Origin of the sequence: Streptomyces spinoverrucosus (assembly GCF_015712165.1) — a bacterium.
Classification (GTDB): domain Bacteria; phylum Actinomycetota; class Actinomycetes; order Streptomycetales; family Streptomycetaceae; genus Streptomyces; species Streptomyces spinoverrucosus_A.
In genome coordinates this window covers 6,930,149-6,986,454 of record NZ_JADPZX010000001.1, presented here as the reverse complement: position 1 = coordinate 6,986,454, position 56,306 = coordinate 6,930,149, and the positions used below count along the sequence as shown (strand labels likewise).

The 56,306-nt window shown below is 70.7% G+C and carries 52 protein-coding genes and 2 pseudogenes (1 of these 54 cut by a window edge); 18 read left to right on the top strand and 36 right to left on the bottom strand.

The window, feature by feature from the left end; genetic code table 11:
* Positions 1-24: 24 nt before the first annotated feature.
* Both I2W78_RS31750 and I2W78_RS31745 read right to left on the bottom strand, forming a co-directional pair.
* Positions 25-741 (bottom strand): DsbA family oxidoreductase, encoded by a 717-nt coding sequence (locus I2W78_RS31750; protein WP_196464798.1) that lies wholly within the window; start codon positions 739-741, stop codon positions 25-27.
* 214 nt (positions 742-955) lie between these two features.
* The gene (locus tag I2W78_RS31745) at positions 956-2,485 is read right to left on the bottom strand and encodes an aldehyde dehydrogenase (NADP(+)) (RefSeq protein ID WP_196463680.1); all 1,530 of its coding nucleotides are present in this window, start codon (positions 2,483-2,485) and stop codon (positions 956-958) included.
* 114 nt (positions 2,486-2,599) lie between these two features.
* Here I2W78_RS31745 and I2W78_RS31740 point away from each other — a divergent pair, with 114 nt between their 5' ends.
* The 3 genes and pseudogenes from I2W78_RS31740 (at position 2,600) to I2W78_RS31730 (ending at position 5,275) form a co-directional block, all read left to right on the top strand.
* On the top strand, positions 2,600-3,373 hold the full coding sequence (locus tag I2W78_RS31740; protein ID WP_196463679.1) for an IclR family transcriptional regulator: 774 nt from the start codon (positions 2,600-2,602) through the stop codon (positions 3,371-3,373).
* Positions 3,374-3,551: 178 nt separating this feature from the next.
* Positions 3,552-3,770, top strand: a pseudogene (locus I2W78_RS31735) (response regulator transcription factor); the annotation flags it as partial.
* Positions 3,771-3,823: 53 nt separating this feature from the next.
* On the top strand, positions 3,824-5,275 hold the full coding sequence (locus tag I2W78_RS31730) for a peptidoglycan D,D-transpeptidase FtsI family protein (RefSeq protein WP_196463678.1): 1,452 nt from the start codon (positions 3,824-3,826) through the stop codon (positions 5,273-5,275).
* A 71-nt stretch (positions 5,276-5,346) separates the two neighbouring features.
* Here I2W78_RS31730 and I2W78_RS31725 read toward each other — a convergent pair.
* A pseudogene (locus I2W78_RS31725) lies at positions 5,347-6,803 on the bottom strand (NCS2 family permease).
* Between the two features lie 226 nt (positions 6,804-7,029).
* Here I2W78_RS31725 and I2W78_RS31720 point away from each other — a divergent pair.
* The 4 genes from I2W78_RS31720 (at position 7,030) to I2W78_RS31705 (ending at position 11,737) form a co-directional block, all read left to right on the top strand.
* The gene (locus I2W78_RS31720) at positions 7,030-7,596 is read left to right on the top strand and encodes a SigE family RNA polymerase sigma factor (protein WP_196463677.1); all 567 of its coding nucleotides are present in this window, start codon (positions 7,030-7,032) and stop codon (positions 7,594-7,596) included.
* Complete coding sequence (locus I2W78_RS31715) at positions 7,593-8,432, top strand: hypothetical protein (RefSeq protein WP_196463676.1); 840 nt, start codon at positions 7,593-7,595, stop codon at positions 8,430-8,432. The genes I2W78_RS31720 and I2W78_RS31715 overlap by 4 nt, the downstream gene beginning before the upstream one ends.
* Positions 8,433-8,517: 85 nt before the next feature.
* Complete coding sequence (locus I2W78_RS31710; protein WP_196463675.1) at positions 8,518-9,351, top strand: pectate lyase; 834 nt, start codon at positions 8,518-8,520, stop codon at positions 9,349-9,351.
* A 187-nt stretch (positions 9,352-9,538) separates the two neighbouring features.
* Positions 9,539-11,737, top strand: a complete 2,199-nt coding sequence (locus I2W78_RS31705; RefSeq protein ID WP_196463674.1) for a family 43 glycosylhydrolase — start codon at positions 9,539-9,541, stop codon at positions 11,735-11,737.
* On the opposite strand, the gene I2W78_RS31700 is transcribed toward I2W78_RS31705, so the two are convergent.
* The 14 genes from I2W78_RS31700 to I2W78_RS31635 all read right to left on the bottom strand — a co-directional run bounded on the left by I2W78_RS31700 (position 11,718) and on the right by I2W78_RS31635 (position 27,403).
* The gene (locus I2W78_RS31700) at positions 11,718-12,875 is read right to left on the bottom strand and encodes a pectinesterase family protein (protein ID WP_196463673.1); all 1,158 of its coding nucleotides are present in this window, start codon (positions 12,873-12,875) and stop codon (positions 11,718-11,720) included. The genes I2W78_RS31705 and I2W78_RS31700 overlap by 20 nt on opposite strands.
* 69 nt (positions 12,876-12,944) lie before the next feature.
* Positions 12,945-14,249: a pectate lyase family protein gene (locus I2W78_RS31695; RefSeq protein ID WP_307783870.1), complete on the bottom strand. Its 1,305-nt coding sequence runs from the start codon at positions 14,247-14,249 to the stop codon at positions 12,945-12,947.
* Positions 14,250-14,268: 19 nt separating this feature from the next.
* Complete coding sequence (locus I2W78_RS31690) at positions 14,269-15,075, bottom strand: rhamnogalacturonan acetylesterase (RefSeq protein ID WP_196463671.1); 807 nt, start codon at positions 15,073-15,075, stop codon at positions 14,269-14,271.
* A 103-nt stretch (positions 15,076-15,178) separates the two neighbouring features.
* Complete coding sequence (locus I2W78_RS31685) at positions 15,179-16,528, bottom strand: ABC transporter substrate-binding protein (protein WP_196463670.1); 1,350 nt, start codon at positions 16,526-16,528, stop codon at positions 15,179-15,181.
* Positions 16,529-16,612: 84 nt separating this feature from the next.
* On the bottom strand, positions 16,613-18,136 hold the full coding sequence (locus tag I2W78_RS31680; protein WP_196463669.1) for a glycoside hydrolase family 43 protein: 1,524 nt from the start codon (positions 18,134-18,136) through the stop codon (positions 16,613-16,615).
* The gene (locus I2W78_RS31675) at positions 18,133-18,978 is read right to left on the bottom strand and encodes a DUF6807 domain-containing protein (RefSeq protein ID WP_196463668.1); all 846 of its coding nucleotides are present in this window, start codon (positions 18,976-18,978) and stop codon (positions 18,133-18,135) included. Before I2W78_RS31675 ends, I2W78_RS31680 begins: the two co-directional genes overlap by 4 nt.
* Positions 18,975-20,135, bottom strand: a complete 1,161-nt coding sequence (locus I2W78_RS31670) for a Gfo/Idh/MocA family protein (RefSeq protein ID WP_196463667.1) — start codon at positions 20,133-20,135, stop codon at positions 18,975-18,977. Before I2W78_RS31670 ends, I2W78_RS31675 begins: the two co-directional genes overlap by 4 nt.
* Positions 20,132-21,421: a pectate lyase family protein gene (locus I2W78_RS31665; protein ID WP_196463666.1), complete on the bottom strand. Its 1,290-nt coding sequence runs from the start codon at positions 21,419-21,421 to the stop codon at positions 20,132-20,134. The genes I2W78_RS31670 and I2W78_RS31665 overlap by 4 nt, the downstream gene beginning before the upstream one ends.
* Positions 21,421-22,323: a carbohydrate ABC transporter permease gene (locus tag I2W78_RS31660; protein ID WP_196463665.1), complete on the bottom strand. Its 903-nt coding sequence runs from the start codon at positions 22,321-22,323 to the stop codon at positions 21,421-21,423. The genes I2W78_RS31665 and I2W78_RS31660 overlap by 1 nt, the downstream gene beginning before the upstream one ends.
* Positions 22,320-23,255, bottom strand: coding sequence for a carbohydrate ABC transporter permease (locus I2W78_RS31655; RefSeq protein WP_196463664.1), 936 nt, complete (start codon positions 23,253-23,255; stop codon positions 22,320-22,322). The genes I2W78_RS31660 and I2W78_RS31655 overlap by 4 nt, the downstream gene beginning before the upstream one ends.
* 84 nt (positions 23,256-23,339) lie before the next feature.
* Positions 23,340-25,070: an L-arabinonate dehydratase gene (gene araD / locus I2W78_RS31650; protein ID WP_196463663.1), complete on the bottom strand. Its 1,731-nt coding sequence runs from the start codon at positions 25,068-25,070 to the stop codon at positions 23,340-23,342.
* Positions 25,067-25,975: a dihydrodipicolinate synthase family protein gene (locus I2W78_RS31645; protein WP_196463662.1), complete on the bottom strand. Its 909-nt coding sequence runs from the start codon at positions 25,973-25,975 to the stop codon at positions 25,067-25,069. The genes araD and I2W78_RS31645 overlap by 4 nt, the downstream gene beginning before the upstream one ends.
* Complete coding sequence (locus I2W78_RS31640; protein ID WP_196463661.1) at positions 25,972-26,640, bottom strand: GntR family transcriptional regulator; 669 nt, start codon at positions 26,638-26,640, stop codon at positions 25,972-25,974. Before I2W78_RS31640 ends, I2W78_RS31645 begins: the two co-directional genes overlap by 4 nt.
* A gap of 166 nt (positions 26,641-26,806) precedes the next feature.
* Positions 26,807-27,403, bottom strand: coding sequence for a TIGR03086 family metal-binding protein (locus I2W78_RS31635; protein ID WP_196463660.1), 597 nt, complete (start codon positions 27,401-27,403; stop codon positions 26,807-26,809).
* A gap of 132 nt (positions 27,404-27,535) precedes the next feature.
* Here I2W78_RS31635 and I2W78_RS31630 point away from each other — a divergent pair, with 132 nt between their 5' ends.
* Positions 27,536-28,783 (top strand): MFS transporter, encoded by a 1,248-nt coding sequence (locus tag I2W78_RS31630; protein WP_230885651.1) that lies wholly within the window; start codon positions 27,536-27,538, stop codon positions 28,781-28,783.
* Here I2W78_RS31630 and I2W78_RS31625 read toward each other — a convergent pair.
* Positions 28,720-29,883: a hypothetical protein gene (locus I2W78_RS31625; protein ID WP_196463659.1), complete on the bottom strand. Its 1,164-nt coding sequence runs from the start codon at positions 29,881-29,883 to the stop codon at positions 28,720-28,722. The two genes, I2W78_RS31630 and I2W78_RS31625, sit on opposite strands and share 64 nt — an antisense overlap.
* Positions 29,880-30,821 carry a 5-dehydro-4-deoxyglucarate dehydratase gene (locus I2W78_RS31620; RefSeq protein ID WP_196463658.1) on the bottom strand — a complete coding sequence of 314 codons (942 nt, stop codon included), beginning with the start codon at positions 30,819-30,821 and terminating at the stop codon, positions 29,880-29,882. Before I2W78_RS31620 ends, I2W78_RS31625 begins: the two co-directional genes overlap by 4 nt.
* A 231-nt stretch (positions 30,822-31,052) precedes the next feature.
* Here I2W78_RS31620 and I2W78_RS31615 point away from each other — a divergent pair, with 231 nt between their 5' ends.
* The 7 genes from I2W78_RS31615 (at position 31,053) to I2W78_RS31585 (ending at position 38,676) form a co-directional block, all read left to right on the top strand.
* Positions 31,053-31,862 (top strand): NAD-dependent epimerase/dehydratase family protein, encoded by an 810-nt coding sequence (locus I2W78_RS31615; RefSeq protein WP_196463657.1) that lies wholly within the window; start codon positions 31,053-31,055, stop codon positions 31,860-31,862.
* 302 nt (positions 31,863-32,164) lie between these two features.
* A complete protein-coding gene (locus tag I2W78_RS31610) occupies positions 32,165-32,932 on the top strand; it encodes a DeoR/GlpR family DNA-binding transcription regulator (protein ID WP_196463656.1) in 768 nt (255 codons plus the stop codon).
* A gap of 77 nt (positions 32,933-33,009) precedes the next feature.
* Positions 33,010-34,380 (top strand): ABC transporter substrate-binding protein, encoded by a 1,371-nt coding sequence (locus I2W78_RS31605; RefSeq protein ID WP_196463655.1) that lies wholly within the window; start codon positions 33,010-33,012, stop codon positions 34,378-34,380.
* Positions 34,377-35,318 (top strand): carbohydrate ABC transporter permease, encoded by a 942-nt coding sequence (locus I2W78_RS31600; RefSeq protein WP_196463654.1) that lies wholly within the window; start codon positions 34,377-34,379, stop codon positions 35,316-35,318. Before I2W78_RS31605 ends, I2W78_RS31600 begins: the two co-directional genes overlap by 4 nt.
* The gene (locus tag I2W78_RS31595; protein ID WP_196463653.1) at positions 35,315-36,166 is read left to right on the top strand and encodes a carbohydrate ABC transporter permease; all 852 of its coding nucleotides are present in this window, start codon (positions 35,315-35,317) and stop codon (positions 36,164-36,166) included. The genes I2W78_RS31600 and I2W78_RS31595 overlap by 4 nt, the downstream gene beginning before the upstream one ends.
* Positions 36,163-37,152 (top strand): zinc-dependent alcohol dehydrogenase family protein, encoded by a 990-nt coding sequence (locus I2W78_RS31590; RefSeq protein ID WP_196463652.1) that lies wholly within the window; start codon positions 36,163-36,165, stop codon positions 37,150-37,152. Before I2W78_RS31595 ends, I2W78_RS31590 begins: the two co-directional genes overlap by 4 nt.
* Before the next feature lie 297 nt (positions 37,153-37,449).
* Positions 37,450-38,676, top strand: coding sequence for a TerD family protein (locus tag I2W78_RS31585; RefSeq protein WP_196464796.1), 1,227 nt, complete (start codon positions 37,450-37,452; stop codon positions 38,674-38,676).
* Between the two features lie 303 nt (positions 38,677-38,979).
* Here the strand turns inward: I2W78_RS31585 and I2W78_RS31580 are convergent, their stop codons facing one another.
* The 3 genes from I2W78_RS31580 to I2W78_RS31570 are packed head-to-tail and all read right to left on the bottom strand — an operon-like array spanning position 38,980 to position 40,535.
* Entirely contained in the window at positions 38,980-39,402 is a 423-nt protein-coding gene (locus tag I2W78_RS31580) for an arsenate reductase ArsC (protein ID WP_196463651.1), read from the bottom strand.
* A 30-nt stretch (positions 39,403-39,432) separates the two neighbouring features.
* Entirely contained in the window at positions 39,433-40,167 is a 735-nt protein-coding gene (locus tag I2W78_RS31575; RefSeq protein ID WP_196463650.1) for an aquaporin, read from the bottom strand.
* Positions 40,164-40,535: an ArsR/SmtB family transcription factor gene (locus tag I2W78_RS31570; protein ID WP_196463649.1), complete on the bottom strand. Its 372-nt coding sequence runs from the start codon at positions 40,533-40,535 to the stop codon at positions 40,164-40,166. Before I2W78_RS31570 ends, I2W78_RS31575 begins: the two co-directional genes overlap by 4 nt.
* Before the next feature lie 103 nt (positions 40,536-40,638).
* Between I2W78_RS31570 and arsM the strand changes: the two genes are divergently transcribed.
* Positions 40,639-41,409, top strand: a complete 771-nt coding sequence (gene arsM / locus I2W78_RS31565) for an arsenite methyltransferase (protein ID WP_196463648.1) — start codon at positions 40,639-40,641, stop codon at positions 41,407-41,409.
* 66 nt (positions 41,410-41,475) lie between these two features.
* On the opposite strand, the gene I2W78_RS31560 is transcribed toward arsM, so the two are convergent.
* The 4 genes from I2W78_RS31560 to I2W78_RS31545 all read right to left on the bottom strand — a co-directional run bounded on the left by I2W78_RS31560 (position 41,476) and on the right by I2W78_RS31545 (position 47,136).
* Positions 41,476-42,048, bottom strand: a complete 573-nt coding sequence (locus I2W78_RS31560) for a TetR/AcrR family transcriptional regulator (RefSeq protein ID WP_196463647.1) — start codon at positions 42,046-42,048, stop codon at positions 41,476-41,478.
* Between the two features lie 106 nt (positions 42,049-42,154).
* Complete coding sequence (locus I2W78_RS31555; protein ID WP_196463646.1) at positions 42,155-43,744, bottom strand: TROVE domain-containing protein; 1,590 nt, start codon at positions 43,742-43,744, stop codon at positions 42,155-42,157.
* A 344-nt stretch (positions 43,745-44,088) separates the two neighbouring features.
* Positions 44,089-45,537, bottom strand: a complete 1,449-nt coding sequence (locus I2W78_RS31550; protein WP_196463645.1) for an alkaline phosphatase PhoX — start codon at positions 45,535-45,537, stop codon at positions 44,089-44,091.
* 165 nt (positions 45,538-45,702) lie between these two features.
* Entirely contained in the window at positions 45,703-47,136 is a 1,434-nt protein-coding gene (locus I2W78_RS31545; RefSeq protein ID WP_196463644.1) for a hypothetical protein, read from the bottom strand.
* Positions 47,137-47,441: 305 nt separating this feature from the next.
* Between I2W78_RS31545 and I2W78_RS31540 the strand changes: the two genes are divergently transcribed.
* A complete protein-coding gene (locus tag I2W78_RS31540; RefSeq protein ID WP_196463643.1) occupies positions 47,442-49,268 on the top strand; it encodes an endonuclease/exonuclease/phosphatase family protein in 1,827 nt (608 codons plus the stop codon).
* Positions 49,269-49,278: 10 nt separating this feature from the next.
* On the opposite strand, the gene I2W78_RS31535 is transcribed toward I2W78_RS31540, so the two are convergent.
* The 6 genes from I2W78_RS31535 to I2W78_RS31510 form a co-directional block, all read right to left on the bottom strand.
* A complete protein-coding gene (locus tag I2W78_RS31535) occupies positions 49,279-50,022 on the bottom strand; it encodes an SRPBCC family protein (protein WP_196463642.1) in 744 nt (247 codons plus the stop codon).
* Positions 50,023-50,038: 16 nt separating this feature from the next.
* Positions 50,039-50,668, bottom strand: coding sequence for an ArsR/SmtB family transcription factor (locus I2W78_RS31530; RefSeq protein ID WP_196463641.1), 630 nt, complete (start codon positions 50,666-50,668; stop codon positions 50,039-50,041).
* A gap of 243 nt (positions 50,669-50,911) precedes the next feature.
* The gene (locus I2W78_RS31525) at positions 50,912-51,442 is read right to left on the bottom strand and encodes a DUF3618 domain-containing protein (RefSeq protein ID WP_196463640.1); all 531 of its coding nucleotides are present in this window, start codon (positions 51,440-51,442) and stop codon (positions 50,912-50,914) included.
* Positions 51,439-51,858, bottom strand: coding sequence for a phage holin family protein (locus I2W78_RS31520; RefSeq protein WP_196463639.1), 420 nt, complete (start codon positions 51,856-51,858; stop codon positions 51,439-51,441). Before I2W78_RS31520 ends, I2W78_RS31525 begins: the two co-directional genes overlap by 4 nt.
* A gap of 53 nt (positions 51,859-51,911) precedes the next feature.
* Positions 51,912-52,625 carry a hypothetical protein gene (locus tag I2W78_RS31515; protein WP_196463638.1) on the bottom strand — a complete coding sequence of 238 codons (714 nt, stop codon included), beginning with the start codon at positions 52,623-52,625 and terminating at the stop codon, positions 51,912-51,914.
* Complete coding sequence (locus I2W78_RS31510) at positions 52,622-52,798, bottom strand: hypothetical protein (protein WP_196464849.1); 177 nt, start codon at positions 52,796-52,798, stop codon at positions 52,622-52,624. Before I2W78_RS31510 ends, I2W78_RS31515 begins: the two co-directional genes overlap by 4 nt.
* Positions 52,799-52,929: 131 nt before the next feature.
* Here I2W78_RS31510 and dapA point away from each other — a divergent pair, with 131 nt between their 5' ends.
* Entirely contained in the window at positions 52,930-53,907 is a 978-nt protein-coding gene (dapA, locus tag I2W78_RS31505) for a 4-hydroxy-tetrahydrodipicolinate synthase (protein ID WP_196463637.1), read from the top strand.
* Positions 53,908-54,034: 127 nt separating this feature from the next.
* On the opposite strand, the gene I2W78_RS31500 is transcribed toward dapA, so the two are convergent.
* From I2W78_RS31500 to repSA, 4 genes are all read right to left on the bottom strand, one after another.
* Positions 54,035-54,271, bottom strand: coding sequence for a hypothetical protein (locus I2W78_RS31500; protein WP_196463636.1), 237 nt, complete (start codon positions 54,269-54,271; stop codon positions 54,035-54,037).
* A 166-nt stretch (positions 54,272-54,437) separates the two neighbouring features.
* Positions 54,438-55,679, bottom strand: coding sequence for a tyrosine-type recombinase/integrase (locus tag I2W78_RS31495; RefSeq protein WP_196463635.1), 1,242 nt, complete (start codon positions 55,677-55,679; stop codon positions 54,438-54,440).
* On the bottom strand, positions 55,679-55,879 hold the full coding sequence (locus tag I2W78_RS31490; RefSeq protein WP_196463634.1) for a helix-turn-helix transcriptional regulator: 201 nt from the start codon (positions 55,877-55,879) through the stop codon (positions 55,679-55,681). Before I2W78_RS31490 ends, I2W78_RS31495 begins: the two co-directional genes overlap by 1 nt.
* Positions 55,880-55,881: 2 nt before the next feature.
* Positions 55,882-56,306: the end of a replication initiator protein RepSA gene (repSA, locus tag I2W78_RS31485; protein ID WP_196463633.1), read on the bottom strand. Its footprint extends 961 nt past the window's final position; only the last 425 of its 1,386 coding nucleotides appear in the window; the start codon falls outside the window, past its right edge; its stop codon occupies positions 55,882-55,884.

Sequence of the window (56,306 nt, the reverse complement as noted above, 5' to 3'; positions counted from 1 at the left end):
ATGAACCTCGCCTGACCTGGGGCTTCACTGGCGCGGCGGCACCGCGCACCCGTCGGGCCCGCACGCGTCCGCGCCACCCGCCTCGACCAGCGCCAGCGGCGACCGCTCACCCCAGGCCTGCGTCAGCGCCCGCTCGAACACCTCGGCGGGCTGGGCCCCCGACACGCCGTACTTGCGGTCGAGCACGAAGAACGGCACCCCGGTGGCCCCGAGCTGCGCGGCCTCGCGCTCGTCGGCGCGCACCTCGTCGGCGTAGACTTGCGGATCGGCGAGCACCTTGCGCACCTCGGCCTCGTCGAGCCCGGCGCCGACGGCGATCTCCACGAGCCGCTCGTCGTCGTTGAAGACGGACCGCTCCTCGGCGAAGTTCGCCCGGTACAGCCGCTGGATCAGCTCGTCCTGCCGACCGTGCTCCTTGGCGAGGTGGAGCAGCCGGTGCATGTCGAAGGTGCTGCCGTGGTCGCGGTCCCGCGTCCGGTAGTCAAGCCCCTCGGCGGCGGCCTGCGCGCCCAGGTTGTCCTCACCGGCCTGCGCCTGTGCCTCGCTCATGGCGTACTTCTTCGTGAGCATCGTCAGCACGGGCTGCACGTCGTCCTTGGCCCGACCGGGGTCCAGCTCGAAGGACCGGTGCACCACCTCGACCTGGTCACGCTGCGGGAAGGCCGCGAGTGCCTTCTCGAAGCGGGCCTTGCCCACGTAGCACCAGGGGCAGGCGATGTCGCTCCAGATCTCGACACGCAGGGTCACGGCTCACTCCAGGTCGTACGACGGCGGAGGCCCTCTCCACCAGGTACGTGAACATTCAAAGGATCCGGGTTCATTCCCGCCGCTGAAGGGGCGCGGGCTGTATCGATATGCGGCTCCGCCGCGTGGGCGCGACAAGCCACAGACAACCCGCAGCCCACAGCCCACAGCCCACAGATCACCGCACCCCTACGGCGCTGCCCGCAGAGCGCTACCGCTCCAGCCGCCCGTTGAACCTCCGAGGCAACCCCAGGGGATTCTCATCCCGAAGCTCCGCCGGCAACAACGCCTCCGGCGCCCCCTGGTACACCACCGGCCGCAACCACCGCTCAATGGCCGTACCGCCCACCGAAGTCGACGTGGACGTCGTAGCCGGGTAAGGCCCGCCATGATGCTGGGCCGGAGCCACGGCAACCCCCGTCGGCCACCCGTTCACCAGCACGCGCCCGGCCAACGGCGTCAACTCGGCCAGCAGCTCGGCCCCCCGCCCCTCCCCGGCGGCCTCCTCCGCCGACAGATGCACCGTCGCCGTCAGGTTCCCCGGCAGCCGCGAGAGAACGGCCGTGACCTCACCTTCGTCCTCATAGCGGGCCACGACAGTGACCGGCCCGAAGCACTCCTCCAGCAGCAGGTCGTACGCGCCGTCCCGCGCGAGCTTCCGCGCCGGCACCGTCAGGAAGCCCGCGCTCACCGTGTGCGCCCCACCGGCACCCGGCGTCACAGGCGACTCCACCCCGTCGAGCGCGGCCCGCTCGGCGACCCCGGTGATGAAGTTGTCCCGCATCCGGTGGTCGAGCAGGACGCCCGCCTCGGTGTCGCTGACCGCGTCCGTCAGCGACTTCACCAGCCGGTCGCCCGCCGCGCCGGACGGCGCCAGCACCAGCCCCGGCTTCACACAGAACTGCCCGACGCCCAGCGTCATCGACCCGGCGAGACCCGCCCCGATCTGCTCCGCCCGCTCGGCCGCGGCCGCCTCGGTGACCAGCACCGGGTTCAGGGAGCCCAGCTCGCCGTGGAAGGGGATCGGGACCGGACGGGCGGCCGCCGCGTCGAAGAGGGCACGCCCGCCTCGTACCGAACCGGTGAACCCGGCCGCCGTGACCAGCGGATGCCCGATCAGCTCCACGCCCGCGTCGAAGCCGTGCACGAGGCCCACCACGCCCTCGGGGATGCCGTGTTCCCCCGCGGCCCGGCGCAGCACCTTGGCGACCAGCTCGGACAGGCCCGGGTGGTCGGGGTGGGCCTTGACGACGACCGGGCAGCCGGCGGCCAGCGCGCTGGCGGTGTCGCCGCCGGCGACGGAGAAGGCGAAGGGGAAGTTGGAGGCCGAGTAGACGGCGACGACGCCCAGCGGCACCTTGTAGCGGCGCAGGTCCGGGATGGGCGGGGTGGCCGTTTCGTCGGGGTGGTTGATGACCACGTCGAGGAAGGCGCCCTCGTCGACGATGCCGGCGAAGGCCCGCAACTGGTAGCAGGTGCGCGCGAGTTCGCCGGTCAGCCGGACCGGGCCCAGCGCGGTCTCGGCGTCGGCGGTCTCGACGAGTCCGTCCCGGGCCGCCTCCAACTGGTCCGCGGCGGTGCGCAGGAAGGCGGCGCGGACCGTGCGGTCGGCAAGGGCGGCCCGGGCGTCGTGCGCGGCGCGGACGGCGGTGTCCACCTCCTGGGCTGTGGCCTCCACCGCAACCTGTTCACGCTGCTTCCCGGTACGGGGGTCGACACTCCAGACTGGTGCTGCTGCCACCGCGGGTCCCTCCCAGTATGTCGCCCACCTCACGGGCGTTCGATATACTGAACACTGTCTCTGATGATGAACGATCGAGAGACTATTTCCCGTCGAACGAAGGGGTCAAGGGCGATGTCGGCAGGCGAGACGGGCGGCGGGGCGCAGGTCAAGTCGGCGGTGCGGACGGTCGAACTCCTCGAGTACTTCGCCGGACGACCCGGCATGCACTCCCTCGCGGCGGTCCAGGAAGCGGTCGGATATCCCAAGTCCAGCCTCTACATGCTGCTGCGCACCCTCGTCGAGCTCGGCTGGGTGGAGACGGACGCGACCGGCACGCGGTACGGCATCGGCGTACGGGCGCTGCTCGTCGGCACGTCGTACATCGACGGCGACGAGGTGGTCGCGGTGGCCCGGCCGACGCTGGACCGGCTCTCGGACGACACCACGGAGACCATCCACCTGGCCCGCCTGGACGGCACCAACGTCGTCTACCTCGCCACCCGCCAGTCCCAGCACTACCTGCGCCCCTTCACCCGGGTCGGCCGCCGCCTGCCCGCGCACTCCACCTCGCTGGGCAAGGCGCTGCTCAGCACCTACTCAGACGAGCAGGTGCGCAAGATGCTGCCGGAGACCCTGCCCGCGCTGACCGAGAACACCATCACCGACCGGGAGAAGCTCATCGAGGAGCTGCACCAGGTACGGGAGCAGGGGTACGCCGTCGACCGCGAGGAGAACACCCTCGGCCTGCGCTGCTTCGGCGTGCCGATCCCCTACCGCACCCCGGCCCGTGACGCCATCAGCTGCTCGATCCCGGTGGCCCGGCTCACCCCGGCGCACGAGCAGATGGTGAAGGACGCCCTGTTCGACGCCCGCGACCGGCTGACGCTCGCCACACGGAGGCTGTGAGCCGAGGCTCCTCCCCTGCCCGCCCTCTCCGGGCCCCGCCGGGCGCTGCGCGCCGCCGCGATCGTCTCCTGCGTTCCGTACATCGCCCTCAAGGTCGCGTGGATCGCCGGGAGCCGGGCCGGGATCCCGGACGGCAGTGCGCTGTTGGAGCACCGGACCTCCATGGCCGTCGTCAACGGCGCCTCCGGCCTGGGTGGCCAGGCTCACCGGGCGGGAGAACGAGGTGCTGCGGCACATGGCGGACGGGCTGGCCAACGCGCAGATCGCCCGGCGGATCGAGGTCGGCCCGGCGACGGTGACGTCGCATGTGGCGGCGGTCCTGGCCAAGACCGGCGCCCGGGACCGTACCCAGGCGGTGATCGCGGCGTACGAGGCCGGGTTTCTGAGGAGCGGATGAGAAACCGGGCGGAAGGGAACGTTCCGCCCGGTGTCGCTCGTCTGTAGAGCGGGATGAACAAGACGATCAGGCGCGCGTCGGTCTTCGCGCTGCTCCTGGTGCTGGTCCTGCTGGTCAGGGCCACCTGGGTGCAGTTCTACGAGGGCCAGGCACTCGCGGACGACAAGGACAACCGGCGGAACGCGATCGAGCTGTACAGCGAGCCGCTCGGCAACATCATCGTGGCCGGAGAGTCGGTGACCGGCTCGGCCCGGACCACGAGCGGCGACCTCAAGTACAAGCGGACGTACAAGGACGGCGCGCTGTACGCGGCGGTGACCGGCTACAGCTCGCAGGTGTACGGCGCCACCCAGCTGGAGGGCATCTATCAGGACCTGCTGGACGGCACCGACACCCGGCTGAAGACCGTGATGGACACGGTCACCAACAAGCGCGCCGACCCCGGTGACGTGATCACGACGATCGACCCGGACGCCCAGCGGGCGGCGTACGAGGCGCTGGGCGACAAGAAGGGCGCCGCCGTCGCGATCGACCCGAAGACCGGGAAGATCCTGGCGGTCGTCTCCACCCCCTCGTACAACCCGTCGGAGATCACCGCGGGCAACTCGGAGGTCTGGACGCAGCTCACCAAGGACGAGGACAAGCCGATGACGAACCGGGCGCTGCGCCAGCCGCTGCCACCCGGCTCCACCTTCAAGCTGGTGGTCGCGGCGGCCGCGCTGGAGGACGGGCTGTACTCGTCGGTGGACGAGCGCACGGACAGCCCCGACCCGTACGACCTGCCGCTGTCCTCCGACGACCTCACCAACGAGAACCCGAACGCGCCCTGCGAGAACGCCTCGATCCGGGTCGCGCTCCAGTACTCGTGCAACAACGTCTTCGGCAAGATGGCCGTCGACCTCGGCCAGGACAAGGTCCGTGCGATGGCGGAGAAGTTCGGCTTCAACGACGACGAGCAGGACGTTCCGGTGCGCGCCTACGAGAGCGTGTACCCGCAGGACATGGACGAGGCGCAGACCGCCCTGTCCGGGATCGGCCAGTTCGACGTCACCGCGACCCCGCTCCAGATCGCCATGGTGTCCGCGGCCATAGCCAACGGCGGCAAGCTGGTCCAGCCGCACATGGTGTCGCAGATCACCGACCACAGCGGCGATGTGCTGGAGGACTACGACGACAACGCCTCCACCCAGGAGATCGTCAGTTCCTCCACCGCCGAGCAGTTGCAGTCGGCGATGCAGACGGTGGTCGAGGAGGGCACGGGGTCGAACGCGCAGATCTCCGGCGCCACCGTCGGCGGCAAGACGGGCACGGCCCAGCACGGCGAGAACAACAGCAAGACGCCGTACGCCTGGTTCACCTCGTACGCCAAGTCGGACTCCTCGGACAAGGAGGTCGCCGTGGCGGTGGTGGTGGAGCAGTCGGACGCGGCACGGTCGGAGGTCAGCGGCAACGGGCTGGCGGCGCCGGTGGCCAAGGCGGTCATGGAAGCGGCGTTGAACAACTGAAGGTCAGCTGCGCGACCAGCGTGCGGGCCGTCCGTGGCTGGTCGCGCAGTTCCCCGCGCCCCTGGGGCGCTTCACTTGACGCCGAGAACCTGCTCGATCGGGTCAATCGCGAAGTACACCAGAAACAGCGCCGAGGTCCCCACAGCAGCCAGTGAACCTCCTTGGCCTTCCCCAGCACCGTCTTGATGACGACGTAGGCGACAAACCCCGCGCCGATGCCGTTGGTGATGGAGTACGTGAACGGCATCACGGCGATGGTGAGGAACGCCGGGATGGCGATCTCGTACCGGTCCCAGTCGATCTGCTTGACCTGGGTCATCATCAGGAACCCGACGGCGACCAGGGCCGGGGCGGCGGCCTGGAGCGGGACGATGGTCAGCAGCGGGGTGAGGAACAGGGCGAGGGCGAACAGGCCGCCGGTGACCAGGTTGGAGAACCCGGTGCGCGAGCCCTCGCCGACGCCGGCCGCCGATTCGATGTAGGACGTGGCGGAGGACGAGGACGCGGCGCCGCCCGCGACGGCCGCCGCGCCGTCGATGAGCAGGACCCGGCCGAGGTTCGGGACCTTGCCGTCCTCGTCCAGCAATCCGGCCTCCGTGCTGATGCCGACGACCGTGCCCATGGTGTCGAAGAAGTCGGACAGGATCAGGGTGAAGATCAGCAGCACGACGGTGATGACCCCGACGCCGGGCTCGCCGAACGCTCCGAACAGGCTGAAGTCGCCGATCAGTCCGAAGTCGGGGGCGCCGACCACCTGGTCGGGCCAGGCGGGGGTGGTCAGTCCCCAGGTCTTGATGTCGGCGAGGGAGTTGATGACGATCGCGACGATCGTCATGGTCACGATGCTGATCAGGATGGCGCCCTTGACCTTGCGGGCGAGCAGTCCGACGGTCAGCAGCACGCCGAGGCAGAAGACGAGAATCGGCCAGCCCGTGAGTGTGCCTGACCCGCCCATCTGAACGGGCACGGTGGTGTTCGCGGCGTCCGGGATCCGGCTGACGAAACCGGCGTCGACGAAGCCGATGAAGGCGATGAACAGGCCGATGCCGACGCTGATCGCCTGCTTGAGGGGCTGCGGGATGGCGTGCATGACGGCCTCGCGCAGGCCGGTCACTACCAGGACGCAGATCAGCAGGCCTTCGAGGACGATCAGGCCCATCGCGTCGTCCCAGCTCATCAGCGGGGCGATCTGGAAGGCGACGACGGCGTTGAGGCCGAGTCCGGCGGCGAGCGCGAGCGGCAGATTGCCGCCGACGCCCATGATGACGGTCATGACCGCGGCCACCAGGGCGGTGGCGGTGGTGAGTTGGACGGGGTCGAGCTGCTCGCCGTACTTGTCCGTGGCGCTGCCCAGGATGATGGGATTCAGGACAAGGATGTAGGCCATGGTGAAGAAGGTGGCGAAGCCGCCGCGTATCTCCCGGCCGAAGGTGGACCCCCGCTCGGAGATCCTGAAGAACCGGTCGACGCTGTTCGCCGCCGGTGGCGGGGCACTTGACCGGTCGGCCACCTGCTGCAAGTCGGACATGGCGGGTACTCCCTGATGCCTGAATGATCTGTGTGCGGATGCTGGCTGGATTGTTCCCTCGTTGAACCGGTTTCAGGTTTTCTCCGTGTTACGGAATCGGGTTCGGCCTGCCACACGGTGTTCGAAGCCCCGTACAGGACTCATCGGTAACGCTGATACAGTTCCGGATCTCATCCCGGCGTACGGCTGTTCGATGCCGGGTCAACGCTTCGAGGAGAAACCGCCCGTGGGGACAGTCGTCGACGACGCCGCCTCCGTGGAGTTCCATGCCTTCTTCGAGCGCCACCACGTCGAACTCGCCCGCCTGGCCCATCTGTTGACGGGTGAGGCGGACGCCGCCGACGATCTGGCGGCGGACGCGCTGCTCGCGATGTGGCACCGCTGGGACCGGGTGCGCGCGGCCGAGCATCCGGTGGCGTACGCGCGCGGAGTGGTCGCCAACCTGGCCCGCACCCGGATCCGCAGCGCGGTGCGTGAGCGGCGGCGGATCGCCCTGTTCTGGTCGCAGCGCGAGGAGAAGGTGGAGAACCCGGACGTGGCGGGCGCGGTGGACGTCCAGGCGGCGCTGCGCCGGCTGCCGTTTCGCAAGCGGGCTTGTGTGGTGCTGCGGCACGCCTTCGATCTCTCGGAGAAGGACACCGCGCTCGCCCTGGGCATCTCGGTGGGTACGGTGAAGAGCCAGACGTCGAAGGGAATGGCCGAGCTGCAACGCCTGCTCGGTACACGGGCGGCTCCGCAGAGAGTGCACGCGGCCATGGCGCGCACCGGTGAGGCCGGAGGAAGGGACCGATGACGATGCAGCGGGACGTGCACGACGAGCTGCGCGCCCGGCTGCACGAGGCGGCCGAGGCGCACCAGCCCGACCGGGTGCGCATGCTGGCCCGGATCGAACGCGGGATGGCCGAGGAGGCCCGCGGCGCGGGCGGCCACCGGGCGACGCTGCCGCCGGTGTTCGGCTGGCTGCGGGTGGCCGGCGCGACGGCCGCGGTCGCGGGGGTGCTGGCGGTCGGCGGCTACGCGGTCGCCTCCGCCGTGAAGGACGAACCCGCGCCCCCGCAGGGCAAGGTCGCGGTCACCGCGACGCCCACTCCGTCGCCGGACGCGACGAGCCGGCCGCCCGCCTTCCCGGTGACCCCACCCTCCCCGGAGTCCCGGGAGGAGGAGACCGGTACGCCGTCGGCCCCGACACCGACGGCCCCCGTCTCGCCCACCACTGAGCCGCCGGCCGCCGGCGTCGAGGACGGCCCGCTGTGGTCGGACGGCTCGGTGGACCCGCACAGCAACGACTTCTGGGCGCAGAGCAACGTCACCGTCGAGGCCCGTGAGCAACTGACGGAGCTCACGGTGCGGTTGCGGATCGCCCAGACCGGCGGGGTCTCCTCGACGGGCGCCTGGCGCTCGCTGCCGGAGCAGGACTTCGACCTGACGGTCGGCGAGCAGGACGGTTTCCTCGTCTACACCTGGGTGCTCAAGGAGGGCCGTACGGTCCCGGCGGGCGAGTGGGTGTTCGCGGGCCAGTACGACCACGAGCGCGGCGGCCGCGACGCCAAGGACGACCGCTACACGGCGACGGCGACCGCGGGCGACCGACAGCTGTCCGTGGCGGGCGACTTCGCGGCCCGCTCGTAAAGAACTTTCGAAGACGCGGCAACCCTTTCTTCACCGGTGGCGACCACAAGGCGCAAGAGTCACCACCCAGTTGAGGAAGCGGTACATGACTGCACCAGCACAACAGCGCGTCCGGCACCGGCGCCGGGTCACCCGGCGGCGAGCCGTGATCGGCTCGGTCGCCGCGCTCGGCCTCACCGGCGCGGCGTTCGCGACCACGTCGCTGCTGTCCACCGCCGGCGCCGCGTCGGCCTGGCCGACCGCCAAGGGAACCAAGCCGGTGAGCAGCACGATCACCGTCTCGGGCACGTACGACGGCGGCTACCAGCGTTTCTACGGCAGTGGTGCGCTGGGCGGCTCCGGCCAGGACGAGGGTCAGGACCCGATCTTCCAGCTGAAGGACGGCGCGGTCCTGAAGAACGTGATCCTGGGCTCCCCGGCCGCCGACGGCGTCCACTGCCTGGGCAGTTGCACGCTGCAGAACGTGTGGTGGGAGGACGTCGGCGAGGACGCGGCGACCTTCAAGGGCAAGTCGACGTCGGCCGTCTACACGGTGCACGGCGGCGGCGCGAGGAGCGCCAGCGACAAGGTCTTCCAGTTCAACGGCGCGGGCAAGCTCGTCGTGACCAAGTTCCAGGTCTCGAACTTCGGCAAGCTGGTGCGCACCTGCGGCAACTGCTCCACGCAGTACAAGAACCGCTCGGTGATCATCAACGACGTCGATGTCACCGCGCCGGGCAAGTCGATCGTCGGGATCAACTCCAACTTCGGCGAGACGGCCGCCCTGCGCAAGGTGCGGATCCACGGCGACAGCAGCAAGAAGATCAAGCCGTGCACACGTTTCCAGGGCAACAACACCGGCGCCGAACCAAAGGAACTCGGCACGGGCCCGGACGGCACACACTGCCGCTACACGCCCTCCGACCTCACCTACAAGTGACCCACACATAACGAAAACGCCCCCGCCGGTCCCGACCGGCGGGGGCGTACGTGCCCCGAGCGAAAACCTCCGAAACTTTCTGCTCGCTCGACTCCCGCCCACCCCATTGACCCGCTGTCCCCCACCGGTGACACTCCCGAAGGCACCGCCATTCAACAGAATCCCCCATACTCACACAGGGAGTGCCATGAGCCGCCCCCGGATGCTCCTGCTCCCCTTCCTGGCCCTTCTCCTCGCCCTGCTCACCGCCCCGCAGGGCACCGCCCACCCAGGAGCACCCCCCGTGAAGGCCCCCGAGTACGCCGGTTACCTCTTCGCCTACTTCACCGGCGAGGGCACCGCCGACGGCGAGCAGATCCGGTACGCGCTCAGCCGCGGCAACGACCCGCTGCACTGGCGGGAGCTGAACGCCGGCAAGCCGGTGCTCACCTCCACCATCGGGGAGAAGGGTCTGCGCGACCCGTTCGTGATCCGCTCCCCCGAGGGCGACAAGTTCTACATGATCGCGACCGACCTGCGCATGTACCGCAACTCCAGCGGGAGCTGGGACCACGTCCAGCGGCACGGCAGCAAGTCGATCATGGTGTGGGAGTCCACCGACCTGGTCCACTGGACCGACCAGCGGCTGGTGAGGGTCTCCCCCGACAACGCGGGCAACACCTGGGCGCCGGAGGCCTACTGGGACGACTCGCTCGGTGCGTACGTCGTCTTCTGGGCGTCGAAGCTGTACGCCGCCGACGACCCGGACCACACGGGATCGACGTACAACAAGATGCTGTACGCGACGACGAAGGACTTCCGCACCTTCAGCGAGCCGAAGGTCTGGAACGACCCCGGCTACTCGGTGATCGACTCGACCGTGGTGGAGCACCAGGGCACGTACTACCGCTACACCAAGGACGAGCGGGACCCGAGTTCCTCCAGCCCCTGCTCGAAGTTCATCACGGGCGAGAAGTCGCGCACGCTCACCTCGACCGCCTACGACTTCGTCTCCGACTGCATCGGCAAGGGCGCGATGGACCGCGGTGAGGGGCCGACGGTCTTCAAGTCCAACACCGAGGAGAAGTGGTACCTCTTCATCGACGAGTACGGCGGCCGTGGCTACCTCCCCTTCGAGACGACCGACCTCGACTCGGGCCGCTGGACGCCCTCGACCAACTACCAGCTGCCCGCCAGTCCCCGGCACGGCACGGTCATCCCGGTGACGCAACAGCAGTACGACCGGCTGCTCGCCGCGTACCCGGTGAGCCCGGCGTCGATCGTGGACGCGACGGCGAGGGACCAGAAGGGGTACGCGATCGTCAGCGAGGCCACGTCGAAGGTCGTGCTGCCGATGGAGCCGGGCACCGAACTCTCCCGGCTCGCCCCGAAGCTGTGGGCCGGTGAGGGCGCCACGATCAGCCCCCGCTCGGGCACCCGGCGCGACTTCCGCAAGCCGCAGACGTACACCGTGACGGCCGCCGACGGGACCGAGCGCCGCTGGACGGTCGAGGCGGTACGCACCCGCAGCCCGATCCTGCCCGGCCTGTACGCCGACCCCGACATCAAGTACATGAACGGCCGTTACTGGATCTACCCGACCACGGACGGCTTCCCGGGCTGGAGCGGCACCCAGTTCAAGGCCTTCTCCTCCAGGGACCTGGTCCACTGGAAGGACCACGGCGTCATCCTCGACCTGGGACCGGACGTCTCCTGGGCCGACCGGAACGCCTGGGCGCCCGCGATCGCGGAGAAGGACGGCACGTACTACTTCTACTTCTGCGCCGAACAGCAGATCGGCGTGGCGGTCGCCGACTCCCCCGCCGGGCCCTTCAAGGACGCCCTCGGTAAACCTCTCGTCCCCAAGGGCCAGTTGAGCGGCCAGATGATCGACCCGTCGGTCTACACCGACGACGACGGGACGTCGTATCTCTACTGGGGCAACGGCCGCGGATACGTCGTTCCGCTCAACGACGACATGGTGTCGTACGACCCCGCGAAGGTGCGGGACATCACGCCGGCGAACTTCCGTGAGGGCTCCTTCGTGATCAAGCGGAGCGGCACCTACTACTTCATGTGGTCCGAGGACGACACCCGCAGTGAGAACTACCACGTGGCCTACGCGACCGGCCCGTCCCCGCTCGGCCCGTGGACCAAGCGCGGCACGATCCTGCAGAAGCGGCCCGAGTACGGCATCCTCGGCACCGGCCACCACTCCGTGGTGAACACCCCCGGCACCGACGACTGGTACATCGTCTACCACCGCTTCGCCCTGAACGGCCCCGGCCGGCCCGGCGGCGACGGCACGCACCGGGAGACGACCGTCGACCGCATGGAGTTCGCGGCCGACGGCACGATCAAAGCCGTGACGCCGACGCTGGAGTCGATCAGGCCCGTACGGCGGTAGGAGTCACAGGACGGCGTCCAGCCACATCACCCAGGTAGGCCTCCGGGGTGTGCGACTCGGCCTGGGCGGGGGTCAGTTGTGGACGGTTCTCGGGGACGGTGATCCGCGCGCCGGGGCCGGAGTTGCGGTACTCGGCGAAACGCTGTTCCTGCCAGGGATAGGTGTCGCGCATGTTCGCGTAGGGCGCGACCGCGTCGATGCCGGGGCCGAGCCAGGTGTTCCGGACGGTGAGCATCGGGTGGGCGGTGATGTCGGAGCTGGGCACCCAGGGGCGGGCCAGCTTGTAGTGGGCGTCGGGGGCCTCGCTGGTGATACGGCTGTGGGTCACCAGGTAGCCGCGCGGGTTGGCGCCGGCCGTGGAGGGCGCGAGGACGAAGCCGTACGGGGCGGTGGCGAGGTCGGTGCGGGTCAGCGTACGGAAGTGGCAGTGCTCGAAGACGGCGCTCGCGCGGCCGAAGACGAAGTCGACGTCGCCCTCGACATAACAGTGGGAGTAGTACTGACGGGCGAAGAGGCCGAGGTCGAAGGAGTCGGCGTACAGCGTGTCCTGGTGGCCGAGGAACCGGCAGTGGTGGAACGCCGAGCGGTCGCCCTGCACCTTGATGGCGACGGCCTGGGTGCCGGCGACGCCGGGGTGGTCGGCGCGCAGCCAGTCGTTGGCGAAGGTGATCCAGCGGGCGGTGAAGCCGTCGGTACGGATCAGGGTGGTGGCCGAGCCGCTGGTGCCGTAGGTGCCGGAGCCGTCCGGCTTCGGTGTGCCCGCCGCGTTGTCGTAGACGATGACGACGTCCCGGGGGTCCTCGCTCGCGCCGATCCAGGTCATCTCGGCGGCGGCGTCGGTGCGCTGCCCGGTGGCCGGGTCGACGATGCCGGCGCTGACCGTCTCGCGGTAGACGCCGGGTGCGATGACCAGGGTGAAGCCGGCGGTGGTGGCGGCGTTCACGGCGGCCTGGACGCCTGTGAAGTCACCGCGGCCGTGCGGGTCGACGTAGACCGTCTTCGGCGTCAGGCGCCGGGCCGGTGACCCGTACCGGCCGAAGGGCCGGCGCCGCTCGCCGGCGTGGGCGGGCAGGGGCGCGATACCGAGCGCGGCGGCTCCGGTGATCGCGACGAGAAAACCCCTTCTGGACCGGGGCATGGGGATACTCCTTCGCGGTGCGGCTCGTGAAAGGTGGGCCGGGGCGGGCGCGCCCCGGCCGGGGGCGCGTCAGCGCAGTCGGCCCGCACCCGCGTGCTGCCCGACGATCGCGGGGATCGCCTTCGGCGGGTCGACCTTGGTGCGCAGGGTGGGCGTCCAGCCCGCGTCGCGCTGGAGGGTCTCGCCGGGGATCTCCGCGTTGTGCACGGCGATGAGATCGACCGGCTTGCCGTTGACGTGGTTGCCGTCGGCGGTGACCGGCGCCTCGCTCCACTTCTTCAGCACCTTCGCCGGGCTGACCCCGTCCGGCAGTGTGAACGCGTTGTGCTGGGCGACGAGTTGGGACTCCTTGCCGATGCCGAAGGTGTACGAGTAGCCCGGCCCGGCGACGAAGTGGTTGTTGTACGAGTCGACCTGCCCGAACCGGACGCGCGGCGCGCGCTCGATCAGGTTGCTGAACAGGTTGTGGTGGAAGGTGACCTTCAGATGCCCCCGGTCGCCCACGGCCGTCGACTCACTGTCGCTGTTGCCGATCAGGATCGTCTTGTCGTGATCGGCGAAGACGTTCCAGGAGGCGGTCACGTAGTCGGCGCCCCGGACGATGTCCAGCTCTCCGTCGTGCTGCTGGTAGAGCACCCCGAAGTACTCGGGCGCGGCGCTGTCCGGGTGCTCGCCGTCGGTGAAGGTGTTGTGGTCCAGCCAGACGTGCGTGGAGCCGTAGACGACGGCGCTGTCGTACTCGGAGTTCCAGTTGCCGGTGGAGCCGTCGGTCGGGTCCCACTGCGGGAAGCAGTCGACGGGGCTCTCGAAGGTGAGGTTGCGGATGATGACGTTGTCGACGCGGGTGATCTGGAGGCTGGCGCCCTTGAAACCGGCGTTCCGCCCGACCCCGATGATGGTGGTGTTGGCCGGGACGCTCGCCTTGACGGCCTGTGACTGGTTGGCGGCGGAGGCTGCCCGCAGGTCCTCCTGCTCACCGCTGACCGGGGTGTCGAGGCCCCAGACGGCGGGATCGTAGTCGGCGAGGTACTGCTGGAAGTCGTATCCGTTGGCCGCGAAGGCCTCGCAGCCCTCGGACACGGCGTCGATCACGCCCTTGACCTTGATGATCTTAGGGGCGCTTCCGCCGTCAGCGAGCGCCGACTTGAACTCCGCCCAGGTGGTGACGGTGTAGACGTGCTCGGCGTCCGCCGCGGCACCCCCGGTGGTGCCGGTCCCGTACGACCCCCACCCGTCGTTCGCCCCCAGCACCTGCCGGGCGGTGTCCCGGTGCCCGCTCGGCTCGGCGGCGGCGACCCCTGCGGTGAGGGACAGCACCAGCGCGGCGCAGACTCCCGCCGCTATGGCAGGTCCATGACATTCTGATATACGCACTGTGCGGCTCTCCTCTTCGTCAGTCGGCCTGGGCGTCGTCCGCCTCGGGCCAGGTGATCCAGGACGTGGGGATGTCGTCGTCCAGCCGGACGACATCGCGCGGCGCGAGCACCCTCGCCCGTACCAGCTCCCGCGCCACCAGCCGGGCCACCGCGATCGCGCCCGGCGGATTGAAATGTGTGTTGTCCTGCTCGGACTCGGTCCAGTTGAAGTACGCCTTGGTCCCCTCGACGCCCAGCTCCTGCCACAACGCCAGCGACAGAGCCTGTACATCGAGCAGGGCGACGCCCTCCTCGGCGGCCAGCGCGCGCATCGCCGCCGGATACTCCCCGTGGCTCGGCAGGGCCACCCCGCCCGCGTCGAACCTCCGCCGCTCGACGGGCGTGACCAGCACGGGCCGCGCACCCCGGGCCCACGCCCCGTCGACATACAGCCGCAGATACTCCTGGTAGGTACTCCAGGGCTCGGTGTACCGGGCCGGGTCGGTGACCTTCTCGTCGTTGTGCGCGAACTGGATCAGCAGAAAGTCCCCCGGCCGGATCTCACCGAGAATGACGTCGAGCCGTCCTTCATCGACAAAGCTCTTGGAACTCCGCCCGTTCACGGCGTGATTGGCGACGGCGAGGTGCTTGCGAAGGAAGAAGGGAAGCGCCATGCCCCACCCGGTCTCGGGAGCGGCGTCAGCGTATTTCTGGGCGGCGGTGGAGTCACCCGCGATGTAAAGCCTCCGCATCCGGCGGGCGGCCTGAACGGCGCCCGGCGCCGCCAAGGCGAGGGGTACGGCGGCAACAGCCGCCAGGCCAACCTGTCTACGCGTAAGAGACACAATGGCTCCTTAAAAACAGGGTTGGGGAAATCGCCCTTCAGGGGGCGGGGAACTGCGCGACCAGCCACAACGGCCCCGCAGCCCCCCACAACGGAAACCAGCCTCAGCCCATCTGTTCCTCCCACTCGGCCTGAGCCTCATTCAGCTGACCGGCCAAAACATCCAGGAACTCCTTCGCACTCATGTCCCCCAGCAACACCTTCTGGAAGTTCGGCTCATTGTCCGCCTTGGAAATCGTGTTCCAGTCCGGCAGGTAATACGGCAGCTGCACAATGGTCGTAGACCCATCACTCAGCGCCTGCGCGGCCAGCTTCGTCGGCTCGGCCTCGGAGATCCACGCGTCCTTCGCCGCGTCGGTGTGCGCCGGCACCTGCCCCGCCGCCTTGTTGAACTTCGAGTTCTCCTCGTGCGAGGTGGCGAACTCGATGAACTTCCACGCGGCTTCCTTGTTCTTGCCGCTCTTGAACAGCCCCAGCCCGTCCACCGGGTTGGACACCTGGACCCGCTTGCCCCCGGGTCCCGTCGGCTGCGGAATTCCCCGGAACTTCTCGACCCCCAGCGCCTTCACGTGATCCTGGTACGACCCCAGGTTGTGGTTCAGCATCCCGATCGTGCCGGAGTCCCACTGCGCCACCATCTTGGTGAAGTCGTTGTTGAGGTCGGCGGCCGGAGTGACCTTCTTGTACAGCCCGGCGTACTTCTCCAGCGCCTCGACGTTCTTCGGGTCGTTCACGGTGGTCTTCGCACCGCTCGCGTCCCAGAAGGAGGTGATGCCGGACTGCCCGTACATGGCGTCCAGCGCCTGGGCGATGGATCCCGCGCCGCCCCGGATGGTGTACCCGAACTCGTTCTTGCCGGCGGCGGTGAGTTCCTCGGCGGCCTGGTAGAAGGCGTCCCAGGTGGTCGGCTCCGCAAGACCCGCCTTCTCGAACAGGTCGGTGCGGTAGTACAGCACACCGTTGTTGGCGGAGGTCGGAATCGAGTAGAGCGTGTCGTCGCCCCCACCCGCGGCCTTCAGCGAGGCGACCATGTCCTCGTTGAGCTTGCCGTTCAGCGAGGACTTGGCGAGCCGCTCGTCCAGCGGCTCCAGCGCGCCCTGTGCGGCGAATCCGGCGAGCATCGCCGCGCCGACCCCGCCGACGTCGGGCAGGCCGCCGCCCTGGATGGCGGTGTCGACCTTGGACTGGTACTCGGTGGAGGCGATGCCCACGTACTCGACGTCGATGTCCGGGTTAGCCTTCTCGAAGTCGGCGATGATCTCCTTCCAGATGTCGGTGCGGACACCGCCATTGTTGTCCCAGAAGACGATCTTTCCGGTGCCGCTGCCCTCGGCGCCGCTGTCGCCGCCCGCCCCGCTGCCGTCGTCGCCGCAGGCGGTGGCGGTCAGCGCGAGCACGGCTCCCAGGGCGACGGCCGTGGCGGCGCGCCTGCTTCTGCGAATGCTGATCTTCATTGGTCGGCTCTCTTCTTCTGGATCAACGGAGATATGGAGCTGTGGGGGTCAGTGGGGCCCCGATCCGCTTCTGCGGCCCGGGCCTCAGACGGTGGTGATGCGGAACTGCGTGAACACGCCCGCCCCCGCGTGCCCCTGCGCGTCCCCGGGCGCGAGGGCGAACAGGCCGAGCAGGGCGCCGACCCACCGCCACGGCGTGGCGGCGAAGACCTGGCCGGAGGGACGCGGGCCGTCGCCCACGTCGTAGAAGAAGCGGCAGCGCGCCCCGGCTCCGATCTCGATCCGCAGCCGCGCCCGTCCCTCGGGGGCGAGCCGTGGATGGTCGGCGTCCCGCTCCCTCTCGGCCACCGCCTCCGCGAACCGGTGCACGAGGTGGACCGTCCCGTCGGCCCCCCGCTGAAGCCCGATCCAGCTGAACGCGTCCCCCAGCACCGCCAGCCCGGCCCGCGCCCCCGGCTCCGCGCTGTCGAGCCGCAGCTCCACTTCCACCACGCACGGCGTCCCCGGCAGTCGCTGGGTGAGAACGTTCGGCAGTCTGCGCGGATCGTGCGCGTCGGCCGAGCGGACGCAGGTCAGCCGTAGCCCGTCCCCGGTGTGCTGGGTGGCCCAGCCTTCCTGCGGATTGGCGGTCCACTGCCACTGCCGGCCGTACCGCCCCCCGGGGAAGCCGTCGTCGGTGGCGGGCGCGGCGGGCGGCTGCGGCGGCAGGTCGGGGCGTCGGTGTACGGCGACGGGGGCGCCCTCGTCGCCGAGCACCGGCCAGCCGTCCGCACCCCAGCGCATCGGCTGAAGGTGGACGACACGGCCGTACGCGCCCCGCTGCTGGAAGTGCACGAACCAGTCCTCTCCGGAGGGCGTGCGCACCCAGCCGCCCTGGTGCGGCCCGTTGACGTCGGTTTCCCTCTGTTCCAGGACGACTTTCTCCTCGTACGGCCCGAAGAAGCCGCGGGAGCGGAAGGCGCCCTGCCAGCCGGTTTCGACGCCCCCGGCGGGCGCCAGGATCCAGAACCAGCCGTCGTGCTTGTAGAGCTTGGGGCCTTCGAGGGTGAACCAGCCGGGGATGCGGTCGCCGTCGACGATCAGCTTGCCCTCGTCGAGGAGGGAGGTGCCGTCGGGGTGCATCCGGTGGCCGGTGAGGCGGTTCTTGACGCCGGAGCGGGACCTGGCCCAGGCGTGCACGAGGTAGGCCTCGCCGGTCTCGTCGTCCCACAGCGGGCAGGGGTCGATCAGGCCCTTGCCCGGCTTCAGCAGGTGCGGGCGGGTCCAGGGGCCGCGTATCTCGGGGGCGTTGATTTGGTAGATGCCCTGGTCGGGGTCGCCCCAGAAGATCCAGAAACGGTCGGCGTAGTGCCTCAGGGCGGGGGCCCAGACCCCGCAGTCGTGGCGGGGCGTCGCGAAGGCGTGCGCCGGTTCCAGTCGGTCCAGGGCGTGCCCGACCAGGGTCCAGTTGACCAGGTCGCGGGAGTGCAGCAGAGGCAGGCCGGGGACGCGGCCGAAGCTGGAGGCGGTGAGGTAGAAGTCGTCGCCGACGCGGACGATGTCCGGGTCGGACCAGTCGGCGTCGAGGATCGGGTTTCGGTACACGGTTTCCGTGGGTGACACGCTCACTGGGCGACCGCCTTCCTGACCAGGACCGCCGCCTCGTCCCGGCCGAGGCGGCCGTCGGCGACGACGGTGACGATGCGGCGTACGACGGTGTCGCCCGGCGGGATCGGCAGCCGTTCGTCGTACGCCAGGGAGGAACCGACGCCCGGGTACTCGGCGGTGCGCACGAACCAGGGGTCGCGGCGGGTGGCCTGCGTGGCACCGGCGAGGACCAGCGTCCAGGAGCTGCCCGCGAGGGCGAGCCAGTCGGCACGGTCGCCGTGGACCGCCGCTTCGCCCTCGGAGTCGGCGGTGAAGACGTCGGGCGCCGTCGCCTCCTTCCTGGCCCGCCAGAAGAAACCGCCGTACGCCGCTCCCGGACGGCCGTTGGTGGCGGGGCTGCCGATCGACAGCGGTCCCGGGGTGGTGTTGGTGACGGCGAAGGTGAAGTCCAACGCCCAGGCGGCGTCGGTGAGTTCGGTGGCCGCCACCGTACGGCGCTCGCGCAGCAGCTCCGCACCCGCTGCCACCCAGCGCAGCTCCTCGACGAAGCCGTCCGGGTCGCGCAGTTGGAAGGCGAGGTGGCGCTGGGCGCCATGGTTGTCGAGCTCGGTCGGGCCCTGGTCGCGGACGAAGGTGCGTCCGCCCCAGAAGTTGTACCCCTCGACGTCGGGAACGGCGACACCGACGCCGAGGTGGTGTGGGTGGTCGGCGGGGCTCAGTTCGGTGACCGCCGTGCCGGCCAGGGTGGTGACGGGGTGGAGGTAGGGGCGCGGGGAGCGCCGGGTGGGCAGCTCGGGCCGGGTGACGTACCGGGCGACCGGGCGGCCCGCGACGCGCAGGACGGGTGTGTCGGTGGTCGTCATCGGGTGCTCACCTCTTTGCGGTCGGTCCGACGTGCTTCCTCGCACGCCCAGGGAGCGCCGAGTTCGGAGTAGAGGGCGAGGGTGTCGGCGGCGGCCGCGACCAGTCCGTCGATGCCGGGCACGACCCGACGCCGCTCGCCGGGGATCGGGCGCCAGACGGACTCGGGCAGCGGGGCCGGGTCGGGCGCCAGCCGGATCGCCTCGACCACCCGCATGAAGGCGCCCGTCGCGTCCGGCGGGACGAGCAGCTCCGCTCCGGCGGTCAGGTGCTCGACCAGGTTCTGAAGCAGGTCGGTGCGGCCGTAGTCGTACTCCTCCGGGCCGTGGTCGGCCCGCTGCAGCAGCACGCGGTCCTGCTTGTACCAGAAGGTGATCCGGCCCCGGCTGCCGTGCACCAGGACGTACGGCTCGTCCGGCCGCTCGGCGCACAGGGTCGCGGCGACGGTGACCGGGCGGCCCTCGGCGGTGGTGACCCGGAGGCAGGAGGTGTCGTCGGCCTCGATCGCGTTGGCCCGCCACAGCTCGGTCTCGACGGCGGTCACGTCCTCGGCGCGGGTGGCGCCGCCCAGCACGAGGGCGGTGGCGACGGCGTGCGCGAGGGGGTTGGTGAGCGCCCCGTCGATCACGTCGACGCCGTTCATCCGGCGCCGGCCCGCCCAGGGCGCCCGCCGGTAGTACGCCTCGTCGCGCGCCCAGGCGCCCGCCCCGCCGACCCCGGCGACCTCGCCGATCGCTCCCTCGGCGACCAGCCGGTGGATCGCGGGCACGGCGTGCGAGCCCAGCGACTGGAAGCCGATCTGGCAGGCGACGCCCGCCTCGGCGACCCCGTCCGCCATCCGGCGGAACTCCGCGTAGGAGGGGGCCGGGGGCTTCTCCAGCAGGATGTGCACGCCTGCGCGGGCGGCGGTCAGTGCGAGGTCGGTGTGGGTGGGGATGGGGGTGCAGATGACGGCGACCCGGGCTCCGGTGGAGTCGAGCAGGGCGCCGAAGTCGGCGGACTGCGGCGGGAGTGCGCCGCCGTACTCCTCCTCGGTGAGCGGGGTCGGCTCGCAGATGCCCGCGAGGCGGACCAGGCCCCGGTCCTGGAGGCGGCGGATGTTCGCGATGTGCCAGCGGCCGTGGCCGCGGGCGCCGGCGAGTACGACGGGTACGGTCATGGGATCCTCCCCGCGCCCGCGCCGCGCGCCACCTCTCGGTCGGCCCGCTCGGCGCTGTCGATCCTTCCGTGGAGGGTGGGTGTCCAGCCGACGTCGGCGGTCAGGTCGCGTTCGCTGCCCGAGTTGTAGGCGTTGTGGATCGCGAGCAGGTCGACCGGGTAGCCGTTGAAGACGGTTCCGCTCTGGTGCAGGGCGCTGCCGTTCCAGCTCTTGACCAGGTCGGCGGCCTCGATGTGGCCGGGGGTGGTGAAGGCGTTGTTCTCGGCGTACACGGCCGATTCGGTGCCGACGCCGATCGAGTAGCGGTGGTCTCCGGTCACGTACCGGTTGTTGTAGAGGTGCACCTGTCCGAAGCGGACGCGGGGCGCGCGCTGGACGACGGAGTCGAACTCGTTGTGGTGCAGGGTGACCCGCAGCCTGCCCCGGTCGCCGGTGGCCGAGTCGCCGTTGCCGATGAGGATCGCCTTGTCGTGGTCGGCGAACCGGCTCCAGGAGACGGTGACCAGGTCGGACGCGTTGGTGATGTCCAGCAGGCCGTCGTGGCGCAGGTAGTTGCGGGCGAAGTAGGTCGGCTCGTCGGCGTCCGGGTGGCCCTCGTCGGACGCCGTGACGTGATCGATCCAGACGTGGGTGGCGCCGCGCAGCCAGAGGTTGTCGTAGGCCGCCTTCCAGTCGCCGAGGCCGCCGGTGTTGGGCTGCCAGACGGGGAAGCAGTCGTAGGCGTCGCGGAGTTCGAGGTTGCGGACGATGACGTTGTCCGCGTCGCTGATCTGGAGGCTTGCCCCCTTGAGGACGGCGTTTCTGCCGAGGCCGACGATCGTGGTGTTGGAGCCGACCCGCAGCTGGACCCGCTCGGCCTGACGGGCGGCGGACGCCTGGCGAGCCTCCTCCTGCGGGCCGGACGGCTTGGCGGAGCCCCAGGTGCGGGGGTCGTAGGCCGCGAGGTACGCGCGCAGGTTGTAGCCGTCGGTGGCGTAGTCGGCGCAGTCCAGGGGGCGGCCCTGGTCGTCGGTGTTGGCGTCGATGGTCCCGGCGACGCGGATGATCTTCGGGGTGTCGCTGCCACCGTCGAGGGCGCTGACCAGTCCGGCGCGGTCGGTGACCGTGTGGACGTGGGCCTCGTCGGCCGCCGCGCCGCCGGTGGTGCCACCGGACGCCGCCGCCCAGCCGTCGTTCGGGGCGAGGGTGTCGCGGCTGATGTCGCGGCCGGTCTCCCCGGCGTGCGCGGCCGGGACGAAGAGCAGCGCCAGCAGTGCGAGGCCGGCTCCAGCGTGACGTATCCTCATCAGCCCTTCACCGCCCCCGCGCTGAACCCGGTGATCAGCCACTTCTGGATGAAGGCGAACACGATCACCACCGGCACCGCGGCGATGATGCCGCCCGCGGCGAGGGCGCCCAGGTCGACGCTGTCCGCGCTCATCAGGGTGTTGAGGCCGACCGGGATGGTCTGCTTCTGCTGGTTGTTGAGGAACATCAGGGCGAACAGGAAGTGGTTCCAGGAGTGCACGAAGGCGAAGGAACCGACCGCGATCAGCCCGGGCCGCAGCAGCGGAAGGACGACCACGCGGAAGGCGGTCATGCGGTTGCAGCCGTCGACCCAGGCCGCCTCCTCCAGGGAGTACGGCACGTTCTTGATGAAGTTGCTGATCAGGATCATCGACAGCGGGAGCTGGAAAACGGTCTCCGCGATGATGACGCTGACCAGCGAGTTGATCATCTGCAGCTCGGCGAAGATCTCGAACAGCGGCACCAGCAGCAGCGCCCCGGGCACGAACTGGGAGCAGAGCAGGGCGAGCATGAAGGCCCGTTTGACCCGGAAGTCGAACCGGGCGAGCGCGTAGCCGCCGGCCAGGGCGACGACGGTGGTGAGCAGCAGGGTGGCGAGACCGACGTAGACGCTGTTCTGGAAGTAGGTGCCGAAGCTGCGCTCGGTCCAGACCTTCTCGAAGTGGTCGAAGGTCATCGGCCAGGGGACGAGGGACGTGGAGCCGGCCGGGCGCAGGGCGAAGAGCAGGATCCAGTAGAACGGGATGAGGGTGAAGAGCAGGTAGAGCGACAGCGGGAGATAGATCTGCCAGCGCGGGGCCTCGTCCCAGGCGCGGCGCTTCTTGCCGGCCGGACGCTGCGGCTCGAAGGTCGCGCGCCGGGGGGCGGGCGCGATGACGGTGGCCTCCTTGGTGGTGCTCACTTGTCCTCACCTCCGAACTTGCTCAGCCGCAGATAGACGATCGAGCAGAAGAGCAGGATCACGAACGCGACCGTGGTCAGGGCCGACGCGTAGCCGAAGTCGTGGGCGTCGACGCTGGTGTTGGCGATGTACAGCGGGAGTGTCGTGGTCACACCGGCCGGTCCGCCGCCGGTGAGCGTGTAGAGCAGGTCGACGTTGTTGAACTCCCACACCGCGCGCAGCAGCGTGGACAGCACGATGGCGTCCTTCAGGTGCGGCAGCGTGATGTGCCAGAACTGCTTCAGCCGGCTCGCCCCGTCGACCTCGGCGGCCTCGTACAGGTCCTTCGAGACGGACTGCAGGTCGGCGAGGATGAGGATCGCGAAGAAGGGCACGCCCCGCCACAGGTCGGCGACGATCGCCGCCGGGAAGACGGTGGAGGTGTCCGACAGCCAGCTGGTGCCGTACGAGCCGATGCCGACGTCGGCGAGGTAACGGGTGATGCCTGTCTGGGAGTTGTAGAGCAGCACCCAGATCGCGGAGGTCAGCACGCCGGAGACGGCCCACGGCGAGAAGACCAGCGCCCGCCCGAGCGCGCGGCCCACGAAGGTCTGGTTGACGATCAGGGCGAGGGCGAGACCGAACAGGAGCTGGAGGCCGACCTCGACGACGACCCACTTGGCGCTGAAGATCAGCGTGTCCCAGAAGACGGGGTCCTCGGTGAAGGCGTGCACGAAGTTGTCGAAGCCCGCGAAACCGTTCCGCCACGGCTTGGTGGGGTTGTACTCCTGGAGGCTGTAGTAGAAGACGCTGAGCACCGGGTAGGCGATGAACCCCAGCATCAGCAGGGCCGCCGGGGCGATCAGCAGGTACGGCAGCCTGCGCGGCGTGGCGGAGGCACGGCGCCGCCTCGGTGGCGCGGGCGGTTTCGCCACGGCTGCGGCTTGGGCCATGACTGTTCTCCGTTCTCGGTTAAGCGCTTTCCGATCATCGTTCGAGATCTCGACCGCACGGGTCTGCGGTCGAGGGTGGGTGGTTCAGCCCGCGTACGGGTCCTGCACCGTGCCCGGCCGCGCGAGGAACGCGAAGTCGCAGCCGGTGTCCGCCTGGGTGATCTGTTCGTTGTAGAGCGCTCCGTAACCGCGCTCGTACCGCACGGGCGGCGGTGTCCACTCCGCCCTGCGCCGCGCCAACTCCTCGTCGTCCACGTTGAGTTGGAGCCTGCGGGCGGCGACGTCCAGGGTGATGGAGTCGCCGGTCCTGACCAGGGCCAGCGGTCCGCCGACGTACGACTCGGGCGCCACGTGCAGGACGCACGCGCCGTAACTCGTGCCGCTCATCCGCGCGTCGGAGATCCGCACCATGTCCCGCACGCCCTGCTTCAGCAGGTGGTCGGGGATGGGCAGCATGCCGTACTCGGGCATGCCCGGACCGCCCTTGGGCCCGGCACCCCGCAGCACCAGCACGCTGTCCGCCGTGATGTTCAGGGACGGGTCGTTGATGGTCCGCTGCATCTGCTTGTAGTCGTCGAAGACGACCGCGGGACCGGTGTGCTTGAGCAGATGCGGTTCGGCGGCGATGTGCTTGATGACGGCGCCGTCCGGGCAGAGGTTGCCGCGCAGGACGGCGACCCCGCCCTCGTTCGCGACCGGGTTGTCGCGGGGCCGGATGACGTCGTCGTTGTGCACCTGGGCGCCGGCGAGCTGCTCGCGCAGGGTGTCGTACGAGACGGTCGGCCGGTCCAGGTGGAGCAGGTCCGGGATCCGGGAGAGGAACCCGGGCAGGCCGCCGGCGAAGTGGAAGTCCTCCATGAGGTACGTCCGGCCGCCGGGGCGGACGTTGGCGAGCACCGGCACCGTGCGGGCGACGCGGTCGAAGTCGTCGAGGGTGAGCCTGACACCGGCCCGGCCCGCCATGGCGATGAGGTGGATGACGGCGTTGGTGGAGCCGCCGAGGCCCAGGACGGTGGTGACGGCGTCCTCGAAGGCGTCGCGGGTGAGGATGTCGTTCAGGGTGCGGCCCTGATGAACCAGGTCGACGATTCGCAGGCCCGCAGCAGCTGCCATCCGGTCGTGCCCGGAGTCCACGGCGGGGATGCTGGACGCGCCCGGCACGGTCACGCCGAGCGCCTCGGCGGCGGCAGTGAGCGTGGACGCCGTACCCATCGTCATGCAGTGACCCGGCGAGCGGGCCAGCCCGCTCTCCAGCTCTGCCATCTCGCAGTCACCGATGAGGCCGGCCCGCTTGTCGTCCCAGTACTTCCACATGTCGGTGCCGGAACCGAGCACCTCGCCCCGCCAGTGACCCGGCAGCATGGGCCCGGCGGGCACGAACACCGTCGGCAGGTCGACGCTGGCGGCCCCCATGAGCAGAGCGGGCGTCGACTTGTCGCAGCCGCCCATCAGCACCGCCCCGTCGACCGGGTACGACCGCAGCAGCTCCTCGGTCTCCATGGCGAGGAGGTTGCGGTAGAGCATGGGAGTCGGCTTCTGGAACGTCTCACTGAGCGTGGCGACCGGGAACTCGAGCGGGAAGCCCCCGGCCTGCCACACCCCTCGCTTCACCGCCTGCGCACGGTCCCGAAGGTGCACATGACAGGGATTGATGTCGGACCAGGTGTTGAGGATCGCGATGACGGGCTTGCCCAGGTGCTCCTCGGGCAGATAGCCGAGCTGGCGGGTGCGGGCGCGGTGGCTGAAGGAGCGCAGGCCCTCCGTGCCGTACCACTGGTGGCTTCTGAGCTCCTCCGGACGCTTCCTGTCGGTCATATCGACCACCCGGCGGCGATGGCGGCGACCTCGGCGCGCTCGCTCTCCGGCAGCGGCCTGCTCGGCGGGCGGACCTCGCGGCGGCACAGCCCCAGGGAGGCGAGGGCCTCCTTGACCACGGTGACGTTGTTCGCGGAACCGTTGGCGGCCCGCAGCTCCTCGAAGCGGCGGATCTGTTCCCAGACCTTCATGGCGGCCGGGTAGTCGCCGGACCGAAGCGCTTCGATCATGTTCAGCGAAACGGACGGGGCGACGTTCACCAGGCCGGAGGTGAAGCCGGTGGCGCCCGCGGAGAAGTACGAGGGGGCGTACGGCTCGGCGAGGCCGGCCACCCACACGAACCGGTCCAGTCCCGCGTCCCGGGCGAAGGCGGCGAACTTCGCCGCGTCCGGGACGGCGTACTTGACGCCGATGACGTTGGGGCAGGCGTCGGCGAGTTCGGCGAGACGGACGCCGTGCAGCTGCGCGTTGCGGATGTACGGGACGACGCCCAGCTCGGGGACGGCCTCGGCGATCGCGCGATGGTAGTCCACCCAGCCGCTCTGCGAGACGTACGGGTGGACGGGCTGATGGACCATCACCATCCGGGCGCCCTGCTCGCGGGCGTGCCGGGCGGAGGCGACGGCGGTGGGCACGTCGTGGCCGACGCCGACCAGGATCACCGCGCGGTCACCGGCCTCGTCGACGGTCAACTCGGTGACCAGCTGCCGCTCTTGGGGGGTGAGGGCGTAGAACTCGCCGGTGTTGCCGTTGGGGGTGAGGGTCCGGATCCCACCGTCGAGCAGACGACGCAGCAGGGCCCGGTGGGCGTCCGGGTCGACGGAGCCGTCCTCGGCGAACGGGGTCACCGGGATCGCCACCACGTCGGCCAGGGCCGCCCGCTGGGTCTCGAACGTCGTTGTCATTCCTGACCGTCCTCTCCCTGGGCCTCGGTCCCCGCGTCCGGGAAGGCCCGCTCGACGAACGACGCGATGTGCGCGTGGAGGGCGCGCGCGGCGCCGTCGGCGTCGCCCTCCAGGGCCAGCCGCAGGATCTCGCGGTGCTCGGTGGCCTCCCGCTCCCAGGACGGGTCGGCGGCCCAGGCGACGGCGGAGACGAGGGCCGCCTGGTCGCGGACCTCGTCGAGCATCCGGCCGAGCAGCGGATTGCCGCAGGGCACGTACAGGGCGCGGTGGAACTCCCGGTTGGCCAGCGACCGTTCGGCGGTGTCGGCGGCCTCGGCGGCCCGGGTCAGCGCGGCGCGCGCGACGTCGAGGGAGGCTCCGCGCCGGACGGACCGCCGCAGCGCCTCCGGCTCCAGCAGCAGCCGCACGTCGTAGACCTCGCGTGCCATGTCCGCGTCCACCATGCGCACGGTGACGCCCTTGTACTGGTTCATCACCACCAGCCCGGTCCCGGCGAGCGTCTTGAGCGCCTCCCGCACCGGGGTCTTCGACACCCCGAACTGCGCGGCGAGCTCGGTCTCCACCAGGGCCTGACCGGGCGTCAACTGCCCGGTGAGGATGCGGCGTTTGATCTCCTGGAGCACGTACTGCGTGCGGGAGGGGATCGGCGTGGGCACAGAGGTCATGCGCGCCTCTCGGATCTCGCGTCTCTTCCAGAGATCGCGTATCGGATCTCGCGTATCGCGTCTCATATATGACGTACGAAGCACGACGCGTTGACCGTAGGAGCGCCTCTGTGTTTCGTCAATGCTTCTGACAAAGGGAGTTGAACAAGGGGAGTTGAGGCGTGCGCTACTTCATGGGCGTCCAGTGCGGGTCCCGCCCGCTCAGGCCCACCGCGCGGTCCAGCAGTGGCGCGTCCTCCGGGACGGTGACGACCGGGCCGAAGAGGGTGCCGTCGCGGACGGGTTCGTCGGCGGCCGCGAGGAGGAAGTCGTACGACGCTCGCAGCGCCGCCGGGTCGGGGTCGTAGGGCTGCCCGGTGGCGCGGGCGAGGTCCCAGGCGTGGATCACCAGCTCGTTGATCGCGACCGCGCCCGCGACCGCGCCGGGCAGGTCCACGCCGCCCGCCCGGGTCATGCCGGTCCAGGCGGCCGGGTCGCGCCAGACGTCGGCGAGTTCGTCGAGGACCTTGGGCAGCTCCTCGCGCCAGCCGGGGCCGATGTCCGGCGCGGACGCGTTCGGGTCGGTGTCGGTCGTCGGGCCGAGGGCCTTGCGGCCGGCGTCCCGGAAGGCGACGGTCAGCCCCACCAGGTGCCCCAGCAGGTTGCGCACCGCCATCCCCGGGCAGGGCGTCGGGTCCGCGAACTGCTCGTCGGTCACCCCGGCGGCGAGGCGCGCGACGATCCGGGTCTGCGGGCCGAAGTCGAAGGTGGTCGGGTCGTTCATCGGGTGCTCCTCAGTAATGGCGTCCTGGGAGGTCGACCGACGGCGGCGCCGAAAGTCATCGGTCGCCGGTGCGGATTTCTACGGCACCTGCCCGATCCCTACGGCAGGGCCTTAGACCCACGATGACCAGGCATGACCGGCATGAATGACAAGACGGGCGGCACACCTGGCACGGCCCGCCCCCTCCCCCGCCTCCTGCGCGACCGCGACGCCACCCTCTACCTCACCGGCACGGTGGTCTCCGGCCTCGGCACCTCCGCCCTGTGGCTGGCCACCGGCATCTGGATCAAGGACCTCACCGGCTCGGACGGCCTCGCCGCGCTGAGCCTGCTCGCCATGTGGGCGCCCACCCTCGCGGGCCCCCTCCTCGGCACCCTCGCCGACCGCGTCCGCCGCAAAACCCTGCTGATCTGCACAAACCTGCTGATGGCGGCGCTCCTGCCGACCCTCCTCACGGTGGACTCGCCGCGTGACGTGTGGCTGCTGTTCACGGTCCTGCTCGTGTACGGCGCGGCGGGCGTCGTCCAGGACGCCGCCGAGTCGGCACTCGTCGCGACCTCGCTCGATCCGGCCCTGCTCGGCGACTTCAACGGCCTGCGCATGACCGTCACCGAGGGCATGAAGCTGATCGCCCCGCTGGCCGGAGCGGGCGTCTACGCGGCGTACGGCGGGGCGAGCGTGGCCCTGCTGGACGCGGCCACGTTCGTGCTCGCCACGGGCCTGTACGCCGCTCTGCGTGTCCGGGAGGCCCCGCCCACCGGCCGCCTACGCCCTGCGATGTCCGACGGCGTCCGCCACCTCTGGGCCCACCCCCGTCTGCGCCCCCTCGTCCTCACCGGCGGCACGACCATGCTCTTCGCCGGCCTCAACGGCGCCCTGCTCTACGCCGTCGTCGAGGGCCTCGGGCACGCCCCGGCGTACGCCGGTGTCCTCGCCGCCCTCCAGGGCCTCGGGTCGGTCGCGGTCGGCCTGGCGTCCGGGCCCGCCATGCGCCGGCTGGGTGCACGCCGGTTCGCGGCGGCCGGGGTCGCGCTCACCGGCGTCGCGGTGGCGCTGCGGGCGGTGCCGTACGACCCGGCGGCCTGGGCGGGCAGCGTGGCGATCGGCGCCGGGCTGCCCTGTGTGCTGATCGCCGCCCTGACCGCCGTACAGCGGGAGACACCGGACGCCCTCCTGGGCCGTACGGCCGCCACGGCGAGCACGCTGATGTTCGCGCCGAACGTGCTGGGGCTGGCGGTGGGGGCGGCTGTGGTCGAGCTGCTCCCCCACCAGCCGCTGCTCGTGCTGCTGGGCCTGGCGCTGCTCCTGACGCCGCTTCAGTTGCCGTTCAGTGCCGCCCGTACCGCCGCCAGGTCGCCGTCCGACGCCAACCCCGCGTGATACAGCCGCAGTTCCGTGGCGCCAAGCGCACGCGCGCGTGCGGCGTCCGCGGCGAGGGTGCCGGGGCGGCCGCCCATCCCGGAGACCACGGTGAAGTTGGCGGCGAGCACGGCACCGTCGCGGGACTGCTCGGCGAACGGCGTCACCAGGCCCGCCCCTCCCGTGCACGGCACGACCACACCGTCCGCGACGGACAGGATGTGCGCCGGGTCCACGCCCGCGTTGGCGCCGCAGTGGTAGGACACCGGGTCCGCGTGCAGCAGGACCTGGAAGCGGTCGGGCGCGGCGGCGCGGACGGCCGCGACCGCCGCCTCCTGGAGGGAGCGTGCGGTGTCGTCGCGCCACGCGCGCGTGACGGTCGCCGCGGTCTCGCCGAGCAGCTTCTCGACGCCCGCCCAGCCTCCGTCGGAGGGTGCCCCCTGCCACACCGGTTCCAGTGCCCTGCGTACGGCGTCCGCCAGTTCGTCGGGGTCCAGGCCCTGTGCGGCGTAGCCCGCCCGGCAGTCGGGGCAGAAGCACAGCGACATCAGGTACGTCCCGGCGTCCCCGAGGCCGACGCCCGCGATCTTGTCGTGGGCGTGCAGATGGGCGAGTCCGTACCAGCCGAGGGACTCGAGCTCGGTGCCGCGCGCGCCGGGCCGTACGGCGGCCTCGGCGGCCAGTTCCACCAAGTACGCGCGCGTGGCGGGCTGTGCGATGCAGGGTGCCCAGGGGTAGCGGTCGCCGTAGGCGTTGACGACGGAGGTGTCCGGGTGCTCGGCGCCCAGGCGGGAGTTGTGCGCGAGGACCACCCAGGTGTGCACCTCCAGCCCGGCCCCGGTGAGGGCGTCCGCCGCCTCGCCGTACGCGTCGCCGGGCGCCCAGTCACCGGCCGGGTACGGGCGCAGCGGGCGGCCTTCCCAGCGGGCGTCCGTGGGGTAGAGCACGGCGGCGTGTTCGGCGGTGACGACGCGGTGGCGGGGGTGGCGGGGGGTGAGCGCGCGGGTGGAGTGGTAGGCGGCGGCGAGTGTCACCTGGTCCACGCCGAGCGCGGCGATCCGTGCCGGTGCCTCCGGGTCCCCGATGACGTCCCAGGGGTAGACGAACGCCGACGCCTTCACGCGTCCTCCTCCAGCAGCGCGTAGCCACGATCGATCAGCTGAGCGAGCTGTTTGACATGATCCTCGCTCGGTTCGTGCAGCGGGGGCCGTACTTCGCCCACATCGAGCCCGCGCAGCCGTACGCCCGCCTTGACGAGGGCGACGGCGTAGCCGCGGCCCTGGGCGCGCAGTTCGACGAACGGCCGGTAGAAGCCGTCGAGCAGGCGCCGGACGGTGCGGTCGTCGCCGGAATTCAGGGCGGTGTGGAAGGCGAGGGCGATCTCGGGGGCGAAGCAGAACACCGCCGAGGAGTAGAGCGGGACGCCGATGGCGCGGTAGGCGAGCTGGGTCTGCTCGGCGGTGGGCAGCCCGTTGAAGTAGAGGAAGTCGCCCGGGACTTCGGTGCGCACGGCGCTCACGATCCGCTGCATCAGGTCCAGGTCGCCGAGGCCGTCCTTGAGGCCGATGATCCCGTCCGTGCGGGCGAGGTCGACGACGGTCTCGGGCGTGAACACGGCGTTGTCGCGCTGGTAGACGATCACCGGCAGGGCGGTGGCCGACGCGAGCTCCCGGTAGTGCCGCAGCAGGCCCTCCTGCCCGGCGAGGACGAGGTACGGCGGCATGGCGAGCAGCCCGTCCGCCCCGGCCCGTTCGGCGAGGCGTGCGTAGCGTACGGCGAGCGCGGTGCCGTATCCGGCGCCCGCGACCACCGGCACGCGCCCCGCCGCCTCCTCCACGGCCGCCCGGACGCAGGCCTCGAGCTCCTCGGGCGTGAGCGCGTGGAACTCCCCGGTGCCGCAGCACGCGAAGACGGCGGCGGCCCCGGCCTCGATCCCCCGGCGGACGTGCACCCGGTAGGCGTCGAGGTTGAGGGAACCGTCGGGTCCGTAGGCGGTGACCGGGAAGAACAGCGGCCCGCTGGGGACGCTGAGGCGGGCGGCGAGCGGAGCTGGCGTCACGGGCTCTCCAAGGTCCATATTCATGTTTCGCGTCCACATTCCTGAACGTGCTCACGCTAAGGTGGCCCCATAGGAGGGGTCAAGCCGGTCAACCCCCAATGCACCAGCGGATTTGATGCCTCCGCGCGCCCCTTGACGGGCACGGTCTCGCTCCTTAGCGTGTCCACGCATGTGAATGCCGTGCATGAATACGGCCGTTTGCTCATGGAGACCCCGCAAGGAGACCCGAGGATGCCCGCTCCCCGCACCGTTCTGCTCACCGGCGCCGCCGGCGGGCTCGGCACCCTGATGCGGGACCTGCTCCCGGCGCACGGGTACACACTGCGCCTGCTCGACCTGCGCCCCATCGAGGGCGAGCCGGACGCGATCGCCGCGGACCTCGCCGACCGGGCGGCCCTGCGCGAGGCCGTGCGGGGCGTCGACGCGATCATCCACCTCGCGGGCATCTCCCTGGAAGCCCCCTTCGAGCAGATCCTCAGGGCGAACATCGAGGGCACGTACAACCTGTACGAGGCCGCCCGCGAGGAGGGCATCCGGCGCATCGTCTTCGCCTCCTCCAACCACGCGGTGGGCTACACCCCCCGCCCCCGGGGCGACGACCCTCTGATCCCGATCGACACCCCGCACCGCCCGGACACCTTCTACGGCCTGTCCAAGTCCTTCGGTGAGGACCTCGCGCAGTTCTACTGGGACAAGCACGGCATGGAGACCGTCTCCGTCCGCATCGGCTCCTGCTTCCCGGAGCCGACCAGCGTGCGCATGCTCTCGGTCTGGATGAGCCCCGCCGACGGCGCCCGTCTCTTCCACGCGGCCCTGACCGCCGAGAACGTCGGCCACACGGTCGTCTACGGCTCCTCCGCGAACACGCGCCTGTGGTGGGACCTGTCCACCGCGCGGGCACTCGGCTACGAACCGCAGGACGACTCCGAGCCGTACGCCGAGAAGCTGATCGCCGAGCAGGGCGAGCTGCAGCCCGACAACGAGGCGCACGCCTACCTGGGCGGCCACTTCGTGACCGACCCCCCGATCTGGCCGTACTGACGAAATCCCGACCAAGACAGAGCCGACCGGGCAAGAAACGGACCCGCCCGCTCCCACATTCGGGCACAGCTCGAGATGCGGTCCGGCAGCGCCCCCAGGGGCGCGGGGACCTGCGCGACCAGCCACAACGCACCCCCAGACAACACACAACCCGTCCCCCCACAACCAACCGCGCCCAAGACCGAACGGGCACACCCGGGCACTAACACTCCCTTAACAGACCTGGTCACCACACCGCCCCCGCTGTAGAACTTCCCCCATGGGCCCGAACGGGCAGCGCGGCGAGAAGGCGGGTGACAGAGATGAACCGAACCGCGGAAGAACGGCAGCGCGAAATCGTGCGCGCGGCCCGCGCCACCGGCTCCGTCGACGTCACCGCGCTCGCCACCCAGCTGGGCGTGGCCAAGGAGACCGTACGGCGGGATCTGCGCGCCCTTGAGGACCACGGCCTGGTCCGCCGCACCCACGGCGGCGCCTACCCCGTGGAGAGCGCGGGCTTCGAGACCACCCTCGCGTTCCGCGCCACCAGTCACGTCCCCGAGAAGCGCCGGATCGCGGCCGCCGCGGCCGAGCTGCTCGGGGACGCCGAGACGGTCTTCGTCGACGAGGGCTTCACCCCGCAGCTCATCGCCGAGGCACTGCCCAGGGACCGGCCGCTGACCGTGGTCACCGCGTCCCTGCCCGTCGCGGGCGCGCTCGCCGAGACCGAGGGCTTCTCGGTGCTGCTGCTCGGCGGCCGGGTCCGCTCGGGCACGCTGGCCACCGTCGACCACTGGACGACGAAGATGCTCGCCGGCTTCGTGGTCGACCTCGCCTACATCGGCGCCAACGGCATCTCCCGGGAGCACGGCCTGACCACCCCCGACCCCGCGGTCAGCGAGGTCAAGGCGCAGGCGGTGCGGGCCGCGCGGCGCACGGTCTTCGCGGGCGTGCACACCAAGTTCGGGGCGGTCAGTTTCTGCCGGTTCGCGGAGGTCGGCGCGCTGGAGGCGATCGTCACGAGCACCCTCCTGCCGACGTCCGAGGCGCACCGCTACTCGCTGCTCGGCCCCCAGGTCATCCGCGTCTGAAAATCCAACTCATCCCCTATAGGGCACCCTCACACCCAGCAGTGCCCCTTATCTCCCCAAATGTTCAGGAGCGATCCATGCGAACCCAGAGCCGACGGAGGCCGCGAGCCACGCTCGCCATGGCCGCCGCAGGGACGCTGCTCGCCCCGCTGCTCTCCGGCTGCTGGGTCGGGGCGGGCGGGGCGGGATCGGGCGGCAACTCGATCAACGTCCTGATGGTCAACAACCCGCAGATGGTCGAGCTGCAGAAGCTGACCGCCGCTCACTTCACCAAAGAGACCGGCATCAAGGTCAACTTCACCGTCCTGCCCGAGAACGACGTCCGCGACAAGATCAGCCAGGACTTCGCCAACCAGGCCGGCCAGTACGACGTCGCCACCCTCTCCAACTACGAGATACCGATCTACGCCCGCAACGGCTGGCTGAAGGAGATGGACTCCTACGTCGCCGACGACCCGGCGTACGACGAGCAGGACGTCCTCAAGCCGATGCGCCAGTCCCTCACCGGCGACGACGGCAAGCTCTACGGCCAGCCCTTCTACGGCGAGTCGTCCTTCCTGATGTACCGCAAGGACGTGTTCGACAAGGAAGGCCTGACGATGCCCGCGCACCCCACCTGGACCCAGGTGGCGGACCTCGCCGCGAAGGTGGACGGCGCCGAGTCCGGCATGAAGGGCATCTGCCTGCGCGGCCTGCCCGGCTGGGGCGAGGTCATGGCACCGCTGACGACGGTCGTGAACACCTTCGGCGGCACCTGGTTCGACGACAACTGGAACGCGCGCCTCGACTCCCCCGAATGGAAGAAGGCGACAAAGTTCTATGTCGACCTGGTCCGTGAGCACGGCGAGTCCGGCGCCGCCCAGTCCGGCTTCGCCGAGTGCCTCAACAACATGACCCAGGGCAAGGTCGCCATGTGGTACGACGCCACCTCCGCGGCCGGCTCCCTGGAAGCGGCCGACTCCCCCGTCAAGGGCAACGTCGGCTACGCCCCCGCACCCGTGGAGAAGACCGAGTCCTCCGGCTGGCTCTACACCTGGGCCTGGGGCATCCAGAACGCCTCCCGCAACGCCGACAAGGCCTGGCAGTTCGTCTCCTGGGCGTCCAGCAAGGAGTACGAGCAGCTGGTCGGCGACCAGATCGGCTGGTCGAACGTACCGGCGGGCAAGCGGGCGTCGACGTACACGAACCCCGACTACCGCGCCGAGGCCGCCGCCTTCCAGGAGATGACGAAGGAGGCCATCGAGGGCGCCCGGCCGAACGACCCCGGAGTGCAGCCGCGTCCCGCGCCCGGCATCCAGTTCGTCGGCATCCCCGAGTTCACCGACCTCGGCACCAAGGTCTCCCAGGAGATCAGCGCGGCCATCGCCGGACGCCAGTCCGTCGACGAGGCCCTGAAGAAGTCCCAGCAGCTCGCCGAGCGCATCTCCGAGGAGTACGAGGGACGATGACCGCCACCACCACCGCCCCCGTGGCCACCCCCTCGGTGCACCCACACAAGCACGAGCCGTCGGCCCGGCTGCGCGCCTGGGCCACCCGGGCGCCCCTGCTGCCCGCGCTGATCTTCATGATCGTCGTGACCCAGCTGCCGTTCGTGGCCACGCTGGTGATCTCCTTCTTCGACTGGAACGCCCTCTATCCCGACGCCCGCCGCTTCGCCGGCGTCGACAACTACCGCCATGTCCTCACCGACGCCGACCTGCGCAACTCGGTGTGGACGACGATCCTGCTGACCGTGACCGTCGTCCTGGTCAGCCTGCTCCTCGGCCTGGTGCTGGCGCTGCTGCTGGACCGGAGGTTCAAGGGCCGGGGCCTGGTCCGCACCCTGCTGATCGCGCCGTTCCTGGTCGTCCCCGTCGCGGCGGCACTGCTCTGGAAGCATGTGCTCTACAACCCTGAATACGGCCTGCTCAATGGGTTGTTGCACTATGTGGGTGGCCCACAACCGGACTGGATCTCCAACACCCCGCTGCTCGCGGTCGAGGCGTCCCTGGTCTGGCAGTGGACCCCGTTCATGATGCTGATCGTCCTGGCCGGGCTGCAGAGCCGGGACCCGGAGCAGATCGAGGCCGCACGGGTGGACGGCGCGAGCGACTGGCAGATCTTCCGCCACCTCACGCTCCCGCACCTGCGCCGCTACCTCGAACTCGGCGCGCTGCTCGGCTCGATCTACATCGTCCAGAACTTCGACGCGGTCTTCACGATCACGTCCGGCGGCCTGGGCACCGCCAACCTGCCCTACACCGTCTACCAGAGCTTCTACCAGGCCCACGAGAACGGCCTCGCCTCGGCCGCCGGCGTCCTGGTCGTCATCGGCTCGATCATCATCGCGACCTTCGCCCTGCGCGTGGTGTCGTCCCTGTTCCGCGAGGAGGTGAACCGCGGATGAGCGGCATCGCCGTACGCGTCCGTCGTATCCCCCGTAAGGGCGCCGGTCTGGGCCTGGTGGCCTGGCTGGCCGGCATCGTCTTCTTCCTGCCCATCGCGTGGATGGCGCTGACGTCCTTCCACTCCGAACAGGACGCGGCGACCAACCCGCCGTCCTTCGGCGCCGCGCTCACCCTCGACGGCTACCGCGAGTTCTTCGGCGCCGGCGGCGGGGCCAGCCCCTGGCCGTCCCTGATCAACTCGACGGTGGCGTCGGTGACCTCGACGCTGCTGGTGCTGCTCCTGGCGCTGCCCGCCGCGTACGCGCTGTCGATCCGCCGGGTGCGCAAGTGGACGGACGTCCTGTTCTTCTTCCTCTCCACGAAGATGCTGCCGGTGGTGGCGGGCCTGCTGCCGATCTACCTCTTCGCCAAGAACACCGGGCTGCTGGACAACATCTGGCTGCTGGTCGTCCTCTACACCTCCATGAACCTGCCGATCGCGGTGTGGATGATGCAGTCGTTCCTGGCCGAGGTCCCGGTGGCGGTGATCGAGGCGGCCCGCGTGGACGGCGCCCGCCTCCCCACGATCCTGGGCCGCGTGATCGCGCCGATGGCCCTGCCCGGCATCGCCGCCACCGCCCTGATCTGCTTCATCTTCAGCTGGAACGAGCTGCTGTTCGCCCGAGTCCTCACGGGCGTGGTCGCCGAGACCGCCCCCGTCTTCCTGACCGGCTTCATCACCAGCCAGGGCCTGTTCCTGGCGAAGGTGTGCGCCGCGTCGCTCGTCATCTCCCTGCCGGTGCTCGCCGCGGGGTTCGCCGCCCAGGACAAGCTGGTCCAGGGCCTGTCGTTGGGAGCCGTGAAATGAAGGCCGCCGTCATCGAGTCCGTCGGCAAGGCCGTCGTCGCCGAGGTCCCGGACCCGACGCCGGGCCCCCGCGAGGTCGTCGTGGAGGTCGCCGCGTGCGGCCTGTGCGGCACGGACCTGCACATCCTCCAAGGCGAGTTCGCTCCCAGCCTGCCGATCGTGCCCGGGCACGAGTTCGCGGGCGAGGTGGTGGCCGTCGGCACCCGGGTCACCGAGGTGGCGCCGGGCGACCAGGTCGCGGTCGACCCGTCGCTGTACTGCTACGAGTGCCGCTACTGCCGCAACGGACACAACAACCTCTGTGAACGCTGGGCCGCGATCGGCGTGACGACGGCGGGCGGCGCCGCCCAGTACGCGGTGGCGCCGGTGGCGAACTGCGTGAAGCTCCCCGAGCACATCCGCACGCAGGACGCGGCCCTGATCGAGCCCCTGTCCTGCGCGGTACGCGGTTACGACGTCCTGCAGTCCCGCCTGGGCGCCCACGTCCTGATCTACGGCTCGGGCACGATGGGCCTGATGATGCTGGAGCTGGCCAAGCGCACGGGCGCGGCGAGCGTGGAGGTGGTGGACGTCAACCCGGCCCGCCTGGAGACGGCACGCAAGCTGGGTGTCTCCGGGTCGGCGGCGAACGCGGACGAACTGGACCGCCCGCAGGGCTGGGACGTGGTGGTGGACGCGACCGGGAACGCGGCGGCGATCCAGGACGGCCTGGACCGCGTGGCCAAGGCCGGTACGTTCCTGCAGTTCGGGGTGGCGGACTACGCGACGCGCGTGACCATCGACCCGTACCGCATCTACAACCAGGAAATCACCATCACGGGCTCCATGGCCGTACTCCACAGCTTCGAGCGCGCGGCCGAGCTGTTCGCGAACGGTGTCCTGGACCCCGACATCTTCATCAGCGACCGCCTGCCGCTGAGCAGCTACCCCGAGGCGCTGGAGCAGTTCGCGTCGGGGAAGGGCAGGAAGATCGTGGTGGTGCCGTAGGTTTTCCTCGCCCCCGCCGCCCCTACCCGTCCCATCCCGTCCCGTCCCAGGGGACTCCGTCCCCTTCGGCCCCTGCTGGGGGCTGCAGTGTCTCAGCCCCTCCGGCGTTTGAGGAGCGGGGGTCCGGGGGCAGAGCCCCCGGCGGGGTCGAAGGGGCGGAGCCCCTGGAGGTGGGACGGGTAGGGGCGGCGGGGGCGAAAACCCTCTGCCCGCCCCCCCGAACCGGTCGGTGACCCGATCGGCCGCCCGGTAAGGGAACGGTAAAACGCCCTCGCTCGTTCTCGGGGCATGACAGCTATGACCCCCGGCTCGAACATCCCCCTGTCCGCCGCCCGCGTGACGGTGGACGTCGCCGCGCCCGTGCGGCTCGACGTATCGGGCCTGCTGCTCACCGCCGACGGCAAGGTGCGCTCCGACGACGACTTCATCTTCTACAACCAGCCCAATGGCCCGGGCGTGACGTACCGCTCCGGCGGCGGCACCGCCCCGGACGCCATCACGGTCGACACCACCGCCCTCCCCCCGGGCATCGAGAAGATCGTCGTCACCGCGAGCCCGGACGCCGCGGGCCAGACCTTCCAGGGCGTCGAACCGACGGCCACGATCCGCAACGCGGACGACAACAGCGCCCTGGCCACGTTCACGCCCCCGCAGCTCGGCACCGAGACGGCACTGGTGGTCGTCGAGATCTACCTGCGCAACGGCGCCTGGAAGGCCCGCGCGGTCGGCCAGGGATACGCCAACGGCCTGGCCGGCATCGCCACGGACTTCGGCGTGACGGTGGAGGAGCCCGCCGCCCCGGCTCAGCCGGTCACCCCGCCCCCGGCCCCCATGCAGCCCCCGGTGGCCCCGCCGGCCCCGGCCATGGACCCGCGTCTCACCACGCCCCCGGCGCCCGCCGCACCCCCCGCGGCCCCGCCGGCCCCGGCCGCCGCGCCCGGCGCCGGGAAGATCAACCTCGACAAGGGCCGGGTCAGCCTCCAGAAGAACCAGACGGTCTCCCTGGTCAAGGGCGGCCGCCCGCTGCTCTCCCAGGTCAAGATGGGTCTCGGCTGGGAGCCGGCGTACCGCGGCCGGGACATCGACCTGGATGCCTCGGTCATCGCGTACGGCCCGCAGCGCAACCACATCGACAGCTGCTACTTCGGCAAGCTCCAGATCGTGGGCGGCGCGATCCGCCACTCCGGCGACAACCTCACCGGCGAGGGCGGCGGCGACGACGAGGTGATCACCGTCGACCTCGGCCACCTCCCGCAGGAGGTCAGCGGCCTGGTCTTCACGGTCAACTCCTTCTCCGGCCAGAAGTTCACCGAGGTCGCCAAGGCCTACTGCCGCCTGATCGACGCGGCCAGCGGTGAGGAACTCGTCCGCTTCGACCTCACCAACGCCGAGCCGCAGACCGGCGTGCTGATGGCCAAGCTGATCCGCCAGTACTCCGGAGAGTGGGAAATGACGGCCATGGGCGACTTCGTCAAGGCCCGCACGGTCCGCAACATGGTCAAGCCGGCGGCACAGGCGCTGTAGAGATACGCCGCTCACCGCCGCATCCGAGCGCCGTGCCGATCCGAGGATCCGCACCCTCCGGGTCGGCACGGCGACGGGCGGGCCGCCATACACTCCGGGACGACCGCCGTGCGACGTCAGCGCAGTCGGCCCATGCCACGGAGGCCGACGCGGAGTCCGCGTCGGTCGACGCCCCGGAACTGACGTACGCGGACGGCGGCCACACGATGGACACGGCGACCGGCACTGTCCATCGCATGACCGCTTGCCGGGCCCGCCGACCGCCACCGGACGCGGGCACGTCCTGCGGCCGCCGTCGTGGTGTTACGCCACCGCCGTGATCCCGAGCTCCGCGAGCAGACCGCGCACACGTCCCTCGATGGCGTCGCGGATCGGCCGGACCGCGTCGACGCCCTGGCCGGCGGGGTCGTCCAGCTGCCAGTCCAGGTACCGCTTGCCGGGGAAGACCGGGCAGGCGTCCCCGCAGCCCATCGTGATCACCACGTCGGACGACCGCACGGCCTCGGTGGTCAGCACCTTCGGCGTCTCGGCGGAGATGTCGATCCCCACCTCCGCCATGGCCTCGACCACGGCCGGGTTGACCGAGTCGGCGGGCGCCGAGCCGGCTGAGCGAACCTCGACCCGCTCGCCGCCGAGGTGAGTGAGGAAGGCGGCGCCCATCTGGGAGCGGCCGGCGTTGTGGACGCAGACGAACAGCACCGAGGGGCGGGTGGCGGGGGTGGTCATGGCAGGAGTCTTTCTGGAAGGCGGGGCAGGTCAGGAGGAGGCGAGTTCGGGTTCGCCGTGCGGGACGACGACCTCGTCCGCCGCCGGGGCGGGGCGGCCGTACACCACCGCCACGGCGCCCAGCCCGAGGGCGGCGCCTAGCAACTGGGCGGCGATGAACGGGGCGACGGAAGCCGGGGCGATTCCGGCGAAGGTGTCGGTGAAGGCGCGACCGATGGTCACCGCCGGGTTCGCGAACGACGTGGAGGAGGTGAACCAGTAGGCGGCCCCGATGTAGGAGGCCACCGCCACCGGAGCGAGCCGGGCGCGGCCGATCCGGTCGAGGCCGAAGATCAGCAGGATCAGCCCTGCCGTGGCCACGACCTCGCCCAGCCACAGGTGAGCGGCGGACCGGTCGTGGGTGGAGAACTTCACGAGGGGCTCGGCGAACATGGCGTCGGCGAGGACCGCCCCGCCGATCGCCCCCACGATCTGTGCGGGCACATACGCGGCGACGTCCCGCGGGGAGAGACCGCCCGGGGCGCGGCGGCCGGTGAACCAGGCCGCGAGAGTGACCGCGGGGTTGAAATGCGCCCCGGAGACCGGCCCGAACAGGGCGATCAGCACACCCAGGCCGAAGACCGTGGCCAGCGAGTTGGCGAGCAGTTGCACGCCCACGTCCCGCGAGAGCTCGGCGGCCTGGATGCCGGAGCCCACGACGACCGCCACCAGCAGCGCGGTTCCCAGAGTCTCGGCGGCCACACGGCGGCCGAGGGCCACGCTCACGCGGTGACTCCGGCGGGCCGGGGCGCGGCGAGGAATCCGGCGAGCTGGTCCAGGACGCCGGGCAGCACCCAGTAGTACACCCACGTGCCGCGCCGCTCGCAATCGATGAGCCCGGCCTGGCGCAGGAGCTTGAGGTGGTGGGAGATCGTCGGCTGGGACAGGTCGAACGCCGGGGTCATCTCGCAGACGCACACCTCGCCGCCCTCACGTGAGGCGATCATCGACAGCAGCCGGAGCCGGACCGGGTCCCCGAGCGCCTTGAACACCTTCGCCAGCTCCGCCGCCCGCTCGTCGCCCAGCGGGGCGGAAGCCAGGCCCGGGCAGCAGTCGGCGTCCTGGCCGATCACCTCGAGCTCTTGTTTCGACATGGCTCTATGTTGACGTTTTTCGATTCAAGGCGCAAGGTTGCATCAACGAACGTCAATACAAGCCGTTCCGGGCATCGCCGTGCCCCGTCACCAGGAGTGAGTCATGCACGAGCCGTCCACCGAGCTGCGCGAAACCGTCCGCCGGCGCTACGCCGCTGAGGCCGTGAGGGTCACCGAGGGCGGCACCGCCTGTTGCGGGCCGCAGCCGGTCGAGATCGACGAGAACTTCGGTTCCACGCTCTACGCCGCCGACGAGCGCGACGCCCTGCCCGCCGAGGCCGTCGCCGCCTCCCTGGGGTGCGGCAACCCCACCGCCGTCGCCGAACTCCGCGAAGGCGAACGCGTCCTCGACCTCGGCTCCGGCGGCGGCATCGACGTCCTGCTCTCCGCCCGCCGGGTCGGTCCCACCGGCAAGGCGTACGGGCTGGACATGACCGACGAGATGCTCGCTCTGGCCCTGGCCAACGCGGAGAGGGCGGGCGCGACGAACGTCGAGTTCCTCAAGGGCACCATCGAGGCGATCCCGCTGCCCGCCGACACCGTCGACGTGGTGATCTCCAACTGCGTGATCAACCTGTCCGTCGACAAGCCCGCCGTATTCTCCGAGACCTTCCGGGTGCTGAGGCCCGGTGGCCGCATCGGCGTCTCCGACGTCGTCGCCGACGACGCCCTCACGCCCAGCCGGCGGGCCGAGCGCGGTGACTACGTCGGCTGTATCGCCGGCGCGCTGTCCTTCGCCGAGTACCGCGCGGGCCTGGAAGCGGCCGGGTTCACCGACGTCTCGATCACCCCGACCCACGCGGTCGCCGACGGCATGCACTCCGCCATCGTCCGCGCCACCAAGCCGGCCCGGAGCGCACCGGAACGCGACTGACGACGCTCACGCGAGGAGACCTGGGGGGGCAGGCTCGTACGTCACCGTCCAGCCGAGGCCCTCCGGTCACCGCGCCCTCCGCAACCCCTCCACCACCAGGGACAGATACCGCCGGATGTCCCGCCCCTCCCGGTCCGCCAGCTCCGACGCCGTCGCCACCCCGTGTGTCAGCCGCAGGACCTCGATCGGCTCGACGTCCTCCCGCAGGGTCCCCTCCGCCTGCGCCGCCCGCACCATTCGCTCCGCCGCCACCTTGAGGCAGGCCCCGCAGGCGGTGGCCACGGTCGAGTCGTCGTCCGTGACGGCCGAACCCAGCAGCGACCTCAGGCCACGGACCTGGATCATCCCCAGGCCCAGTTCGTTGAGCCACTCCACCAGCGCCTCACCGGGCGGCAGCTCCCCCGCGATCTCGTCGGCGCGCCGCGCGAGCGCCTCGATCCGGTCGAGGTAGGCGGCCTCCAACAGCGCCTGGCGCGTGGGGAAGTGACGGTAGAGCGTGCCGGATCCGACCCCGGCCCGCTTGGCGATGTCGTCGAGGGAGGCGCCCTCTCCGTGCTCGGCGAAGGCCTCCACGGCCGCCTTCAGCAACCGCTCGTAGTTGCGCCGAGCGTCCGCGCGCATGGGCTTGACCTGCGTCATCCAGCAACTCCTCGCACACCGGAGACTCTCCCCGCATGCTACTGATGCCGCCCACGGACGGTGTACCCGCCGCCCGTGGGCCATGACATCGAGGTGCCCTGGGAGATCAACCGGCCGTCACCCACGGCCAGTCCGCGTCCCGCGCCGCCTCCAGCAGCGGCACCATCCGGAACGCCGCGTCCGACAGCCCACCGAAGGTGTGCCGGTTCCCCTTCCCGGAGGGCCCGTGACCCACCCGGTACCCGGCGAGGTTCCAGGTGTAGACCGGCACGTGAGCCGGGACCTGCTCGGTCGGGTCGCCGTGGCGGCTGTAGGCGTACTGCTCGTCGGTGACGATGAGTACCCGGTCGTGCTTCCGGTAGTGCCGGCGCACCGCCTCCGTGGTGTCGGTGCCGCCCAGGTCGCCGAATCGCTCCAGCACCTTGAGCACCGACTCCCCCTTGCGGAACCGCACCGGGTTGCTGCTCGTCCCGAACTCGACGAGATCCGCGTCCGCCGCCCGCAGCGCAAGCGCCGTGCCGAAGATCGCCGCCGCGTCGGCCCGGTTGAGCTCCGAGCGGTCGGACAGCCGCGAGTAGAACATCGAACCCGAGCGGTCGACGAGCACCAGCGTCCGGCCGGACAGCGCGGGAACGTTGGCCAGCGAGTGGCCGAGCGCCTGCTCCAGCGGGTACGACCAGCGCAGCGACGGCGCGTGCTGGTACGCCGCGAGGTACCGGAACGGGAACTGCCGCGACCGTGCGACCTCCGCCGGGTCGCTGATCCGGGCCGCGACCCGCGCCGCCACCTCGTCGGACACCCCGGCCTCGTCGAAGTTCCGCAGGTTGCGGACCAGCGCCATGGTGCCCATGGACGGGATCACGGCCTCCCAGGCCGCCCTGTCCATCGGTCCCTGCAGCCAGCCCGCCAGCGCCTCCCAGGTCATCCCGGCCGCCGCGAGCCGCTCGGCGCCGTCCGGCGCGGTGACGACGGCCCGCCGCTCCTCGACCGGCAGCGCCATCAGCTCGCGGTGCGCGCTGAGGACGCGGTCCGACGCGGGCGGCACGGCGTTGTCCGGGTTGTGCCGGCGGTCCAGGGCGTACTTGAACAGCTCGCCCTGCCACGGCTTGTCCGGGTCCGGAGCCGCGTGCACCAGGTTGAGGATGTCGCCGAAGCGGTACCCGTTGGAAGCGGTGTCGTACTTCAGCAGCGACTTCCCGCTGTACAGCCGCCGCACGGCGTCGGCGACACCGCGCTTGACGGGCTTGGGGATGTTACGGCCGTACAGCGCGGTCCAGTACGCGAGCAGCTCACCGGGCTCGTCGGGCCGCTGGAGCACGGAGTCGACGACCTGGCGGTTCGACGGACCGTCGGTCGCGCCGGCCTCCAGGCGCGCCTTGACGTACTCGGCGGCGCCCACGACCGAGGCGGTGCGCAGGTTGCCCGCGCCGCGCAGCCAGCCGAGGAGCCCCGCGGTCCACGCCGGGTCGGTGACGGCGAGCTCGCGCACGAGCCGCGTGAACCGGTCGTCGCGGTCGGCGCCGGTCTCGTAGAAGGTCTGCTGCGAGACGAAGTTGGAGACGGCGAGCAGGAAGAGCTCGGAGCGTGCGTCGCGCTCTCGGCCCCGGCCGCCCTGGAAGGTACGCAGGACGCGCCCCGTCGACGTGACGCGCGAGGTCGGCTGCGCCTTGGCGGCCTTGGTGTTGAATCGCGCCATGGTGAATTCCCCCGAATTCCTTGTGCATTTCGGAGGGAGTGCGCAGCAAAAAGGTGGGTGCCCGAGATCAGGAGGCGGCGACGGACTTAGCCGGATGCTCTGCCGTTTGAGCTACATCGACCCTGAGTCGATGACGGGACTCGAACCCGCAACCGTCCGATCCGAAAGAAGTAACCGTTGCCTGCGCACCGGGCACCCACCAGCAGCTGCGCCTCCCGAGATCAAACCGGCGGCGGCATGGTTTTCTTTGGAGAGAAGAAGTAGCCGCCGCCTTCGCACCGGGAGGTGCGTGACGTTGTGATCTCACTGTAGGAGGCGCAGCGCGGGACCGGCGAGTGAATTAATTACCGCTGCTGCCGCTTCCAGGGGCCGGTGATGGCGAGCATGATGCCGGGTTCCTGGATGTTGGCGTACAGGGTCTTTCCGTCGGGTGAGAAGGTGACGCCGGTGAACTCGCTGTACTCGGGCTCCTCCTCGGTGCCGATGTTCAGCTCGTTGCGGGCGATCGGGTAGGTGCGGCCGCTGTCGGTGGCGCCGAACAGGTGCTGGATGCCCTCGCCGTCCTCGGCGATGATCAGGCCACCGTAGGGGGAGACGGTGATGTTGTCGGGGCCGTCGAAGGCGCCGTCCTTGAAGGGGTCCGGGTTGACGCCCAGCAGCACCTTCAGGGTGAGGGTGCGGCGCTTGGGGTCGTAGAACCAGACCTGGCCGTCGTGCTGGACGGGGCTCTCCTCACGGGCGTACGAGGAGACGATGTACGCGCCGCCGTCGCCCCACCACATGCCCTCCAGCTTGCGGGCGCGGGTGATCTCGCCCTCGCCGAACTGCTCCCGCACGGACACCGTCCTGGCGTCTCGGTCCGGCACGTCGACCCAGTCGACGCCGTAGACGGTGCCGACCTTGGTGGCGCGCGAGAGGTCGTCGACGAAGTGGCCGCCGGAGTTGAAGCACTTGGGCGCCTGCAGCACGCCGGCGTCGTCGGCGAGGGTGCGGAACTTGCCGTGGCCGTACTCGAAGCCCTTGGGCGGGGTCCAGCGGTAGAACAGGCCGTTGGGCTCGTCGGCGTCCTCGGTGAGGTAGGCGTGCCCCCGCTTGGGGTCGATGACGACGGCCTCGTGGTCGTAACGGCCGAAGAACTTCAGCGGCTTGGGGTCGCGGTTGGCGCGCCGGTCGCTGGGGTCGACCTCGAAGACGTAACCGTGGTCCTTGGTCATGCCGTTCTCGCCGGCCCGGTCGGAGTTCTCCTCGCAGGTCAGCCAGGTGCCCCAGGGGGTGGAGCCGCCGGCGCAGTTGTTGGCGGTGCCGGCGATGCCGACCCACTCGGCGACCCGTCCGTCGCGGCGCACCTCGACGACCGTGCAGCCGCCGGGCGCGGCGGGGTCGTAGACCAGGCCCTCGGTGAGCGGGACCGGGTGGTCGTGGTCGGAGCGGGGGCCGTCCATCTCGTGGTTGTTGACCAGGAGGGTGGTGCCGCGCGGGCCGGCGAAGGTCGCGGTGCCGTCGTGGTCGGCGGGGGTGAACTCGCCCGACTCCAGCTTGGTTTTGCCGGCGTAGGTGAGGATCTTGTACGAGAAGCCGGCGGGCAGCGCGAGGATGCCCTCCGGGTCGGGGAGGAGCGGGCCGTATCCGACCCCACCATGCTTGGCCGCGGCCTCCTCGCCCGTGGTCTCCGTCTCGGCGGACGCGAGGGCGCCGGGAGCACTGCCGAGCGCGGCGACGGTGCCCGCCAGTGCGACCGCTCCGGTTCCGGCGATGGCGGTGGTCCTGGCGAAGTCCCTGCGAGTGAGCGACATGCTGTCTCCTGTGACGGGGGGAGTTCCGTGGAGGGCGGCGGACCTCGGGTCGGCGCCACGGTGTCGCCCGGCCGTGAACGCCACTTGAACTCCGGGCGACCCCGCAGGGCTCGCTTCCGTGAATCCGTACGACCCCGTCAGCGGCCGGAAATGTCAGGAATCCCCTCAACCGCCCTGCTGGGACCGCGCCTTGAAGGCCGCCTTCCTGGCCTCCTTGGCGATCCTCTTGTCCGGGTGGATCCGCCCCATCGCCTCCAGGACGTCCGCGGTGGCCGGATGGTCGACCCGCCAGGCCGCCGCGAAGAACCCGCTGTGCTGTTCCGCGAGGCCCTCCACCAGGGCGCGCAGTTCCTCGGAGTTGCCTTCGGCGGCGAGTTGCGCGGCCAGGGTGTCCACGGTGAGCCAGAAGACCATCGCCTCGGACGGGGCGGGTACGTCCGTGCAGCCGTGCTCGGTCAGCCAGACCCGGGCGAGGCCGCCGAGTTCGGGGTCGTCGAGGACGTCCCGCAGGGCGGGTTCGGCGTCGGGGCCGACGAGCGAGAGGGCCTGCTGGCAGCGCAGCCGGCGCAGCGGGGCACCGGAGTCCGCGCCCCGGGCGGCGTCGAGCAACTCCCGGGCCGCGGCGAGGGGTTCGCGGCGGGTCAGCCACTGCTCGGTCTCGGCCTGCGCGGCCCGCGGCCCGAAGACGGCCGTGCCGTCCAGCAACGCGTCGGCGCCCTTGTCGGCCAGTTCGCCCACGGCGGGCGCGTCGAAACCGGCCTCCAGCAGCCGCGCCCGCAGCCCGTACAGGCCGAGCGGGGTGAGCCGGACCATGCCGTAGCGGGAGACGTCGGTGTCGTCGACAGCGGGAGGCTCCTCAGTGCCGTCCTCGGCCTCCGCCATCAGCGCCTCGTCGACCGGCTGGTACTCCACCAGCCCCACCGGCTCCAGCAGCCGGAACTGGTCGTCCAGCCACATCATGGCGTCCGACACCTGCTCCAGGACGTCGTTGGTGGGCTCGGTCATGTCGCCCGGCACGATCACCGACGCGGCGAGCGCGGGCAGCGGCACGGGCGCCCCGACGGGCCCGTCCTCGCCGACGGTGAGCAGGTAGAGGTTGCCGAGCACGCCGTCGAGGAACGCGGACTCCGCCTCGGGGTCCCAGTCCAGCGCGGACGTGTCGACGCGGCCGCCCTCGTCCATCGCGTCGGCCGGCTCGTCGAGGTCGGGCACGCTCGCGTCGGCGAGCACCGTCTCCAGGGCGTCCAGCCACACGCCGAGCACCTCGTGCGGGGAGCCGCCGGTGAGCTGCGCCAGCTCCGGGCCGGTCGTGACGGTGCCGGCCGCCTCGTCGACGACGTCGACCAGTCCGGTGTCCACGGCCACTCGCCACGCCTCGCCGGCCAGCGCCGCCGCGTCGTCGCCGCTCAGCCCGAGCGCCTCGGCCGCGGCCGGCAGCTGCTCGTCGACCAGTGAGCCCCCGGCGTCCACGCGGGTGCCGGGCCCGGCCCAGCGGGCGAGCCGGGCGGCCCGGGACAGCAACGGCGTGGACAGCGCGTCGCGCGCCAGCTCCGCTTCGGAGGTCAGCCGGACCGGCGGCAGGGGGGAGCTGTCTGACATCGGGGGGATCTCCTAGGGCGCCTGGAAGGCCGTACGACCGTCTGGACGTCGTACGACCCCGAAAGCCGTCGTACGACTCAGGCATTCAGCCTAGACGGATTTCGACCCATGCCGCCCGGTTCATCTCATCGTCGGGCGCTGTACATGGCCGAAACCTTGACAAGTGCCCTGAGCACACAGGAAATTGACGCGCGTAGAAATTGGGGGGACAGGTGTTCACTCCGTTCACGGTTTCTACGCGCGTCGTCACTGTTCCACGTTCCACCCTCGTCCCGGCGCTCACGTACGTCCCCGGAGGGATCCCGTTGCCGAGCAAGTCTTCCGCGCGCCTTGCCGCGCTCACCGTCGCCGCCGTCTGTTCCGCGGCGTCCACCGTCGTCATCGCCTCGCCCGCGCAGGCGGACGCGGTGCGCATCCATGACATCCAGGGCAGTACACGGATATCGCCGTACGCCGGTCAGCAGGTCACGGACGTGGCCGGAATCGTCACCGGCGTACGCACCTACGGTTCGTCGCGCGGTTTCTGGATCCAGGACCCGAGCGCGGACGCCGACCCGGCCACCAGTGAGGGCATCTTCGTCTTCACCAGCTCCGCCCCGAAGGTCGCCGTCGGCGACTCGGTGACCGTCTCGGGCACGGTGTCCGAGTACGTCCCGGGCGGCACCTCCTCCGGCAACCAGGCGCTCACCGAGATCACCCGGCCGACGATCACGGTCGTGTCCAGCGGCAACCCCGTCCCGGCCGCCACGGTGATCGACGCGAGGTCCGTGCCGCACGCCTACACCCCGGCGGGCGAGGCGGCGGCGAACGGTTCCGTCAACGGCCTGACGCTGCGGCCGAAGAAGTACGCCCTGGACTACTACGAGTCCCTGGAGGGCATGAACGTCCAGGTCGCCAACACGCGCGTGGTCGGTGCCACCGACCCGTACACCGAGCTGTGGGTCACGGTGAAGCCGTGGGAGAACGCCAGCCGCCACGGCGGCACGGTCTACGGCTCCTACACCGCGCAGAACACCGGCCGGCTGCAGATCCAGTCCCTCGGCAAGGTCGCCGACTTCCCGGACGCGAACGTCGGCGACATGCTCACCGGCACCACGACCGGCCCGCTGGACTACAACCAGTTCGGCGGTTACACCCTGGTCGCGAACGAGCTCGGCACCCTGAAGCAGGGCGGCCTGGAGCGCGAGACGACCCGCGAGCAGCGGCGCGGCGAGCTGGCGGTGGCGACGTACAACGTCGAGAACCTCGACCCGACCGACGCCACGTTCGACGAGCACGCCGCCGCGATCGTGAACAACCTCCAGTCGCCGGACATCGTGTCCCTGGAGGAGATCCAGGACAACAACGGCGCGAAGAACGACGGCACGGTCGCCGCCGACCAGACGATGACCAAGCTGATCGACGCGATCGTCGCGGCGGGCGGCCCGAGGTACGAGTGGCGTGCGATCGACCCGGTGAACAACGCTGACGGCGGCGAGCCGGGCGGCAACATCCGTCAGGCGTTCCTGTTCAACCCGGAGCGGGTGTCCTTCACCGACCGCGCGGGCGGCGACGCGACGACCGCGGCGGGTGTGACGAAGGAGCGCGGCAAGGCGGCGCTGACGGTGTCCCCGGGCCGGATCGACCCGGCGAACACGGCGTGGGCGAACAGTCGCAAGCCGCTGGTCGGCGAGTTCACCTTCCGCGGCAAGACGGTCTTCGTGATCGCCAACCACTTCAACTCCAAGGGTGGCGACCAGGCGCTGACCGCGCAGTACCAGCCGCCGACCCGCAGCTCGGAGACCCAGCGCCACCTCCAGGCGACCGCGGTGAACGCGTTCGTGAAGCAGCTCCTGGACATCCAGAAGAACGCGGACGTCGTCACGCTCGGCGACATCAACGACTTCGAGTTCTCCGACACCGTGGAGATCCTCGAAGGCAAGGGCGAGCTGTGGTCGGCGATCAAGTCGCTGCCCAGGAGCGAGCGTTACTCGTACGTCTACCAGGGCAACAGCCAGACCCTGGACCAGATCCTGATCAGCCCGTCGATCCGGCGCGACTGCGGCTTCGAGTACGACAGCGTGCACATCAACGCCGAGTTCCACGACCAGATCAGCGACCACGACCCGCAGGTGCTGCGGTTCCGTCCGTAACCGTCTCTGGTCAGGGCTGGCTGAAAACGCCCTTCAGCCAGCCCTGCCAGGCGCTCTCGGCCGCGTCGGCGTCGGCCGCCGGGGCGAAGTCGTGCACCGCCATGCCGACCGGGTAGCCCCAGTGGTTGCGCCCGAAGAAACGGATCATCGCGTCCTCGGTGCGCAGCCCGATGAAGTACGGATTGCGGAAGTCGACCACGGCGTCGAGGAGTTGCCCCTCCGGGCCGCGTGCCTGGACGCGCGCACCCTCGGCGGTGTCCTCCGCCAGGCCGAGCGCGCGCCCGACCGCGGCGAGGGCGTCGGGCGCCTTGGAGGCCTCGGGCGCGTCGAAGGCGGCGAAGGCCACGACCGGGCGGCCGCCGAAGCGCGTCAGGTACTCGCGCAGGGTGTGCAGATAGAAGTCGGTGTGCTTGGCGGCGCCGTCGTACTGGTTGTCCCAGTCGTCGACGAAGATCCCGCTGTGCACGTACCGCACCCAGGCGCGCCGGCCCTCGTCGCGCGGTTCGACGGTGTAGTCGAGCTGGTTGACGGTCTGCTCGGCGATTCCCTCGACGTCCTCGACACGGTTCGTGTAGCGGTGCGGCGGGTCCCAGGCGGTGATCGTGGAGCCGAACGGCCCCTTGCCGCCCTCGCGGGGTTCGGGAGCCTCCATCGGCCACAGCCAGCCGCCGGTGCCGGCGGTGACGGCCTCCCACACCTGCTCCGGGGTGGCGTCGACTTCGAACTCGCGAGCGATCTCGAATTCCTTGGACATGGTGGGCTCCTGGTTCTCAACTCTCGTGGGCCTGGGGTTTGACCATGGGATTCTCATGGGTCTGGGCTTTGACCGTGGGATGGACGGCCACGACGATCCGGTGGTCCCGGCCGCCCTCGGCGTCCGGGGCGTCGTACTTCTGGATCAGCGCGGTCACGCCCGCAGTCAGCTCCTCGACGAACGCCGCCCGGTCGGCGGCCGAGGCGAACCGCACCTCGCCGTCGAGCGCGTAGGTCGCCAGCCGTTTGCGGGCCTTCGCCGCGCCCGAGATGAGCGTGCCGACGTCCCGCACGAGCCGCGCGCCGAGTGCGAGCAGCCAGCGGGCGGACAGCTGGTCCCGGAAGCGGTCCGGGTCGGGCTGTACGGCGGCCAGGGCGAGCGGCGAGATCACGTACGACGCGGCGGTCGCCCGCATCAGCCGCTCGGTGACGTTGCCCTTGCGGCGTTCCCCCGCGAGCTCGACCAAGCCGTGCCGCTCCAGCGCCTTGAGGTGGTAGTTCACCTTCTGCCGGGGCAGCCCGACCTGGCCGGCCAGCATCGCGGCCGACGCGGGGCCGGCGGCCAGCTCGGCGAGCAGCCGGGCCCTTGTGGGGTCCAGGGAGACGGCTGCGGCCTCGGGGTCCTCGATCACGGTCACGTCCAGCATGGGTCCACCGTCTCACCGAAAACTTTTTTTGTCCAGACTGGAAGAGTTTTCGGTGCGGGGGCATGAATCGGGGGCATGAATCGGTAGGGGTCATGAATCGGTTAGGGGTCATGCACCGGTAGGAGGCATGAATCGGTAGGAGACATGAATCGGTAGGAGGGCATGAAGAAGGCTGGTCGGTTCGCCCACCGACCAGCCTTCGGTCTTCACCGGCACTCAGGCGCCGGCCGGCGCTCCGGTCATCTACCGCCCGCCGTGCCGCCGCCGCATCACCGCCGCCGCGACGACCACCGCACCGACCGCCGCTCCGGCGACCAGCACGGGCCGGGGATGCCTCAGCCCGGCCTGGACGACCGTACGCACCGGCTGCGGCATGCCACCGTGCTCGACGGCCTCGCTCGCCCGGGCGGCCCTGCCCTGCACGGCATGACCCGCCTTCGCGGCCCTCCCCTGCACAGCATGCGTCGCCTCGGCGGCCTTGCCCTGCACAGCGTGCGTCGCCTCGGCGGCCTTGCCCTGCACGGCGTGGCCGGCATGGGCCGCCTTGCCCTGCACGGCGTGGCCGGCCTGGGCGGCGGTGCTGCGCAGTTGGACGGTCATCGCGCCGGCCTTGTCCTTCAGGTCGGCGGCGCGCGCCCTGGCCCGACCCCTGATGTCCGCCTTGGCGGCCAACTCCTCCACTGTGTCGCCGAGTTGGCTGCGGGTCTGCGCTATCTGCCGGCGCAGCTCGTCGGGCCCCTTGGCGCCCGTCCCGTGCGTCGTCCTGTCTGTCATCGGTGTGCCCTTTCCCTGATCTCCTCGACATCGGCCCTGACGCTGCCGAGGGCCTCCTCGGGCGTGGGGGGTGCCGCGTGGCGCAGCTGGGCGCGGCCAGTGGCGGCCAGTAGTCCGGCGAGCGCGAAGAGCACGCCTGTGACGATCAGCGCCGCGGCCCAGACGGGCAGCGTCAGCGAGAGCGCGGCGGCGCCCGTGGCGGCGAGGGCCAGCAGCCCGGCGTAGGCGACGGCGCCCGCGGCACCGAGGAGCCCACCGCCGCGACCCGCGCGCCGGCCCTTCTCGGCCAGCTCCTCCTTGGCGAGGTGCACTTCCTGCCGCACGAGCTGGGAGAGTTGTTCGGATGCCTGGCCGACGAGTTCGCCCACCGAGTGGTGCTCCTCGGGCCGGGGTTTGGCGTACGGGGTCCCGGTCACGGCGTTCCGCCTCCTCTCGGTTCGGAACACCCGGGTACCCGTCCGGCCCCCTGCTACCCCTTCGCCACGCCACCGCCGCCGCGCCGGCCGAGCCGCGCGAGCTGGGTCTGGAACCAGTCGAGGCGGGCCTGCAAGAGGGCGGCTTCGGCGACGAGTTCGGGTACGCCGAGATCCGCGGCCGACGGGGCGGGCGGCAGGCCGGGCCCATCCGTGCCGGCTGCCGCCCCCGCGCCCGCCCGCGCCACGACCCGCAGCCCGTCCCCGGCCAGCCGGGCGAAGGCAGCGAGGGTGACGGACGTACGGCCGCGCAGGCAGCCCGCGCAGGAGGGGGTCAGGGCGAGCCAGCCGGGCCTGCCCCAGCCGGCGTCGGCGAGTCCCACGGCAGTCGTACCGCAGGCGCAGGGGCCGACGGTCGCCGTGCGTACCCTTTGGCGGGCGTAGCGGAACCCGCGTTCGAAACGGAGGTAACGGCCGAGGACCAGCACCTCCAGGAGCACCGCCGTCCGGTGCTCGGCGGTGCACAGCAGCCCCTCGGCCACCGAGCGGTCGTGCACGCAGTGGAAACCGCAGTCGCAACGGCGGTGCGGCGCCGCGTGCCGCAGGCCGTAGACGCAGGACGCGTCGGCCAGGACTCCGTACGGCAGCGCGCCGCCGAGCGACACACCGGTGAACCCGGCCCGGGTGCCGTCCTGCGACAGCATCGGGTGGGCGATCTTGTATCCGGTCGGCGGCTCCGTCGGGCGTTCCTCCGGAAGCCGCAGCCTCATCGGGCGGCCGGCACCTCATCGGGCACGGACTCCGCCAAGTCCTTGATCTCTGCGGGGAGTTCGAGCTCCTCCTCGTGGGCGACCGGCTGCTCTTCCGCGACGCCGGTGGCGAGTGCCTTGCCGAGCTTCATGACGCCTCCCAGGACCGGGTGGTGGTGGACCGTCCCGGCCATGGTGACCCATGAAAGGCGGCGTTGGACATAGGGCCACCCGCCACGACGCCCGCCCCGACACAGCAACGCTTACACATACCCCTTAGAAGATTTAAGTGGAACTACACGATCGCCGTGCCGACACTACTCCCATGACCCTGACCAACGCCTCCTCGCCCGCCCCGCCCTTCGGCCGCACCCTCTGCGCGATGATCACGCCCCTCACCGACGCGGGCTCGCTCGACCTCGACGGCGCGCAGCTGCTCGCGGACCGGCTGGTGTCGCGGGGCTGCGACGGGCTGGTGCTCAACGGCACCACGGGCGAGTCGCCGACCACGTCCGACACCGAGAAGGCGGCGCTCGTCCGGGCGGTCCGGGAGGCGGTCGGGGACCGCGCGTCCGTCGTCACGGGCGTCGGCACCTCCGACACCCGCCACACGATCGAGCTCACCGTGCAGGCCGGGCAGGCGGGCGCGGACGGCGCCCTGGTCGTCACCCCGTACTACAGCCGGCCCCCTCAGGACGCCGTGGAAGCACATTTCCGCGAGGTGGCGGACGCGTCCGCCCTGCCCCTGATGCTGTACGACATCCCGGCCCGCACCGGCACCCGCATCGAGCCGGAAACACTGATCCGGCTCGCCGAGCACCCCCGCATCGTGGCCGTCAAGGACTGCTCGTACGACTTCCTCGGCACCCAGAAGGTCCTGTCCCGCACGGACCTGGCGTACTACGCGGGCTGCGACGAGCACAATCTCGCCCTGTACGCGGTGGGCGCGGCGGGCTGCGTCAGCACGGTCGCGAACGTGATCCCCCATCACGTCCGTTCCGTGTTCGACGACTTCGACGCGGGCGACACGGCCGGCGCGGCCCGTCGCCAGCAGCAGGCGGTGCCGCTCATCGAGGCGATGATGTCGGCCGACCTCCCCGGCACGGTCACCGCCAAGGCACTGCTGGCCGCGCTGGGCCTCCCGTCGGGCCCGGTCCGCCCACCTCTACGCCCTGCGAGCCGCGAGACGACGGGCGGTCTGCTGGCGACGTACGAGGAGCTGGCTACGTACGAGGAGCCGACTACGTACGAGGAGCGGGCGGCGGACGAGGAGCGGACGGCGGAAGAGCGACTGCCCGCGTGACAGCGATGCCCGCGAAGGCCACGAAGGCCGTGATGACCACGAAGGCCCGGGGCCCCCACCGCTCACCATGTCTCCATGGTGTCCGCGCGATGGGGGCCCCGGGCCTTCGTGCCCGTTGCGGGGCGGATCAGCTCTGACCGTTCTCCACGGTGTGCTCGTCGCCGACCAGCCGGAAGTGCTCCAGCACGTCCTCCATCGGGTCGTCGACCTGGCCGAGGTTCACCAGGCCGATCCGTGGACCGTTGTGCGAGGCCGTGTTGGTCTCGTCGGCGTGCGCGACGCCCGTCGGGAGCCAGCACACCGTCGCCACGGTGACCACGCCGGTCAGCCGCCGCACCATGATCCTCGCCCGCTCGTTCGTCATTGCTCAGTCCTCGTCTCACCGGTTCGGCATCTGACCGGACACTGGGTCCACCGGATTCATCTGCCAAGGGCTGCCCGAGGTAACGGAGGGTAATCCTTTTAAGTGATCGTCTTGAGCAGCAGCGACGTCAGTTGTGGCTGTTCTGTATGGGACGCAGGTCAGGGACTCAGTTCGTGCCAGGGGCCGTCTCGGGGCCGTCCTGGGCGTTCTCCGGGTCCCGGAAGACCTGATCGACGGCGGCACGGGTGCGCGCCTCGCTGTTGGGCATCAGGTGCGTGTATGTGCGGAGAGTGAAGCTGGGGTCGTGGTGGCCGAGGTACTCGCTCAGGGCCTTGATGCTCTCCCCCGCGTCCAAGAGGACCGACGCGTAGAAGTGGCGCAGCGCGTGCATGCCGTTCTCGCGTCCGAGGGGTATGCCGGCGGAGGTGAGCGCCGGTTGCCAGAACCGCTCGTTGAAGCGCGCCCGGTGCAGTGCACGGTTCCTCGGGTTGACGAAGAGCAGTGCGGCCGTGACGGGCGGGCCCTCCAAGGTCTTCCAGGGCAGGGTGATTTCTACGGGCTCGTGCCGCGTGATGTGAGCCGCCAGCGCGAACGACACCGTCTCCGGCAGCGGCACATCACGTTCCTTGCCGCCCTTGGGCGGTCCGAATACCGCGTGCTTGCCCTGGATGAGCTTGACCTGGCGCACCACATGAACCGTGCCGCCGAGGAAGTCGACATCGTCAACGGCAAGGCCGAAGATCTCGCCTTGCCGAAGGCCGCAGCCCGCCCCCACGCTGACCATCTCCTGGTAGGCGTCCGGCAGCGCTTCGTGCACGGCCATGACGCGTTCCACGGACCACGGCTTGACCCTGCGGGCGTCGGGGGACGGTGCGCGCACGGAACGTGCCCGGCACGGGTTCTCGGCGATAATCCGGTCCTCCACGGCGGCCGTGAACACGGCGGACACGTTGGCGAAGATCGACCGCCGGTAGGACGCGGCACGCCCCGTTGCCTCCAGCTGTCGCATCCACGTGCGCAGGTGTGAGGGCCGGAAGGATGCCATGGGCCGATCACCGAGGTACGGAAGGGCATGGACCCGTAGGCGGATCTCGACACTCTCACGGGTCACCGGGTCGATCGTGAGTGCCGCCATCCATTCCTTGGCGTACTCCCCGAAAGTCACCGAGCCCGCGGCCGGATCGATGTACCGCCCCCGCGACATGTCCGCCTCGATGTTGGACAGCCAGGCTTCGGCCCTGCGCTTCTGCTTGTCCGGGAAGCTCTTGGACTTCTCGGAGCCGTCCGGCGCGATGTACCGGGCGCGGTAGCGCTGGCCGACACCGTAACGGTCGGTCTTGACCCTGCCGGTCTTGCCGTCCTGGCCGGGAACGGTCTTGTACCACCGATCTTGAATGTGTCCGGCCATCAGGCGGCAGCCCCTTCCATCTGGGACTTGACCCATGCCCGCACGTGCTCGGGGTCGTATCGGATGTACCGGCCCACCCGGAATCCTTGAGGGCCGATGCGCTTCCGCCGCCATTGGTAGAGCGTTTGGACGCTGGGCAGTTCGAAGATTTCGACGAGGTCTTCGGGCGTGAGGTAGCGGTCAGGCAGTCTGATCGGCATGGTCACCACTCCCTCTCGTCTGGCAGCGCGGCAAGCGCTTCGCGGGCGGCTTGGCGGTTGAGCTGTAGGTCACGGGCGATCGTGGCGGCCAGCGCGGATTCGCCGGGGGTGTGGCCGTGTCCGGCGTACTGCCAGTCGGCCAGGACCAGTACGGTGTCCGGCTCGGTGTCGTCCAGGCCGAGGGCTTCGCGTTCCTGGGCGGCGCGGTAGTCGGCGCGCGCTTGGCGGAGAGCGCCGAGGGTGGTGGAGTACCGGCGAGACTTCGAGGAGAAGTGGCCCCGGAAACCGAGCATGTGAGCCCAGGCCCACAGACGGCGGTCCGGGTACAGCGCGTCCAGGTCGCGGCATGCGGTGATCAGGCGACGGGCGTGGTCGGGGACGCCGTGGCGGTCGAGTTCGGCGAGTTCGCCGATGCGCCGGTCTAGGG

Bases quoted from the DNA above. Each gene is read 5' to 3' on its own strand.
- I2W78_RS31630 (WP_230885651.1), top strand. From the start codon at position 27,536: ATGACCGGCATGAATGACAAGACGGGCGGCACACCTGGCACGGCCCGC.
- I2W78_RS31610 (WP_196463656.1), top strand. From the start codon at position 32,165: ATGAACCGAACCGCGGAAGAACGGCAGCGCGAAATCGTGCGCGCGGCC.
- I2W78_RS31730 (WP_196463678.1), top strand. From the start codon at position 3,824: ATGAACAAGACGATCAGGCGCGCGTCGGTCTTCGCGCTGCTCCTGGTG.
- I2W78_RS31510 (WP_196464849.1), bottom strand. From the start codon at position 52,798: ATGGCCGGGACGGTCCACCACCACCCGGTCCTGGGAGGCGTCATGAAG.
- I2W78_RS31705 (WP_196463674.1), top strand. From the start codon at position 9,539: ATGAGCCGCCCCCGGATGCTCCTGCTCCCCTTCCTGGCCCTTCTCCTC.
- I2W78_RS31655 (WP_196463664.1), bottom strand. From the start codon at position 23,255: ATGGCCCAAGCCGCAGCCGTGGCGAAACCGCCCGCGCCACCGAGGCGG.
- I2W78_RS31530 (WP_196463641.1), bottom strand. From the start codon at position 50,668: ATGCTGGACGTGACCGTGATCGAGGACCCCGAGGCCGCAGCCGTCTCC.
- I2W78_RS31545 (WP_196463644.1), bottom strand. From the start codon at position 47,136: ATGTCAGACAGCTCCCCCCTGCCGCCGGTCCGGCTGACCTCCGAAGCG.
- I2W78_RS31555 (WP_196463646.1), bottom strand. From the start codon at position 43,744: ATGGCGCGATTCAACACCAAGGCCGCCAAGGCGCAGCCGACCTCGCGC.
- I2W78_RS31590 (WP_196463652.1), top strand. From the start codon at position 36,163: ATGAAGGCCGCCGTCATCGAGTCCGTCGGCAAGGCCGTCGTCGCCGAG.
- dapA (WP_196463637.1), top strand. From the start codon at position 52,930: ATGACCCTGACCAACGCCTCCTCGCCCGCCCCGCCCTTCGGCCGCACC.
- I2W78_RS31665 (WP_196463666.1), bottom strand. From the start codon at position 21,421: ATGAGGATACGTCACGCTGGAGCCGGCCTCGCACTGCTGGCGCTGCTC.
- I2W78_RS31670 (WP_196463667.1), bottom strand. From the start codon at position 20,135: ATGACCGTACCCGTCGTACTCGCCGGCGCCCGCGGCCACGGCCGCTGG.
- I2W78_RS31640 (WP_196463661.1), bottom strand. From the start codon at position 26,640: ATGACCTCTGTGCCCACGCCGATCCCCTCCCGCACGCAGTACGTGCTC.
- I2W78_RS31550 (WP_196463645.1), bottom strand. From the start codon at position 45,537: ATGTCGCTCACTCGCAGGGACTTCGCCAGGACCACCGCCATCGCCGGA.
- arsM (WP_196463648.1), top strand. From the start codon at position 40,639: ATGCACGAGCCGTCCACCGAGCTGCGCGAAACCGTCCGCCGGCGCTAC.
- I2W78_RS31740 (WP_196463679.1), top strand. From the start codon at position 2,600: ATGTCGGCAGGCGAGACGGGCGGCGGGGCGCAGGTCAAGTCGGCGGTG.
- I2W78_RS31525 (WP_196463640.1), bottom strand. From the start codon at position 51,442: ATGACAGACAGGACGACGCACGGGACGGGCGCCAAGGGGCCCGACGAG.
- I2W78_RS31710 (WP_196463675.1), top strand. From the start codon at position 8,518: ATGACTGCACCAGCACAACAGCGCGTCCGGCACCGGCGCCGGGTCACC.
- I2W78_RS31600 (WP_196463654.1), top strand. From the start codon at position 34,377: ATGACCGCCACCACCACCGCCCCCGTGGCCACCCCCTCGGTGCACCCA.
- araD (WP_196463663.1), bottom strand. From the start codon at position 25,070: ATGACCGACAGGAAGCGTCCGGAGGAGCTCAGAAGCCACCAGTGGTAC.
- I2W78_RS31605 (WP_196463655.1), top strand. From the start codon at position 33,010: ATGCGAACCCAGAGCCGACGGAGGCCGCGAGCCACGCTCGCCATGGCC.
- I2W78_RS31490 (WP_196463634.1), bottom strand. From the start codon at position 55,879: ATGCCGATCAGACTGCCTGACCGCTACCTCACGCCCGAAGACCTCGTC.
- I2W78_RS31635 (WP_196463660.1), bottom strand. From the start codon at position 27,403: ATGAACGACCCGACCACCTTCGACTTCGGCCCGCAGACCCGGATCGTC.
- I2W78_RS31515 (WP_196463638.1), bottom strand. From the start codon at position 52,625: ATGAGGCTGCGGCTTCCGGAGGAACGCCCGACGGAGCCGCCGACCGGA.
- I2W78_RS31560 (WP_196463647.1), bottom strand. From the start codon at position 42,048: ATGACGCAGGTCAAGCCCATGCGCGCGGACGCTCGGCGCAACTACGAG.
- I2W78_RS31675 (WP_196463668.1), bottom strand. From the start codon at position 18,978: ATGACGACCACCGACACACCCGTCCTGCGCGTCGCGGGCCGCCCGGTC.
- I2W78_RS31645 (WP_196463662.1), bottom strand. From the start codon at position 25,975: ATGACAACGACGTTCGAGACCCAGCGGGCGGCCCTGGCCGACGTGGTG.
- I2W78_RS31570 (WP_196463649.1), bottom strand. From the start codon at position 40,535: ATGTCGAAACAAGAGCTCGAGGTGATCGGCCAGGACGCCGACTGCTGC.
- I2W78_RS31580 (WP_196463651.1), bottom strand. From the start codon at position 39,402: ATGACCACCCCCGCCACCCGCCCCTCGGTGCTGTTCGTCTGCGTCCAC.
- I2W78_RS31535 (WP_196463642.1), bottom strand. From the start codon at position 50,022: ATGTCCAAGGAATTCGAGATCGCTCGCGAGTTCGAAGTCGACGCCACC.
- I2W78_RS31495 (WP_196463635.1), bottom strand. From the start codon at position 55,679: ATGGCCGGACACATTCAAGATCGGTGGTACAAGACCGTTCCCGGCCAG.
- I2W78_RS31700 (WP_196463673.1), bottom strand. From the start codon at position 12,875: ATGCCCCGGTCCAGAAGGGGTTTTCTCGTCGCGATCACCGGAGCCGCC.
- I2W78_RS31615 (WP_196463657.1), top strand. From the start codon at position 31,053: ATGCCCGCTCCCCGCACCGTTCTGCTCACCGGCGCCGCCGGCGGGCTC.
- I2W78_RS31585 (WP_196464796.1), top strand. From the start codon at position 37,450: ATGACCCCCGGCTCGAACATCCCCCTGTCCGCCGCCCGCGTGACGGTG.
- I2W78_RS31685 (WP_196463670.1), bottom strand. From the start codon at position 16,528: ATGAAGATCAGCATTCGCAGAAGCAGGCGCGCCGCCACGGCCGTCGCC.
- I2W78_RS31500 (WP_196463636.1), bottom strand. From the start codon at position 54,271: ATGACGAACGAGCGGGCGAGGATCATGGTGCGGCGGCTGACCGGCGTG.
- I2W78_RS31715 (WP_196463676.1), top strand. From the start codon at position 7,593: ATGACGATGCAGCGGGACGTGCACGACGAGCTGCGCGCCCGGCTGCAC.
- I2W78_RS31595 (WP_196463653.1), top strand. From the start codon at position 35,315: ATGAGCGGCATCGCCGTACGCGTCCGTCGTATCCCCCGTAAGGGCGCC.